The 57,671-nt window shown below is 53.8% G+C and carries 52 protein-coding genes and 1 other annotated feature (1 of these 53 running past the window's edge); of the genes, 16 read left to right on the plus strand and 36 right to left on the minus strand.

The annotated features are described in order from the left end of the window. The 3 genes from ABLU96_RS17230 to ABLU96_RS17240 form a co-directional block, all read left to right on the plus strand. Window positions 1-590, plus strand: a 590-nt coding sequence (locus ABLU96_RS17230; RefSeq protein ID WP_348862657.1) for a sodium ion-translocating decarboxylase subunit beta, incomplete at its 5' end; no start/stop codon positions are given. A 229-nt stretch (window positions 591-819) separates the two neighbouring features. Next, entirely contained in the window at window positions 820-2,448 is a 1,629-nt protein-coding gene (locus ABLU96_RS17235) for a sensor histidine kinase (protein ID WP_014227876.1), read from the plus strand. Beyond that, window positions 2,441-3,139 (plus strand): response regulator, encoded by a 699-nt coding sequence (locus ABLU96_RS17240; protein ID WP_049084038.1) that lies wholly within the window; start codon window positions 2,441-2,443, stop codon window positions 3,137-3,139. Before ABLU96_RS17235 ends, ABLU96_RS17240 begins: the two co-directional genes overlap by 8 nt. A 45-nt stretch (window positions 3,140-3,184) precedes the next feature. On the opposite strand, the gene ABLU96_RS17245 is transcribed toward ABLU96_RS17240, so the two are convergent. Continuing rightward, window positions 3,185-3,814 (minus strand): hypothetical protein, encoded by a 630-nt coding sequence (locus ABLU96_RS17245; protein WP_064406657.1) that lies wholly within the window; start codon window positions 3,812-3,814, stop codon window positions 3,185-3,187. Between the two features lie 92 nt (window positions 3,815-3,906). On the opposite strand from ABLU96_RS17245, the gene ABLU96_RS17250 reads away from it, so the two are divergent. Beyond that, entirely contained in the window at window positions 3,907-4,851 is a 945-nt protein-coding gene (locus ABLU96_RS17250; RefSeq protein ID WP_064406659.1) for a LysR family transcriptional regulator, read from the plus strand. Window positions 4,852-4,917: 66 nt separating this feature from the next. On the opposite strand, the gene ABLU96_RS17255 is transcribed toward ABLU96_RS17250, so the two are convergent. The 4 genes from ABLU96_RS17255 to ABLU96_RS17270 all read right to left on the minus strand — a co-directional run bounded on the left by ABLU96_RS17255 (window position 4,918) and on the right by ABLU96_RS17270 (window position 11,242). Beyond that, a complete protein-coding gene (locus ABLU96_RS17255) occupies window positions 4,918-7,206 on the minus strand; it encodes a hydratase (RefSeq protein ID WP_064406660.1) in 2,289 nt (762 codons plus the stop codon). Window positions 7,207-7,275: 69 nt separating this feature from the next. Beyond that, the gene (locus tag ABLU96_RS17260) at window positions 7,276-8,535 is read right to left on the minus strand and encodes an SLC13 family permease (protein WP_064406661.1); all 1,260 of its coding nucleotides are present in this window, start codon (window positions 8,533-8,535) and stop codon (window positions 7,276-7,278) included. A gap of 145 nt (window positions 8,536-8,680) precedes the next feature. After that, window positions 8,681-10,078 carry an anion permease gene (locus ABLU96_RS17265; protein ID WP_348862659.1) on the minus strand — a complete coding sequence of 466 codons (1,398 nt, stop codon included), beginning with the start codon at window positions 10,076-10,078 and terminating at the stop codon, window positions 8,681-8,683. A 108-nt stretch (window positions 10,079-10,186) separates the two neighbouring features. Next, on the minus strand, window positions 10,187-11,242 hold the full coding sequence (locus ABLU96_RS17270; protein WP_064378476.1) for a 4-oxalomesaconate tautomerase: 1,056 nt from the start codon (window positions 11,240-11,242) through the stop codon (window positions 10,187-10,189). 280 nt (window positions 11,243-11,522) lie between these two features. Here ABLU96_RS17270 and ABLU96_RS17275 point away from each other — a divergent pair, with 280 nt between their 5' ends. Then, window positions 11,523-12,461: a LysR family transcriptional regulator gene (locus ABLU96_RS17275; RefSeq protein WP_064406666.1), complete on the plus strand. Its 939-nt coding sequence runs from the start codon at window positions 11,523-11,525 to the stop codon at window positions 12,459-12,461. A gap of 28 nt (window positions 12,462-12,489) precedes the next feature. Here the strand turns inward: ABLU96_RS17275 and rihC are convergent, their stop codons facing one another. From rihC to ribF, 6 genes are all read right to left on the minus strand, one after another. Further along, the gene (gene rihC, locus ABLU96_RS17280; RefSeq protein WP_025108499.1) at window positions 12,490-13,404 is read right to left on the minus strand and encodes a ribonucleoside hydrolase RihC; all 915 of its coding nucleotides are present in this window, start codon (window positions 13,402-13,404) and stop codon (window positions 12,490-12,492) included. A 65-nt stretch (window positions 13,405-13,469) separates the two neighbouring features. Continuing rightward, window positions 13,470-14,420: a 4-hydroxy-3-methylbut-2-enyl diphosphate reductase gene (gene ispH, locus ABLU96_RS17285; RefSeq protein ID WP_014227866.1), complete on the minus strand. Its 951-nt coding sequence runs from the start codon at window positions 14,418-14,420 to the stop codon at window positions 13,470-13,472. 1 nt (window position 14,421) lies between these two features. Then, complete coding sequence (gene fkpB, locus ABLU96_RS17290) at window positions 14,422-14,871, minus strand: FKBP-type peptidyl-prolyl cis-trans isomerase (RefSeq protein WP_004098486.1); 450 nt, start codon at window positions 14,869-14,871, stop codon at window positions 14,422-14,424. A 51-nt stretch (window positions 14,872-14,922) separates the two neighbouring features. Then, window positions 14,923-15,423 carry a signal peptidase II gene (gene lspA, locus ABLU96_RS17295; protein WP_004098485.1) on the minus strand — a complete coding sequence of 167 codons (501 nt, stop codon included), beginning with the start codon at window positions 15,421-15,423 and terminating at the stop codon, window positions 14,923-14,925. Beyond that, entirely contained in the window at window positions 15,423-18,239 is a 2,817-nt protein-coding gene (ileS, locus tag ABLU96_RS17300) for an isoleucine--tRNA ligase (protein WP_014227864.1), read from the minus strand. Before ileS ends, lspA begins: the two co-directional genes overlap by 1 nt. 44 nt (window positions 18,240-18,283) lie before the next feature. Next, a complete protein-coding gene (gene ribF, locus ABLU96_RS17305) occupies window positions 18,284-19,222 on the minus strand; it encodes a bifunctional riboflavin kinase/FAD synthetase (RefSeq protein ID WP_004098483.1) in 939 nt (312 codons plus the stop codon). Window positions 19,223-19,552: 330 nt separating this feature from the next. On the opposite strand from ribF, the gene rpsT reads away from it, so the two are divergent. Next, window positions 19,553-19,816 (plus strand): 30S ribosomal protein S20, encoded by a 264-nt coding sequence (gene rpsT, locus ABLU96_RS17310; RefSeq protein ID WP_003018940.1) that lies wholly within the window; start codon window positions 19,553-19,555, stop codon window positions 19,814-19,816. A 167-nt stretch (window positions 19,817-19,983) separates the two neighbouring features. Here the strand turns inward: rpsT and nhaR are convergent, their stop codons facing one another. From nhaR to ABLU96_RS17335, 5 genes are all read right to left on the minus strand, one after another. Then, the gene (gene nhaR, locus ABLU96_RS17315) at window positions 19,984-20,883 is read right to left on the minus strand and encodes a transcriptional activator NhaR (protein WP_014227863.1); all 900 of its coding nucleotides are present in this window, start codon (window positions 20,881-20,883) and stop codon (window positions 19,984-19,986) included. A 52-nt stretch (window positions 20,884-20,935) separates the two neighbouring features. After that, a complete protein-coding gene (nhaA, locus tag ABLU96_RS17320; protein ID WP_025108497.1) occupies window positions 20,936-22,111 on the minus strand; it encodes a Na+/H+ antiporter NhaA in 1,176 nt (391 codons plus the stop codon). A 466-nt stretch (window positions 22,112-22,577) separates the two neighbouring features. Then, window positions 22,578-23,270 (minus strand): winged helix-turn-helix transcriptional regulator, encoded by a 693-nt coding sequence (locus tag ABLU96_RS17325; RefSeq protein ID WP_025108496.1) that lies wholly within the window; start codon window positions 23,268-23,270, stop codon window positions 22,578-22,580. Between the two features lie 306 nt (window positions 23,271-23,576). Next, entirely contained in the window at window positions 23,577-26,657 is a 3,081-nt protein-coding gene (locus ABLU96_RS17330) for a chitinase (RefSeq protein ID WP_348862662.1), read from the minus strand. Window positions 26,658-26,747: 90 nt separating this feature from the next. Beyond that, complete coding sequence (locus tag ABLU96_RS17335) at window positions 26,748-28,847, minus strand: glycosyl hydrolase family 18 protein (RefSeq protein WP_154916567.1); 2,100 nt, start codon at window positions 28,845-28,847, stop codon at window positions 26,748-26,750. A 385-nt stretch (window positions 28,848-29,232) separates the two neighbouring features. Here ABLU96_RS17335 and ABLU96_RS17340 point away from each other — a divergent pair, with 385 nt between their 5' ends. Both ABLU96_RS17340 and ABLU96_RS17345 read left to right on the plus strand, forming a co-directional pair. Further along, entirely contained in the window at window positions 29,233-29,676 is a 444-nt protein-coding gene (locus ABLU96_RS17340) for a transcriptional regulator (protein WP_014227858.1), read from the plus strand. Window positions 29,677-29,692: 16 nt separating this feature from the next. After that, the gene (locus ABLU96_RS17345) at window positions 29,693-30,226 is read left to right on the plus strand and encodes a glycoside hydrolase family 108 protein (protein WP_025106853.1); all 534 of its coding nucleotides are present in this window, start codon (window positions 29,693-29,695) and stop codon (window positions 30,224-30,226) included. A gap of 77 nt (window positions 30,227-30,303) precedes the next feature. Here ABLU96_RS17345 and ABLU96_RS17350 read toward each other — a convergent pair whose 3' ends face one another. From ABLU96_RS17350 to dnaK, 4 genes are all read right to left on the minus strand, one after another. After that, complete coding sequence (locus ABLU96_RS17350) at window positions 30,304-30,651, minus strand: phage holin family protein (RefSeq protein WP_014227856.1); 348 nt, start codon at window positions 30,649-30,651, stop codon at window positions 30,304-30,306. Window positions 30,652-30,775: 124 nt separating this feature from the next. After that, complete coding sequence (locus ABLU96_RS17355; RefSeq protein WP_025106854.1) at window positions 30,776-31,723, minus strand: LysR family transcriptional regulator; 948 nt, start codon at window positions 31,721-31,723, stop codon at window positions 30,776-30,778. Window positions 31,724-31,890: 167 nt separating this feature from the next. After that, complete coding sequence (gene dnaJ / locus ABLU96_RS17360) at window positions 31,891-33,024, minus strand: molecular chaperone DnaJ (RefSeq protein ID WP_064406215.1); 1,134 nt, start codon at window positions 33,022-33,024, stop codon at window positions 31,891-31,893. Window positions 33,025-33,111: 87 nt separating this feature from the next. Next, window positions 33,112-35,028: a molecular chaperone DnaK gene (gene dnaK / locus ABLU96_RS17365; RefSeq protein WP_004128758.1), complete on the minus strand. Its 1,917-nt coding sequence runs from the start codon at window positions 35,026-35,028 to the stop codon at window positions 33,112-33,114. 386 nt (window positions 35,029-35,414) lie between these two features. Between dnaK and ABLU96_RS17370 the strand changes: the two genes are divergently transcribed. The 3 genes from ABLU96_RS17370 to satP all read left to right on the plus strand — a co-directional run bounded on the left by ABLU96_RS17370 (window position 35,415) and on the right by satP (window position 37,251). Beyond that, complete coding sequence (locus ABLU96_RS17370) at window positions 35,415-35,819, plus strand: DUF2541 family protein (protein ID WP_233933197.1); 405 nt, start codon at window positions 35,415-35,417, stop codon at window positions 35,817-35,819. A gap of 27 nt (window positions 35,820-35,846) precedes the next feature. Next, entirely contained in the window at window positions 35,847-36,596 is a 750-nt protein-coding gene (gene msyB / locus ABLU96_RS17375; protein ID WP_049082063.1) for an acidic protein MsyB, read from the plus strand. An 88-nt stretch (window positions 36,597-36,684) separates the two neighbouring features. Next, complete coding sequence (gene satP / locus ABLU96_RS17380; protein ID WP_014227851.1) at window positions 36,685-37,251, plus strand: acetate uptake transporter; 567 nt, start codon at window positions 36,685-36,687, stop codon at window positions 37,249-37,251. A 46-nt stretch (window positions 37,252-37,297) separates the two neighbouring features. On the opposite strand, the gene ABLU96_RS17385 is transcribed toward satP, so the two are convergent. The 3 genes from ABLU96_RS17385 to tal form a co-directional block, all read right to left on the minus strand. Then, the gene (locus ABLU96_RS17385) at window positions 37,298-38,608 is read right to left on the minus strand and encodes an MFS transporter (RefSeq protein ID WP_064406219.1); all 1,311 of its coding nucleotides are present in this window, start codon (window positions 38,606-38,608) and stop codon (window positions 37,298-37,300) included. Between the two features lie 120 nt (window positions 38,609-38,728). Beyond that, entirely contained in the window at window positions 38,729-39,316 is a 588-nt protein-coding gene (mog, locus tag ABLU96_RS17390; protein ID WP_004098459.1) for a molybdopterin adenylyltransferase, read from the minus strand. 99 nt (window positions 39,317-39,415) lie between these two features. Further along, the gene (tal, locus tag ABLU96_RS17395; protein WP_004098458.1) at window positions 39,416-40,369 is read right to left on the minus strand and encodes a transaldolase; all 954 of its coding nucleotides are present in this window, start codon (window positions 40,367-40,369) and stop codon (window positions 39,416-39,418) included. A 203-nt stretch (window positions 40,370-40,572) separates the two neighbouring features. Here tal and ABLU96_RS17400 point away from each other — a divergent pair, with 203 nt between their 5' ends. Both ABLU96_RS17400 and yaaA read left to right on the plus strand, forming a co-directional pair. Continuing rightward, window positions 40,573-42,003 (plus strand): sodium:alanine symporter family protein, encoded by a 1,431-nt coding sequence (locus ABLU96_RS17400; protein ID WP_032747867.1) that lies wholly within the window; start codon window positions 40,573-40,575, stop codon window positions 42,001-42,003. 77 nt (window positions 42,004-42,080) lie between these two features. Continuing rightward, window positions 42,081-42,854, plus strand: a complete 774-nt coding sequence (yaaA, locus tag ABLU96_RS17405) for a peroxide stress protein YaaA (RefSeq protein WP_004098454.1) — start codon at window positions 42,081-42,083, stop codon at window positions 42,852-42,854. Between the two features lie 52 nt (window positions 42,855-42,906). Here the strand turns inward: yaaA and thrC are convergent, their stop codons facing one another. The 6 genes from thrC to yjjY all read right to left on the minus strand — a co-directional run bounded on the left by thrC (window position 42,907) and on the right by yjjY (window position 49,172). Beyond that, window positions 42,907-44,187 (minus strand): threonine synthase, encoded by a 1,281-nt coding sequence (gene thrC / locus ABLU96_RS17410; RefSeq protein WP_004098452.1) that lies wholly within the window; start codon window positions 44,185-44,187, stop codon window positions 42,907-42,909. A gap of 3 nt (window positions 44,188-44,190) precedes the next feature. Beyond that, complete coding sequence (gene thrB, locus ABLU96_RS17415) at window positions 44,191-45,120, minus strand: homoserine kinase (RefSeq protein ID WP_004128739.1); 930 nt, start codon at window positions 45,118-45,120, stop codon at window positions 44,191-44,193. A gap of 1 nt (window position 45,121) precedes the next feature. Further along, window positions 45,122-47,584 (minus strand): bifunctional aspartate kinase/homoserine dehydrogenase I, encoded by a 2,463-nt coding sequence (thrA, locus tag ABLU96_RS17420; RefSeq protein WP_014227847.1) that lies wholly within the window; start codon window positions 47,582-47,584, stop codon window positions 45,122-45,124. A gap of 25 nt (window positions 47,585-47,609) precedes the next feature. Next, window positions 47,610-47,727: a sequence feature (Thr leader region), on the minus strand. Beyond that, on the minus strand, window positions 47,666-47,734 hold the full coding sequence (gene thrL, locus ABLU96_RS17425) for a thr operon leader peptide (RefSeq protein ID WP_004222578.1): 69 nt from the start codon (window positions 47,732-47,734) through the stop codon (window positions 47,666-47,668). It overlaps the preceding feature by 62 nt. 212 nt (window positions 47,735-47,946) lie before the next feature. Further along, the gene (locus ABLU96_RS17430; RefSeq protein WP_032747866.1) at window positions 47,947-48,633 is read right to left on the minus strand and encodes a tRNA/rRNA methyltransferase; all 687 of its coding nucleotides are present in this window, start codon (window positions 48,631-48,633) and stop codon (window positions 47,947-47,949) included. 398 nt (window positions 48,634-49,031) lie between these two features. Then, window positions 49,032-49,172: a protein YjjY gene (gene yjjY / locus ABLU96_RS17435; RefSeq protein WP_001541509.1), complete on the minus strand. Its 141-nt coding sequence runs from the start codon at window positions 49,170-49,172 to the stop codon at window positions 49,032-49,034. A gap of 95 nt (window positions 49,173-49,267) precedes the next feature. Here yjjY and arcA point away from each other — a divergent pair, with 95 nt between their 5' ends. Beyond that, the gene (gene arcA / locus ABLU96_RS17440; RefSeq protein WP_002887843.1) at window positions 49,268-49,984 is read left to right on the plus strand and encodes a two-component system response regulator ArcA; all 717 of its coding nucleotides are present in this window, start codon (window positions 49,268-49,270) and stop codon (window positions 49,982-49,984) included. Between the two features lie 53 nt (window positions 49,985-50,037). Here the strand turns inward: arcA and creD are convergent, their stop codons facing one another. Genes creD through creA form a run of 4 tightly spaced genes read right to left on the minus strand, consistent with a single transcriptional unit; the run spans window position 50,038 to window position 54,053 of the window. Further along, window positions 50,038-51,396, minus strand: coding sequence for a cell envelope integrity protein CreD (creD, locus tag ABLU96_RS17445; RefSeq protein WP_049069365.1), 1,359 nt, complete (start codon window positions 51,394-51,396; stop codon window positions 50,038-50,040). A 57-nt stretch (window positions 51,397-51,453) separates the two neighbouring features. Then, a complete protein-coding gene (gene creC, locus ABLU96_RS17450; protein ID WP_025106862.1) occupies window positions 51,454-52,878 on the minus strand; it encodes a two-component system sensor histidine kinase CreC in 1,425 nt (474 codons plus the stop codon). After that, on the minus strand, window positions 52,878-53,567 hold the full coding sequence (gene creB / locus ABLU96_RS17455) for a two-component system response regulator CreB (RefSeq protein WP_004098427.1): 690 nt from the start codon (window positions 53,565-53,567) through the stop codon (window positions 52,878-52,880). Before creB ends, creC begins: the two co-directional genes overlap by 1 nt. A 12-nt stretch (window positions 53,568-53,579) precedes the next feature. Next, window positions 53,580-54,053, minus strand: a complete 474-nt coding sequence (creA, locus tag ABLU96_RS17460; RefSeq protein WP_004098425.1) for a protein CreA — start codon at window positions 54,051-54,053, stop codon at window positions 53,580-53,582. Between the two features lie 209 nt (window positions 54,054-54,262). Between creA and robA the strand changes: the two genes are divergently transcribed. Then, window positions 54,263-55,132: an MDR efflux pump AcrAB transcriptional activator RobA gene (gene robA / locus ABLU96_RS17465; RefSeq protein WP_014227841.1), complete on the plus strand. Its 870-nt coding sequence runs from the start codon at window positions 54,263-54,265 to the stop codon at window positions 55,130-55,132. On the opposite strand, the gene gpmB is transcribed toward robA, so the two are convergent. Continuing rightward, complete coding sequence (gpmB, locus tag ABLU96_RS17470) at window positions 55,129-55,776, minus strand: 2,3-diphosphoglycerate-dependent phosphoglycerate mutase GpmB (RefSeq protein ID WP_014227840.1); 648 nt, start codon at window positions 55,774-55,776, stop codon at window positions 55,129-55,131. The genes robA and gpmB overlap by 4 nt on opposite strands. Window positions 55,777-55,890: 114 nt before the next feature. Between gpmB and yjjX the strand changes: the two genes are divergently transcribed. Continuing rightward, entirely contained in the window at window positions 55,891-56,406 is a 516-nt protein-coding gene (gene yjjX, locus ABLU96_RS17475) for an inosine/xanthosine triphosphatase (protein WP_064406221.1), read from the plus strand. Here yjjX and trpR read toward each other — a convergent pair. Together trpR and sltY are read right to left on the minus strand one after the other, a co-directional pair. Then, window positions 56,393-56,725 (minus strand): trp operon repressor, encoded by a 333-nt coding sequence (gene trpR / locus ABLU96_RS17480; protein WP_004098417.1) that lies wholly within the window; start codon window positions 56,723-56,725, stop codon window positions 56,393-56,395. The genes yjjX and trpR overlap by 14 nt on opposite strands. A gap of 117 nt (window positions 56,726-56,842) precedes the next feature. Then, window positions 56,843-57,671: the final stretch of a murein transglycosylase gene (gene sltY / locus ABLU96_RS17485; protein WP_064406223.1), read on the minus strand. 1,109 nt of this gene lie beyond the right edge of the window; 829 of the gene's 1,938 nt are visible here — the last part of the coding sequence; its start codon lies beyond the right edge, outside the window; the stop codon is at window positions 56,843-56,845.

The following is a 57,671-nucleotide window of genomic DNA, read 5'->3' on the forward strand; positions in this document are numbered from 1 at the left end:
CGCCGATTATGAAGGCGCTGACCAGCGAGAAGGAGCGGAAAATCCGCATGGTGCAGCTGCGCACGGTGAGTAAGCGGGAAAAAATCCTCTTTCCGGCGGTGCTGCTGCTGCTGGTGGCGCTGCTGCTGCCGGACGCGGCGCCGCTGCTGGGGATGTTCTGCTTCGGCAACCTGATGCGCGAGAGCGGGGTGGTGGAGCGCCTGAGCGACACGGTGCAGAACGGGCTGATAAATATCGTGACCATTTTCCTCGGGCTGTCGGTGGGGGCCAAGCTGGTGGCGGACAAGTTCCTGCAGCCGCAGACGCTGGGGATACTGGTGCTGGGGGTGATTGCGTTCTGCGTGGGGACGGCGGCGGGGGTGCTGATGGCGAAGCTGCTGAACCTGTGCAGCCGGAACAAAATCAACCCGCTGATTGGCTCGGCCGGGGTGTCGGCGGTGCCGATGGCGGCCAGGGTGTCGAACAAAGTGGGTCTGGAGTCGGACGCGCAGAACTTTCTGCTGATGCACGCGATGGGTCCGAACGTGGCGGGGGTGATTGGCTCGGCGATTGCCGCCGGGGTGATGCTCAAGTACGTGCTGGCGATGTAAAAACGCGTTGTTCCCGGCTCGCGCTGCGCTTAGCCGGGCTACCCGCCCGGACGGGCGCCGCGCCCGCCTCCGGGAAATACCCCAGGCTACGGCGCAAAAGCCCGATCGGATGGTACGTAAAACATCGTATTCCTACTGGATGAGTTCTGAAATCAGTAAATCTGTGGGCCGATTCAGCGCCGTCGGCCCCTAAAAAAGAGAAAATGACCTTTTGATGTCAATTCGCCCAATGTTTGCCCGAAAAATCACGCACTGGTTTGCCCGACGTTCGTTTCAGAACCGCATCTTCCTGTTGATCCTGTTTACCTCGACAATCGTGATGCTGGCCATGTCATGGTATCTCACCAGCATTACGGAGGAACGCCTGCATTACCAGGTGGGACAGCGCGCGCTGATTCAGGCCATGCAGATCTCCGCCATGCCCGAACTGGTTGACGCGGTAGAAAAGCACGATTTACCGCGCATTAAAGAACTTATCGACCCGATGCGATCGTTTTCCGACGCCACCTATATCACCGTCGGTGACGCGAAAGGCCGGCGCCTGTATCACGTGAATCCAGAGGAAATCGGTAAATCGATGGAAGGCGGAGACAGCGACGAGGCGCTGTATAACGCCAAAAGCTACGTGTCGGTGCGTAAAGGATCGCTCGGTTCGTCATTACGCGGCAAGTCGCCGATCCAGGACAGCACCGGGAAGGTGATCGGTATTGTATCGGTGGGCTACACCATCGAACAGTTAGAAAACTGGCTGAGTCTGCAAATCGGATCGCTGATGATCCCGATGGCGATCATGCTGCTTCTGCTGCTCTACTGCGCCCGGCGCTTCTCGCTGCATATCAAAAAACAGATGCTGAATATGGAACCACAGCAGCTCTCACAGCTGCTTATCCAGCAGAGCGTCCTGTTTGAATCGGTCTTTGAGGGGCTGATAGCTATTGACTCCCACTACCGAATTACCGCCATCAATCAAACCGCAAGGAGGCTATTAAACCTGAGCCAGCCGGAAACCATTCTGATTGGCAAAAGCATCAGCAGCGTGATCTCTCAGGAGGCATTCTTCTATGACGCGCCGCAGACAAATAAAAAAGACGAAATCGTCACTTTTAATCAGATTAAAGTGATCGCCAGCCGTATGGCCGTCACGCTTAATAACGAGCCCCAGGGCTGGGTCATTAGCTTTCGCAGTAAAGACGATATCAACACTCTGAGCCTGCAGCTCAGCCAGGTCCAGCAGTACGCGGATAACCTGCGCGCCGTACAGCACGAGCATCGCAATCTGATCTCCACCATTGCCGGGCTGCTGTTTTTAAAACGCTACGATAACGCGCTGGATCTTATTCAGCAGCAGTCTGAGAGCCACCAGAAAGTGCTCGATTTTATTGCCCGCAATTTTAAAGTGAACCACCTTGCCGGGCTGCTGATCGGCAAATATTACCGCGCCAAAGAGCTCGGATTAGAGCTGGTCTTCGATCCCGCCTGTCACGTTGAAACCCTCCCCTCTTCGCTGTCGCATAATGAATGGATCTCGATCGTCGGCAATTTGCTGGATAACGCCTACAACGCCGCCCTACGTCAGCCGGCAGGTTCAAAGCAGATCGAATGCCTGATCAACAGCGAGGGCGGCGAAGCGATCGTCGAGATCGCCGACCAGGGCTGCGGGATTGAGGAATCGCTGCGCGATCGTATTTTTGAGCGCGGCGTGACCAGCAGCGACAGCGGCGATCACGGCATCGGACTCTGGCTGGTTCGCAGCTACGTTGAGCAGGCGGGCGGCAATATCGTCGTCGATGACAACATCCCTTTTGGCACTATTTTTACCCTTTATATCCCCCTGACCCGAGATGAACACCATGGATAGCATCACCACTCTCATCGTTGAAGACGAACCTATGCTGGCGGAAATTCTGGTGGATACCATCAAGCAATTTCCCCAGTTCGAAGTCATTGGCATTGCGGATAAACTGGAAAGCGCAAAAAAGATGCTTCGCCTCTATCAGCCCCAGCTCACCCTGCTGGATAACTTCTTACCCGATGGCAAAGGACTCGATTTGATCCGCCACGCCGTCAATACTCATTATAAAGGGCGCATCATTTTCATCACCGCCGACAACCATATGGATACCATCAGCGAAGCCCTGCGGATGGGCGTTTTTGATTACCTGATTAAACCCGTTCACTATCAGCGCCTGCAGCATACGCTTGAGCGTTTTGCCCGCTATCGCAGCTCTCTTCGCTCAAGCGAGCAGGCAAGCCAGACCCATGTTGACGCCCTGTTCAATATCCAGGCAAAAGAGCACGCGGAAGCCGCAGGCTCTCCGCTGCGGGGTATTGATGAGAGCACCTTTAATCGGGTATTACAGCTCTTTACCGACCCGGAAACGGTCCATACCGCAGACACCCTGGCCCGTATTCTCGGCAGTAGTAAAACCACCGCCCGCCGCTACCTTGAGCAGGGCGTTAAAAACGATTTCCTTGAGGCTGAAATCAGCTATGGCAAAGTCGGCAGACCGGAGCGGATTTATCACGGTAAACATCCTGCGCATATTTAAGCACCGGGAGATGCCCTGTTGAGTGTGCATCTCCTTTTCACTCGCTTATTCCACCGTGTAGCTGACAATAATTTGCCCTTTTTTCATCTTCACCTGGGAAATGACGATCTTACCCAGTTCGGACAAGCTGGCCACGTGCGTCCCGCCGCAGGGATAGCTCTGCATGTCGCCGAACCCGACCTTGCGCAGGCCATCGGCAAAAGTAAGCTGACGCGGTAAATTGTCTGCCTGCCAGGCCTCAACTTTTTCCAGCAGCGCGCTGGCCTCGGGCAGCCCGCCATGCGCGCCTGGGGCAAAAATAATACGGCTTTCTCCCGGCCAGTGATGTCCTTTGATCGGCTGCCAGCCCGACAGCTCCCCGGCCTGGGCAAGCGCGTGCCCGGCGGAGTGCAGACGCGCATGCAGCCGCCGGCTCTCTGGATCGATGCGGATCGTGACCTCGCCGGCCGGCAGCGGCTGTGAAACGATATGCGCCACGCTATCGCCGCGGCTAACCACGCCCTCGACGGCGAGGCCGGCAATCCAGCCGCGATCCGCCGGCTGCCCGCCGCCCTGCGGGTGAAACAGCGTGCGATCCAGCTCAATGGCATAGCGGCCATCGGCTTCGCTCAGGCAGTTGACGACTTGCGCAAGGCATTCCTCGGCGTCGCTGGTGTAATAAAGGCGTTCAGTCATGGTTGTCCTCCTCTCTGTCAGGACAGTATATTGATATTGCTGGCGGCGATAATCCCGCCTGACATCAACGCAATTTTGCTCCGGAAGCACAAATGAATCTGAGCCTACTGCCCGACCTCGCCCTGTTCGTACAGATTGTGGAACAGGGCAGCTTCTCCGCCGTCGCACGCCAGGCCGGCGCAACGCCTTCGGCGATCAGCCGCAGCGTCTCGCGCCTGGAGCAGGAGATGGGCTGCAAGCTGCTGCACCGCACCACGCGCAAGCTGCGCCTCAGCGATGCCGGGAAAATGGTGTATGAACATGCGCTGGAGATGCTGGAATCGGCGCGTATGGCCATGGACTCCGCCAGCAGTACCCAGGCGGTGGCGCAGGGCAAGCTCACGCTCAGCGTGCCGAAAGCCGTGGGACGGTTTGCCATTCACCCGCTGATGCTGGAATTTTTTAACCGCTACCCGAAGATCGACGTCTGTCTGCGGCTTGAGGATCGGGTTCTCGATTTTATTGATGACGGCATCGATCTGGCGCTGCGTATCACCCCTACCCCCTCGCCGGGGCTGCACGGTAAGCCTTTGATGACCATCAGCCACGTCATCTGCGCGACGCCCGGCTATCTGGAGCACTATGGAACGCCGCAAACGCCGCAGGATCTGCGCGAACATAGCTGTATCAGCCTTGGCGAGACGCCCGCCGATTCGCGCTGGAAGTTCCGCCGCGGGGAGAAAACGGAAACGATCCAGACCCACGGCCGCTACGCCGCCAACCATACGGCCGTGCGCCTTGATGCCGTGAAGCAGAATCTGGGCATCGGCAGCCTGCCGCTGTTTACCGCCCGTGAGGCGCTGGCGCGCGGCGAGATTGTGCAGGTTTTACCGGAGTGGGAGTTTATCAGCCTCTATTCCGGCCAGCTCTGGCTACTGTGGTCGGGCAATAAGCATATGCCCGCCAGAATGCGGGCGATGATTGATTATCTTAGCGAGAAGATGAAGCCGGCTTCAGGTAGCCCAGCTCTAACGCCGCGATCGAAAACCACGGAATAAGCGGCTATGAATAAAAACGGGGATGCGATATCACCCCCGTTGATTCATCTTGATGATCAATATCGTTTACTGATGGTGGGTTGTTAAGCGTAATTTATTATAATTAATCAGGCTTCCCGCCTTAATTATCTCCCGCTCTGCTGAGGTGAGCCCCTCCATGTAAAGAGAGATCTCTTTAATGGGGCGATCGTGGCCGATCACGAACGCGGTAATCTGACGAAGATCGGTTTCCAGGGCTGACCTGATCCCCGGGATATAGATGAAGTCGCCGACCTCAAACTCCGGCAGCGCCTTCATCTGCAATGGCAGCATTCCCCAGTTAATCACGTTCGAACGATAGCGCTTCGTGGCATACTGCTGGGCAATATTTGCCAGGCCACCAAGGACTCTCTGGCAGCTGGCGGCTTGCTCTCGTGCGGAACCATCGCCGGGTTTGACCGCATAAACCATGCTGCCAATCTCCGTCTGCTCAAGCGTGACATTTTCCTGCCCCGGCAGTTGGCGGATCCGGGAAAAAACCGCCTCAAGCTGCGGATCCAGGCGACAAGGATCGTCCCCCTCGATCCGTAATTTTTCCAGCGCCGCAATCTTCTTACTACGGCCGACATAGCCCGGATCGCGTCGCGAAAGGGTAAACTCAGCCAGCCCTAACGGATTGGAGCGAAATGATGAGGTTTCGCCTGATGGAATCAGTTCATCGGTGGTGGTCACCGGATCCATGATTTTTGAGGTCACGTTTAACAAAATATTGTCCGTCAGCTCACTCATCTCCGGCCAGTCTTTTATATTGGGGCCGTAGATCAGCGATTGCCGGGTCGCTCCTTTAATAAACCCTTGATAAACACGACTCCGATAAGGTGAAGCATCAAATTCATACTGCGGAATGTCTTCCCAGCAATCAAGCGCGGAAGCCGATGTCAGCACGCCCCCATTGGCAGCCGTCGCCGCTATGGAGCGGGCATCCATCAGCGCAACGGCCGACATTTGCCCATTCCCGGGTTTGGACCCTTCCCGGTTGGGAAAATTACGCGTCGTGTGGCGAATGCTCAGTCCATTATGCATGGGCGTGTCGCCTGCGCCGAAGCAGGGGCCGCAAAATGCGGTACGCATAATTGCGCCGGCGCTCAATAACGCGGTGGTCATGCCCTTTTTAGTCAGGTCCATCAACACCGGCTGGGAAGAGGGGTATATCGCGAGAGAGAAAGCGCTATCGCCGCAGGCGTGATTTTTCAAGGCATGAGCCGCTTCGACCACGTTAACATAATTTCCGCCAGCGCAGCCGGCGATGATCCCCTGCTGAATCCGCAGCTTCCCATGTTCGACTTTATCCAGCAGAGAGAGCCTGGCGCGTCCCTGGGAAATGTTATCCGCCGCAATCTCAACCTCGTGCAAAATATCCTGCAAATTCTCATTAAGCGTATCAATTTCATATACGTTGGCAGGGTGAAAAGGCAAGGCGATCATCGGCTTGATGGTGCTTAAATTCACTTCTATGCAGCCATCATAGTAGGCCATCTCTTTTGCTGAGAGCGGACAATAGTCCTGTTCCCTGCCGTGAATACGCAGGTAGTTTTTTGTCTCTTCATCCGTTTGCCAGATGGACGATAAACAGGTGGTCTCCGTGGTCATCACATCTACGCTATTCCTGAAGTCGGTAGACATTGTCGCCACCCCAGGCCCCACAAACTCCATAACTTTATTTTTCACATAACCGCGCTCGAACACCGCGCCAATTATCGCCAGGGCAATATCCTGAGGGCCAACGCCGGGCGAGGGTTTTCCTGTCAAATACACGGCGACAATCTCAGGATAATCAATATCCCAGGTCTCTCCGAGCAGTTGCTTAACCAACTCGCCGCCCCCCTCGCCAACCGCCATGGTCCCTAAAGCGCCATAGCGCGTATGGCTGTCTGAGCCCAGGATCATTTTCCCACCGCCGGCCATCATCTCGCGCATATATTGATGAATAACTGAGATATGGGGCGGGACATAAATGCCGCCATATTTTTGCGCTGAGGACAAACCAAATATATGATCGTCGCTGTTGATAGTGCCGCCGACAGCGCAAAGCGAATTATGGCAATTCGTCAGAACATAGGGTAATGGAAAACGTTCCATTCCCGAGGCCTTAGCAGTCTGGATGATGCCCACAAAAGTAATATCGTGGGAGGCCATTGAATCAAATTTAATTTTTAACTGCTGTTCATTCCCTGAAGTATTATGGGCGGAGAGGATCGACCACGAGATCGTTCCCTTGCGCGCCTCATGCTTCTCTAACGCGACTGACCCCTTATCAGCAGCAATAATACCGTGCTGGTGTGATATATAGACTCCGTGGTCATACAATTTAATCATCACATATATCCTTAGATGTTGAAAAAACACGCCTGACATTAGCCATTCGGTAAAAATGGCTGACCGCGATTAATAAAATGGGAAGAAAACAGGCAGCAAAATAAAGCTGACAATGACCGATATCAAAATAAGCGGCAATCCAACCTTAACGTAATCGACAAATTTGTAGCCACCCGCGGAAAAAATCATCATATTGGCCGGGGTGCCCACCGGCGTTGCGTAAGCACATGAACAGCCGATAACAATCGCCATTAACACCGCCCGGGGATCGGCGCCCATAGAGTGAGCAATAGACAGGCCAATCGGCATTAATAAAGCGGCAGTTGCCGTATTCGACATGAAATTGGTTAACGCGCAGGAGATTATCAATACGGCGCTCAGAAGTAAGAAAGGCGACGCCTGCTGGCCTAATAACGCGATAATTGAGCGCGCCATAATGGCGCCAGCGCCGGTGGTTTCCAGCGCTTTTGCTAATGCCAGAGTGCCGCCGAATAGGAAAATCGTCTGCGAGTCGATAGCCTGGTAAGCCTGTTTTTCCGTAATGACCCGGGTCACAATCAACGACAATGCGCCAATTGAACCGACGATCGCAATCGGCAAACCCAGCTGTTTTTCGAAAATCATGCCCAGTACGGTCAGGATTAATACCGATAGCGCAATCACCTGCTTATATTTCGGGCATGCCTGCGCTTTAATATTATTAACACGTTGAGGCTGGGCCGCATTCGTTTTTGGCAATATGCGATAGCCGATCGTCACAAAATAGAGTATGCCGCAGGCCAGCATTGGAATGCCTAGCTTAGCATATTCAAAAAACCCGAAGCGTTGACCAACCTGCTCCAGCGCCGACTGTGCGATCAGATTGCCGGGTGAGCCGATCAGCGATAAATTTCCCCCCAGCGCCGAGGCAAAAGCCAGCGGCATAAGCAAGCGCGACCGGGCATATCCTGATTTCATCGCTGCGCCAATCACCACAGGAATGAGGACCGCCGCCGTGCCGGTATTGGATAGCAGCCCGGAAAGCGTTCCGCAGACCAGCATAATGACGACTATCAGCTGCTTTTCTGTCCTGGCGTAGCGTGTAACCATACTACCAATTTTATCCGTCACCCCGGTTTCGAATAAGGCGCCGCCAACCACAAACATAGCCACAAACAAAATCACATTTTGATTAATAAAACCGGCAAAAGCCGTTTTGACATCAAAAACCCCGGTCACCACCAGAGTAATACAAACAATCATGGCCGTTACCGCTAAAGGTATTTTTTCCCAAACAAACATGACAATAGAAAAAACCAATAGCGACAACGTAATCGTAACTGGAGACATAAATATATCGCACCTCACCTTGCTAAAAGGCTATGTTTTCTTAATAAGAGGACTTCCCCCCCGGGCATCAGAGGATGCCCGGGCAAACCTTCATCTCCTTAAAGATTATTTAAATTACTCCCCAGGCGATTAACATCTCCCACCACTATACTCCGAGGGTGATTTGCAGAATAAAAGTCAGCAATGCTAATATCCCACCAATAATCCACCATGATTTGATATCATTATAGCCAACGCCAAAAATAACTGGCCCTGCCGCACCGCCGTAGTGGGTTACCATGCCACCATAAGAGTTGCTGAATAATAGCGCGAGCGCGGTGAGCATTATCGGTGCGCCAGAAACATTCGCCAGCATGGCAAAGACCGGTACCATCGCGACAATATAAGCACTCCCTGACGCGAAGAAATAACGAACCAATATGCTCAGTGCGACAATCACAATAAAAGCGATATTGCCGTGGCCATCAAAGGAAATATTATTTTTAAGCGCCTCTGCAAGCCATACGAAAAATCCAACCTTAGAGAGCAATGAGCTTAAACCAATAATGCCCCCGTACCAGATGAGCGTATTCCATCCTCCTTTATTCTTAATCACGTCATCCCAGGTGACGATTTTCAATACCAGCATCAGCGCCATTACGCAGATTGCAACGGTAGACTCATTGACCCCCAGGGCGCTGCTGAATACCCAACCGCCGAGCGCAAGAACAAAGAGGCAAGACAGCATCTTCTCCCGCACCGTCATCGGCCCCAAAGCGTCTATGCCTGTCTGAGCGATCTTTTTATTATCAACCCGCTTTAATTCTGGCGGATACAGCTTGTAGGTAATCAGCGGCGTCAGCAGCAACATAATGATGCCAGGTAGTCCTGCGGCCAGCGCCCATCCTCCCCAGCTCAATTTTATGTGGCAAATATCTTCGATCATTTTCAGCGCAAGGATATTCCCGGCCATGGCGGTGAAGAACATGTAGCTGGTCGTTTTAGTGACCATATAGATGTTCAGCATGAGGTAGTGGCCCACGCGCTTCGCGCTCCGCTCCGGCTCTGACCCTAAGGCGACGGCGACGCTATTGATTATGGGTAAGACGATGCCGCCAGCGCGGGCCGTATTCGACGGCGTGGCGGGCGCCAGAATCAGGTCAAGAAAAGCGGTAACATAGCCAAGGCCCAACGTCGTGCTGCCAATCTTGCCGATAAGAATATAAGCAATTCTTTTACCCAATCCGGTAATCACAAATGCCGCGCTCAGGGTAAATGCAGAAAAGACTAACCAGGTGGTACCTGATGAGTATCCGCTTAATACGCTGGCGGCTTTTATCGAACCGTCACCCAAATTGCCCACAATCACCATTGATGCCGCAACGGCGATCAGCAATACCACGGGTTCAGAAAACGGTTTAATTACTAAACCTACAATCGCTGCCAGATAGATACCGGATAATACCCAGGCAAGTGTTGATAATCCTTCCGGCGCCGGGCATAAACTGATGAGTAACGGTATTGCTATAATAACAAGCAGCTTCCATAATTTATTATTTTGCATTTCCATTCCTTACCTGCACTCAATATTTGAGGATGCTTATTGAACGTATTCACATGCCTCCCCTCTCCTCTTCTACGGTGGATTGATAGATAATCGGAGGGTGGATATTTATTCGGTGATGTAAACCGTTCCTGAAAGGATTTTCCGCGCGGTACGTATAACCGATGCCCGAATATCCTCCGGGCGCTCAGCAGTATGACTTAAATCGACGTCGATCCCTCCGCTGGGATGTTCGACTGTAATAACGCCATCGCCCGATAGCTTCGTCAGTTCATTCGCAATAGTGCCTGGAATAACACATGCGCTTGCCAGACCGATAGCGCCGGTAATCGCCAGCGATTTATGACAGTTATGCGGCATAAAATAACGTACATTTATCGTTCCGCCGCTTAGCGCCGGAGAAATCAGAACCGGTTTAGGGATAACCATATTGCTCACATCCCCAAACCCCATCGCCTTCCCGGCCTGACGGCGAATAGATTCCAGCGATTTGAGTAAGGCTGTATCCCGATCTAATTCGCTGGCAGATTCATATCCGGTTTTTCCCAGACTCTGGGCCGGGATCACCACCATAGGCATCGCCATATCAATACAGGTCACTCGCACATTATCAAAAACTTCCATACGATTGCCCGTTGGGAAAAGCTGGCCGGATTTTGCGCCCGCGGCATTCAGAAAAGTCAGCGCAACCGGCGCGGCATGGCCTGGAACGCCATCGATTTGCGTATTGCCTTCATAAATAACCTTTCCATCTGGTGTTTGAACGTCAGCGTCAACAAAGGTATTGGTGTTCACATTTCTTATACGCACTCGCGTAACCGGCGACAGCGCCTTAACCAACCCATGTTCAATGGCAAAGCCGCCAACCGCGCACAGCATATTGCCGCAGTTTGGCGTCGTATCCACCCGCCGTTCATTGACGATGACCTGAACAAACAGATAATCGATATCCGCTTTGTCGCTAAGGGATTGGCTAATAATGGCCACTTTACTGGTTTGCGGGCTCCCTCCGCCAATACCGTCAATCTCCAGCTCGTGACCGGATCCCATTATGGTTAACAAGCACTCATCACGTTTCTGAATATCCTTGGGTAAATCATCTGCTAATAGAAAGGCACCTTTTGATGTCCCTCCACGCATTAATACACAGGGAATGCTCTTCATAGCATGTTCCTTATCCGCCAGAAATAAATAGAAGAATTGAATAAAATGCCGCGTGAATTTAATTGGTTTTATGTTCTTTAAGGTTTTTATTTACTTAATTAACGGCCAGATAAATCACGCCAGGTATTTTACCAATGCATTCTACTTGCAAGAATTTCGCTGGTTGATAAAATTTTGCCATAAGAGTTATTCCTGCTAAGTATTAATAAAAAAGCATGTCTGCTTAATAATGACTTGTCGTCTACTTAGAACAACGCTTATTAAACCCTACGGAGCAATAATGAAAAATGAACTATCCGGTATGAAAGCTTTCGTCACGGTGGCAGAGCTTGGCTCATTTAGCAAAGCCGCCGAGCAGCTCAGCCTCTCACAGCCGGCACTCACCAAAAAGATAAAAAAAATAGAGAGTCATCTGAATATTACGCTGTTCGAACGAACCACGCGAAAACTTGCGCTTACCCAGGCCGGAAAAATACTTCTCCCCAAGGCCAAAGCGTTGATTTCCAGTCTTGATGCGGCAATATTTAACCTCAACGATTCAACGTCTCAATTACATGATACCGTTACGCTATCTTGCATTCCGACCGCCGTATTTTACTTTTTACCGCGCGCTATCGTGCAATTTAATAAAAACTACCCCAACATCAAAGTACGAATTTATGAACAAGGTATAGAAACGTGCATGAACTCGGTACGAAAAGGCGAAGTTGATTTTGGAATAAACATGAACTTCATCACATATCCAGACATCGATTTTATCCCCCTGGTGAATGAACCTTTTGTTCTGGCCTGTCGGCAAGACCACCCTCTGGCGTGTCGAAAATTAGTCGAATGGCGGGAACTGGTGAGCCAGACCTTAATCGGCGTCAGGAAATCAAGCGGCAACCGACAGTTAATAGAGAAATGCCTGGCGGATAAGCCCTGGCGACTGGATTGGTTTTATGAAGTCAGGCATTTGTCGACCTCGCTCGGCCTTGTCGAAGCCGGACTGGGCGTCTCGGCGCTTCCCTGTCTGGCAATGCCCCATAGCGGCAATAGCACCGTCGTGAGCGTTCCGCTCGTGGAGCCGGTTATCCGGCGGACGCTTGGTATGATCCGCGTAAAGAACAGACCTCTCTCCGCGGCGGCAGAACGATTAGCTTCGCTCTTACTGCTTATGTGGACGGATGAAGCGGGCGCGCTATGGCGCAACGTCGTTGATGCCACTCACAATACCTGAGCGCCTCGCCGGCCGCTTCGTCCCCCGGTTAAGGCGCCAGGGCAATCACCTCGGCCGCCCAGCGCTGAAATCCTTCGACGTCCAGCCCCAGCGCCACCCGAGCATTTGCCGGCTGGCCCAGCCTGCCCTCGATATCAACCACCGTGGTGCCTGAGGTCCATGTGCCCTGGGTTTCTACCGCCACAAAGCACGGTTCAAGGGTAAAGAGCTGCGGGCGAACCAACCACGCAATCGCGCACAGGTCGTGCATACGCAGCCCGCTGCTCATGCTGCCGCTACGGTAGTGGCTAAACAGCGCGTGCAGCATTTTCCCGGTCTGATTCAACGTTGGCAGAGTGGCGAGGTAATCCGGCGCCAGCATCGCCTGATTGGTGACGTCCAGCCCGCACATGACGATATCCAGCCCGCTGTTGAACACTTTAGCCGCCGCTTCCGGGTCGATGGCGATGTTAAATTCCGCATTCGGCGTAAAGTTGCCGCGCCCGGCGGAGCCGCCCATGATCACCAGGCGACGGATGTTAAAGCGACATTCCGGGTACTGGGTCAGCAGAAGCGCAATGTTGGTTAAAGGGCCGATCGCCACCAGCGTCATCGGCTCCGGGGCGTGCATCAGCGCGTCGCGGATCGCCTGAAACGCCGGTTTCGCCAGCGGCTGGCGGTGATGTTCAACGAAATCGTAGCCTTCCATTCCGGACTCGCCGTGCACCGAGGCGGCGTCGCGCAGAGGGCGAACCAGCGGCATCGACGCGCCCTGGGCCAGGGGAACATCGGCGTTCCAGAAATGCAGAAGCTGAAGGGCGTTGCGTGTCGTTTTCTCCACCGACACGTTGCCCGCCACCGTAGTCATCAGCTGCAGATCAAGCTCGGGGGCAAACAGCGCGGCGGCAATCGCCGCGGCGTCATCAATGCCGGGATCGGTATCCAGAATGATAGGTAAGCGCATCGTTTCTCCATAAAAAATGCCAGACGTTAAGTCTGGCATCTTCTCATACTGCGGCGGAAAAGAACTTACTCTACTTCACGGACATCTACGCGCAGCTCTTTCGGCACCTCGAAAACGATGTTCTCTTCGCGGCCTTCCAGCGGCACCGCTTCTCCGCCGCCCAGCTCCTGCAAACGCGAAATCACGTTCTGTACCAGGATATCCGGCGCCGATGCGCCCGCGGTCACGCCGACGCAATCCGCTTCTTTGACCCAGGCTTCCTGGATATCGGTCGCGTCGTCAATCAGATAGGCCGCTTTCCCCATCCGCTGCGCCAGCTCGGCCAGGCGGTTAGAGTTCGAGGAGTTCTTCGACCCCACCACCAGCACCACGTCGGCCTGCCCGGCCAGCGCGCGGACGGCTTCCTGGCGGTTAGTCGTGGCGTAGCAGATATCATCTTTACGCGGCCCGACGATTTTCGGGAAACGCTCGCGCAGAGCGTCAATCACGTCGGAGGTATCGTCGACGGAGAGCGTCGTCTGGGTCATAAACGACAGCTTAGCGTCGTTTTTCACGTCCAGCGTCCAGACATCGTCCGGCGATTCCACCAGGTACATCCCCCCCTGCGGGTTGCTGTACTGCCCCATGGTACCTTCAACTTCCGGGTGACCGGCGTGGCCAATCAGAATGGACTCTTCGCCGCGGCGGCTGGCGCGGGCGACTTCCATATGCACTTTAGTCACCAGCGGGCAGGTGGCGTCAAAAACCGTCAAATCGCGGCTTTTCGCCTCGTTGCGAACGGCCTGAGAGACGCCGTGGGCGGAGAAAATCAGGATGGCGCCGTCCGGCACTTCGCTAATCTGCTCGATAAAAATAGCGCCGCGTTGACGCAGGCTGTCGACAACATAGCGGTTGTGCACGACTTCATGACGCACGTAGATCGGCGCGCCGTATAGCGTCAGCGCGTTTTCAACAATGCTGATAGCGCGGTCAACGCCTGCGCAGAAGCCGCGCGGGTTAGCCAACAGAATCTGCATTTTACCCCTCCAGCGCCGGATCGATCTCCAGCACTTCAACATCAAAATGAACGGTACGCCCGGCCAGCGGATGATTGAAATCAACGGTGATCGAATCGCCGTTCACTTCGCGGATCACGCCGGGCATTTCGCTGCCATCCATTGCGGTAAAAAGCATAATCGCGCCGACTTCCGGCTCGCCCGCGTCGATAAACTCCCGGCGCGAGAAATATTGAATCAGATCCGGGCTCGGTACGCCAAACGCGGCGTCCGGCTCCAGCGAAAAGGTGGTTTTATCCCCTTCTTTCAGCCCCAGCAGATGCTGTTCAAGACCTTCAGAAAGCGAGGTATCGCCCAAGCGAAAGAGCGCGGGTTTACCGTTATTGCGGGTTGACTCTGCGGTGGAGCCATCGTCGAGCTTTAAGGTGAAGTGCACCAGCACCGCACTGTTGCTCTGTACTGATTTAGACATGCAGGTTGCTCACTTGTTTTGCCCGGCGGCGCCGCCGCCGGGCGAGTTTTGTTACGCCTGTTTCTTCGCAGCCGCGTTCGGTAAGAAGCCTTCCAGCACAATCAGCGCCGCGCCGATGCAGATAGCGGTATCGGCGAGGTTGAAGGTGGCGAAGTGCCAGTTCCCAACGTAGAAATCGATCATATCGACGACAAAACCATGCCACAGCCTGTCGAATAAATTCCCCAGCGCGCCGCCAATAATCAGGGCGTAGGCAATATTATTCAGCTTTTGCGTCGCCTTAGAACGATACATCAGCACCGCAAGGATCACGCAGATACCGATAGCGATACCGGCGAAGAACCAGCGCTGCCAGCCGCCGCTGTCGGCGAGGAAGCTAAAAGCCGCGCCATAGTTGCGCGCATAGTGCAGATTAAGCGATGGGAACAGCGATACCGTATCCCCCAGAGCGAAGTTCTGGAGGATCAGGAATTTACTGCCTAAATCGATAATCAGCACGGCTACGACGACCCACAGCCAGCGTAGCCCCGTTGAACAAATCGGTTTACTCATCAGGCAAACTTACGTTTTTCGCCGTCACCGGCGATGTTGCTGACACAGCGTCCGCAGATATCCGCGTGTTCCGCCACCTTGCCGATATCCGTGGTGTAATGCCAGCAGCGCGGGCACTTGTCACCTTCGGCTTTACTCAGCACGACTTTCAGACCTTTGAGCAGTTCACTCTGCCAGGCGTCGGCCGGAGCCTGCGCATAATCGGCAACGTTCGCCCCTGAGGTCAACAGGACAAATCGCAATTCATCGCCCAGCGCGTTCAGCTTCGCCGCGAGATCGGCATCGGCGTACAGCGTTACCGCCGCTTCCAGAGAGCCGCCCACCTGCTTGTCCGTACGAGCCTGTTCGATAACCTTGTTGACTTCTCCACGCACCTTCAGCAGCGCGTCCCAGAAGCCGTCGTTCATCGCTTCGTCAGCGTCCAGGCCAAACAGGCCGGTATACCATTCGCCGGTAAAGACGTATTTCTCGCGGTCGCCCGGCAGGTAACCCCAGATTTCGTCAGCGGTGAAGGACATGATCGGCGCCATCCAGCGCACCAGCGCCTCGGCAATATGGTACAGCGCGGTCTGGCAGCTACGACGCGCGATGCTGTCAGCCTTGGTGGTGTACTGGCGATCTTTAATGATATCGAGCCAGAACGAGCCCATTTCGATGGAGCAGAAGCGCATCAGGCGCTGCACCACTTCGTGGAAGTCATAGGATTCGTAGGCTTTGACGATATCGTCCTGCGCCGCTTGCGCGCAGCCTACTGCCCAGCGGTCCAGCACGACCATCTCTTCCGGTTTCACCATATCTTTTGCCGGATCGAAACCGTTGAGGTTCGCCAGCAGGAAGCGCGCGGTGTTACGGATACGACGATAGCTGTCAGCGGCGCGTTTGAGGATCTCGTCAGAGACCGCCATTTCGCCGGTGTAATCGGTGGAAGCCACCCACAGGCGCAGAATATCCGCGCCCAGCTTGTTCATCACGTCCTGCGGAGAAACGGTGTTGCCGATAGACTTGGACATCTTGCGGCCCTGGCCATCAACGGTAAAGCCGTGGGTCAGTACCTGGCGGTAAGGCGCTTTGCCCTTCATCGCGGTAGAGATCATCAGGGATGACATAAACCAGCCGCGGTGCTGGTCGGAGCCTTCCAGATACATATCGGCGGCGTGACCGGCGAATTCAGGACGCACGTCAACGACGGAAGAGTGGGTCGAGCCGGAGTCAAACCAGACGTCCAGCGTATCCGGCACCTTCTCGTAGCTATCCGCGTCGGCGCCGAGGATGTCGCGGGAATCGAGATCCCACCACGCCTGGATGCCGTCGACTTCTACGCGTTTCGCCACTTCTTCCATCAGTTCCAGCGTGCGCGGATGCAGCTCTTGCGTCTCTTTATGCACGAACAGCGACATCGGTACGCCCCAGGTGCGCTGACGGGAGATACACCAGTCAGGACGGTTGGCGACCATCGATTCGATACGCGCCTGGCCCCAGTCTGGGATCCACTGCACGCCTTTGATTTCGGAAAGCGACTGTTTGCGCAGACCTTTTTGATCCATGCTCACGAACCACTGCGGCGTGGCGCGGAAGATGATCGGCGTTTTGTGACGCCAGCAGCACGGGTAGCTGTGCTGCATTTTTTCAACGTGCAGCAGCGCGCCTTTTTCTGACAGCAGCGCAACGACAACATCGTTGGCTTTAAAGACGTTTACGCCGTCCAGCGTTGGATAGGTTCCCGGCAGATAGGCGCCGTCCGGGCCAACCGGGTTCGCCACTTCCAGGCCATATTTTTGACCGATGACATAGTCATCCGGACCATGGCCTGGCGCGGTATGCACCGCACCGGTACCCGCGTCCAGCGTGACGTGATCGCCCAGGATCGCCGGGACGTCAAAATCGAGGAACGGGTGCTTAAAGCGCATCAGCTCCAGCTCGGCGCCGTTCACCACCGCCAGGATGGTGTAATCAGCAATGCCGGCGCGCTTCATCACGCTGTCGACCAGGTCTTTTGCCAGGATCAGCGCCTGACCGTCAACCTGCACCAGCGCATAGTCAAACTCCGGGGAGAGCGAGATGGCGCGGTTCGCCGGCAGGGTCCACGGGGTGGTGGTCCAGATAACCAGAGAAACCGGGCCGTTGACATCGGCCACGCCAAATTTCGCCAGCACCGCCGCTTTATCGGCCGCGTGGAACGCCACGTCGATGGACGGAGAGGTTTTGTCGTAATACTCGACTTCCGCTTCAGCCAGCGCGGAGCGGCAGTCTACGCACCAGTGCACCGGCTTAGCGCCTTTGTGCAGGTGGCCGTTGCCGATGATTTTACCCAGCGCGCGGATGATGTTGGCTTCGGTTTTGAAGTCCATGGTCAGGTACGGATGCGACCAGTCGCCCAGCACGCCCAGACGGATAAAGTCTTTACGCTGTCCGTCAACCTGGGTTGCGGCGTATTCACGGCACTTAGCGCGGAACTCGGCGGCGGTGAATTTCTCACCCGGCTTGCCGTACTCCTGCTCCACTTTCAGCTCGATCGGCAGACCGTGGCAGTCCCAGCCCGGTACGTACGGAGAGTCATAGCCCGCCAGCCCTTTGGACTTAACGATAATGTCTTTCAGAATCTTGTTAACCGAGTGACCAATATGAATGCTGCCATTCGCATAAGGAGGGCCATCATGCAGAATGAAGGTTTTTTTGCCTTTTTTGGCTGCACGAATGATGCCGTACAGGTCATCATCGGTCCAACGCGCCAGCATTCCCGGTTCACGCTTGGCGAGGTCGCCGCGCATCGGGAACCCTGTTTCCGGCAAATTCAGGGTCGATTTATAGTCACTCATCAGATTCTCGGTTCCGTATTTCGGTTTGATAAACACCGTCAGGGTTATGCCTGGCCGGTTAGCCCAAAGAAGTCGCGGGCCGTTAACTCATCACGTGCGATTTGCGTTTTCAGCTCATCAAGCGACGCAAATCGCTGCTCGTTACGTATTTTTTTACGCAGTATTACATCTATATGGCGACCGTAGAGGTCCATTACAACATCCAGGAGATGAACTTCCAGCTGCTGACGCACGCCGGAGACCGTTGGACGAGTACCAATGTTGGCGACGCCCATAAAAGGTTTGTCGCCAAGCCCTGTCACTTCTACCGCATAGACCCCTTTTACCGGGGAAACCTGACGGCGCAGCGGTAAATTCGCCGTCGGGAAGCCTATTGTGCGCCCGAGCTCATCGCCGTGCACGACGCGACCGGAGATAGTAAACGGATGCCCCAGCAGCGTCTCCGCGAGGGGCAGATCGTCGTCCGCCAGCGCCTGACGTACCGCCGTGCTGCTGATGCGCACGCCGCCTTCACAGAAGGTTTGAGTGCTGGTGACGTCAAAGCCGAACTCCACGCCGGCTTTTTGCAGTAACAAGAAATCCCCCTGGCGACCGGCGCCAAAGCGGAAATCATCGCCAACGGCGAGGAACTGGACGCCCAGCTGGCGCACCAGCAGTTCGCTGATAAAGTCCTGGGCGGTCAATGCCGCAAAGCGCCGATCGAAGCGCACGCACAGTACGTAATCGACGCCGCTTTCGGCCAGATAATTCAGCTTCTCACGCAGGCGCGTTAAACGCGCGGGCGCTTTATCGGCGGCAAAAAGCTCAAGCGGCTGTGGTTCAAAAATCATCACCACCACCGGTAAGCCACGCTGGCGACCTTCTGCGCGCAAACGCTGCAATAATGCCTGGTGCCCGCGATGCACGCCGTCAAAATTTCCAATGGTCAGCACACACCCGTGCGGGGCCTGACTGAGATTATGTATGCCGCGTATCAGCTTCATGTCTGGCTCAAAACAGTGAAAATCGTCCGAGTATACCTTGTACAACTGGCGACGTTAACCAGCGATTGCACCTCTTCACCGAAAGATCCCGGGAATTCATTCACTCAGCGCGAGATTGCGGGAAAATCTCTCCGGGGTCGTCGATTTTTATGGTCGAAAGGCTGTATTCGCCTGCAACAAGCTGGTAGAATCTTGCGCCATCACTACGTAATAAAGCGTTGTTAGTTTAAACGACGCTTATTTGCACAAATCCATTGACAAAAGAAGGCTAAACGGGCATTCTCCTCGGCCTTTGAATTGTCCATATAGAACACATTTGGGAGTTGGACCTTGGCTAATATCAAATCAGCTAAGAAGCGCGCCGTTCAGTCTGAAAAGGCCCGCAAGCACAACGCTAGCCGTCGCTCTATGATGCGTACTTTCATCAAGAAAGTATACGCAGCTATTGAAGCTGGCGACAAAGCTACTGCACTGAAAGCATTTAACGAAATGCAACCAATCGTGGACCGTCAGGCTGCTAAAGGTCTGATCCACAAAAACAAAGCTGCGCGTCATAAAGCAAACCTGACCGCTCAGATCAACAAACTGGCTTAATCGCCTGCTTGTTGTCGCTTTGTAAAAAAACCCGCGAAAGCGGGTTTTTTTATGCCTGTCGTTTATCACGTAATACGTCACGACTCGCGTTCTGGTTATCGCAGCCAGCTCATGCTTCCGCATGAACTGGTGCGGCGTTTTCCCGCGCGGCAAGAAACCGTTCTGGCCTATGCCTGAGGCGGCGTAAAGAGCGCCGAATAGTCGCGATGACAAATACGCTGCACCGCCGGATGCTGGATCATTCGTTCGGCAAAGATGGCGTGATACTCCTCCATGACGTTGTCCATGCGTCCGATCTCGACTATCGACTCATCGCTATAGAAATCATGCGCATAGAGCGTCGGTGCGACAAATATCGCATTGTGCGCCGCGCCGAAGGCCTTCATCAACGCCGCATCATCAAACTCGCCCAGAATTTCCACCTGCAAACCCTGCGAGTTAAACCAGTTCAGCAGCTTGCGCCCTAACATGGAACGGCGGCCGGGAATCAGCAGTCGACGTTCTTCCAGACAGCCGGGGAACGGTTTTTCCGGCGGCGGATTCATGCACCAGAAGCTCACGCTGCACTCGCCGATTTTCACCGAAAACAGCCCTTCCTGCTGGGTGGAATCGATGGGGCAGTCGGAGATAATCATATCGAGTTTATGCTGGCTTAGCTGCTCCAGCAGCATTTCGTGGGTCGACTCGAAGCAGCGTAAATGGATCTGTTCATTCTCGACGACCGCGGCATCCAGTACGCCGCTCACCAACCTTTTCGACAGCGCGTCCGCAACGCCAACATCAAACAGCAGATTCGACTCTTTACGGTAGTTAACGATGTCGAGCATTTCCTGGCTCAGCGTAAACATGCGATCCGCATAGCGGAACACCAGTTCACCTAATTCGCTAGGCTCCAGCCCCCTTCCTTTGCGCTTGAACAATTTCCCCTGCAGGCGTTCTTCCAGCGCCTTAATTTGCCCGGTAATGGTCTGCGGCGTCAGGAACAGCGCTTCCGCCGCGCCAACAACGGAGCCCTCTTTATAGACATGCCAGAAGTAGTACAGGTGGTTGTAGTTGATATGCGACATGCTTCTCTCCCTGATAATGTCCAGGAGAGCCGTAGCGGCTCTCCGTGAGATGTTAAGCCGCGTAGCCCGAATCCGTTACGCGCTTACGCAATATTATGTATCCCGTGACGGCCGATAATATCGATCCAATCAGGATGCCAAGCTTGGCCCAGTTGATCAATCCGGGGTCGACGCTACCGAAGGCCAGGGTGGCAATAAAAATCGACATTGTGAAGCCAATCCCACACAGGATGCCGACCGCCATAATTTGCTTACAGGTAGTTCCTTCGGGTAACGAAGCCCATTTCAGCTTCAGCGCCAGCCAGCAGAAGACGCTAATACCCAACGGCTTGCCGATAAACAGCCCGGCAATAATACCCAACGGCAGCAGTGAGGTCAGCCCTTCGACCGTGACGCCCTGCAAAGAAACGCCCGCGTTAGCGAAGGCGAACAGGGGCAGGATCAGGAATGCCACCCACGGATGCAGCACGTGCTCAAGCTGCTTCGCCGGCGATTTGCCGTTCTGCTCTTTTAGCGGGATCATAAAGCCGACAATGACCCCAGCCAGCGTTGCGTGAACCCCCGACTTAAGAACCGCGGTCCAGAGTATGGCGCCCACCAGAATATAGATCCCGGTACGCCGTACGCCGCACAGATTTAACCCCGCCAGCACAGCAATGGCTCCGGCAGCGACAACCAATGAGACGACGGAAAGATCGTGCGTATAGAACAGCGCAATAATAATAATGGCGCCCAGATCGTCGATAATGGCCAGCGCCATCAGGAAAATCTTCAGCGCGGCGGGCACCCGATTCCCCAGCAGCGCCAGTACGCCCAGCGCGAAGGCAATATCGGTGGCGGCCGGAATTGCCCACCCTTCTCTGGCAATCGAATCCTGGCCGTTAAACGCCAGGTAGACCAGCGCCGGCACCACCATGCCGCCCAACGCCGCGACCACCGGAAACACCGCCTGGCGACGGCTGGCCAATGCCCCCTGATTCATTTCACGCTTCACTTCCAGACCGATAAGCAGGAAAAATACCGCCATCAGCGCGTCGTTAATCCACAACAGCATGTTCTTGTTGATCTCTAACGCACCTACGCGCAGCTGGACGGGCGTTTCCAGAAAAGAGCGATACAGGCCGCTGGTCATGCCGGTATTGGCTAATAACATGGCCATGATGGCGGCCAGGATTAAGATAATGCCCCCGGAAGCATCGCTCTGAAAAAAACGCTGCAGATGTTTCACTTTTACCTCACCTTATCCGCAAACAACTCGATAAAAGTATAATACATATGCGGAAACCTCGAAAAAATCAGTTTTAAATTGCCATTAGACTCGATTTTTACGAATTAACCCTCGTTAAGAGATTGGCCGTCCGATCGTCAGTGGGGGCGCTGCGTTGTCCGGACAGGAAGTCAGAGGTACGCCAGCTCCATCCTCAACGGACCATAAGGAAAGGATCCGTATCGCCATCTTCAAGGTTATGCGTATTAGCTTAGCGTGAATGGGATGAAGCATGAGCGATTGCCGCGATCGTCGACGCTTTTTATGCCCCATAAGATATTTAAAAACTATACCAATGGGAAATCTCTCTTTACGTCATTAGCATGATTGACAGGATAATCAATATATGAATATCTCGACGATTGCTGTACCAAGAAAGTTTAAAAGGTGACTACTAATCTAATAAACACCTTTGCCCTGAAAAGTATTAAAAAGCCGTGGGTAATTTTTTCATATCTATTAAACGGCCGCCATCAATAGTTATATAGCCGCCTTTTTTCAGTTCAGAGAGAAGCTTCATGGTACGGCTACGGGATATTCCTGTTCGGCGTTGAATGAAGTTAAGCACATTAATACTTTGTCGATATTCGCTGGCATAAGCCCAAAGCTCGATTAATAACGATCTCACCTTCAGATAAGAGTCCACGCCAACCAGTTCACGATCGCGTACGCTCATGACCATCAGACGATAGGCAAGTATTCGTGCGACATCGTGCCACAGATCGCACTCATCAACAGTCTTGATAAAGTCGGGCAGAGACACTGCGCGCCCGCTGCACTTCGTTTCCGCTATCAGAAAGTGTTCTGGCCGGGTCGGAACATTGTAAGTCACCCCATAACTATCGACTAATCCGATAATGGCGGGAGCAAAAGAGGAATTAACATGAAGTCCGCTGCCACAGCGGCAAAACGAAAATATACCGGACTCCAGCAGCACAATTTTATTTTCCCCGTCTGAATTCAGTAAAAACTCATCTCCGGGAGCCAAATTAAAAGGTTTACCGAAGGGCCATAGCGAGGCGAAGAGTGCATCAAGCGCTGCATGCGGTTTAGCCTGTTGGGAAAAAAGATAGGAATGCAGGGTATTCCCATTATCATTTTCAGCAACGTCTAATTTCATTTTTCATTATTACCATAATCATAGATTACCCCAAGATATACTTAACGGAGGTCATCTTCAATTCATTATAAACATCCTCCCGGAAGTATATTTTTAGCCGCAAGCACGAAAACGCAATACTTAGCACAAAGCGCAAATTCTTAATATAAACTTCAACAACCACAAATAAATCGCAAAACAAAAAATTAACATAACAATAAAATAACTGCTGAAACTATCTCTCCCGAAATAAAAATACACTAAAAAATAGTGATTCAGAAATTAAATATTCTGAATCACTATGAACAGCGATGCATTTTTCAGGCGCTATGGCGGGGTAAATGCGACATTACTGAAATAGGCCGGTGCGGTATAATACTCAACCATTTTATCTGCAAGCCAACCGCCATCTTCACCATTAGAGTGAATGGTGGTTATGCTTACCGTCGAGCCGCCGCCCCACAGTACTGAGAAAACATGGTAGTCGGGTAGATTCAATGCCTGCATTTGCCCCCAGTCGTAACCCTTATCCTGGCGTAAAAAGTCATCGACGGTCGCCGCGCCGTAAGTTGCGCTATTCACCGTCGTATTGAGCAGATCTGACGCGATGGTATCGAGATCGCAGCCAATACGCGCATCGCCCATGAAGAAGCTTCCGCCCGATGCGTAATGCGCGGCGGCAATTTTACTGTTGCCTTCATCCACGGTTGGCATATGGCCGCCCGGAATTTGCCACAGCATTGCCGGTTTACGCAGAGCTTTAGCCGCGTGTTTTACCATCCCCAGATAATTAAACCAGCAGGTCGCGTTCCAGGCATAGTGCGCTAATGCATCAGGGCTAAAGCAATCGCGCTCAAATTTATCAAAGGCGATAAAGTCTGGCGCATACTCACCGCTATAGACACCCAGCTCATTGATAAAGTTGGCGATAGCGGTCCCCTGCGCGGCCGGATCGGCGTTCGGCCTGAGTACCCAATCTGCCGTTCCTGTCGCCCATACGTTTGTCTGCCAGCCGAATGCCACATCCGGCGCGAACTGCCGCACAAGGTAGTTGATCGCCTGGACATAACCGTAGAGATCGTTAGAGAAAGTCGGCAACACCGGCGCGCTGAATCCCGGAAGCGCAGGCAAAGCGTTAATCGCGGCCGCCAGTTGGACATTAACCTGCATGCTATTCGCTTGACGCACCGCAGCGTAGCCATACGGCTCCTGCTGCATCGCGCCAAGAAAATCGGGGTTCAGCACAAAGGTGGCGGGAACCGGATGCTCGTCATCCTTCCAGGATTGCGCCGCGAGACACTGGGTGATGAAGTTGCCAAAATGGTTACGCAACCGCTGAGCGTCCTGGAGATCGGCGAGCGCGCTGCCGCCGCTGGCATTGGCGGTATACACCACCATGACCGGCATTACGCAACGGCCCGCCTCTTTTTCAATCTCACGTACCAGAGGAACTGTTTTGTGAATCGGGAGCGAATCATAATCAAGAAAGCCGTCGCCGTTTTTATCCACTTCCGCAGCCGGGACGGGGTCACCGCCGCCATCAAAACCATCGTATTTAAACAGGGCGCTGAAGGGGACGTCGCGGTATAGCGATACGGTGTCCGCCGCATTCACCGTCACGCCACCGTGGGTGAGATAGTTTGGCCAGCCTTTAACCTGCAAGGGAACGCCCTGAACAAACTCCAGGGTGATATGGTTGACGCTTTGCAACAGCCGCAGCGGCGCGTCCGGTTCACAGCGCCACGGCGTCCCGGAGAGATAAACCTCTGGCGCCTCAACGCTGTACTGGCCAGGAGCCATAGGCATCGCCAGCGTTTGCAGATGGGGAGTGCTCTCCAGCATCAGAGTATATTGATATTGCCCATAGCAGAACCGATAGCGCTGGGGCGAAACGCCCTCAGGCAAGCCCAGTATAGTGGCCTGAACCTCAACAAAATCATGGCTATCAACCTCCGTCTGCCGGAAACCGACGAGGACCTCTTTCGCCACCCCTTGTTCAGGGGTAAAAATAGTCGGCTGGGCGGGAGTCGTCACCATCTGGTTATTGATAACCGCAGGTTGCAAACCCATCTGATAGCGGTGCCCCGCGGTAAGCCGGGTCACCAGCTGCATTTGATTGACGGGCATTGTCAGGGTTCTTTCGCAGACGCCAGATTCCGTCCACAGCTCAACCACCATTTCCGCGCCGATGAACTCAGGGGCATCGACAGTCAGGCGTACCGAAGCCAACGGTACTGGCGATTGATACGCAACCCGGCAGGTCTGGGCGTCATGGCCGGAAACAAGCTTAAGCGGATACGTCGATTCAACAGGCGCGATCCGCATATCATCATTGCACAGCTCCAGCACGGTGATAGCGTAATCGCCGGCGCTAAGATCGCCGATGACTAAAGCCTGTCCCCACTCGCCGGCAAAGCGTTGTGATGTTGCGTCTGGATAGCGCAGATCGATGGTCGGCTTGAGGGTTGTGCTTTCCGCCAACGGTGGAAACTGAATTTCAATCGTCCCCTGACGGCCAGGATCGTGCGCCAGGGTTGCGGTTAAGCCGCTCATCGTGACCGGAGTTTGGGTAGCGGAAAGAAAGAACTGCAGCTCGGCGCTGGCCCCGGCCGTCAGCCAGAACTCGCCATCATGATGAAGGGTAATCGTATTTTTCTCGATGGGCCAACCGCCGTCGCTGCCCAGCGTCACGGGCTTATTGCCGAGCAAAGAACCGCTGAATGGGCTGTAAGGATCGGGATGCCCGCTGGCGGTAAACTCCAGCTTAAGTTGATTAAGATCGATAGAGTGGGAATAGAGATTGGTCAGCGTCAGGGTGACGCGCTGATACCAGCTGGTCGTACTCAGCTGGCTTGCCGCAATAACTATCCCTTCCTCTTCCTCAACCGCATCATCACCCTGCTCTTGAGGTTCCGGAGCAACCTCATCCGTTTCCTCATCAGCAGGGATATTGTCTTCAGGTTCGGGCTTCAGGCTATCAGTATCATCATCGGCGGGAACTTCAGGTTCTGGCTCAACCTCATCTGCAGCGTCATCCGTTGTCTCGTCTTGTGCCGAAGAGGCCAGAGTTAATGTGAAGGTCGAGAGTTTTACCGGAACCTGAGTGGCGGCAAAACTGAAGAATAACGTACCGCTTTCGCCCGGCTGCAGTAACAGCTGCCGGCTGTTATTAATAATGATTTCATTGATGTCAACGGTCCCCTGTGATTTACCGCTTAACGTAAGAGGCATGTCCCCTTTGAGGGTACCGCCAAAATTTCCCCACGGATCCTGATGGCCGGACCCGGTAAAGCTAATGACCGCATGATTCATATCCACGGCACGGTTATTTTCATTGGTGATGGTTAACGTGATTTTCTGATACCAGCTATTCACATCGATCTGGCTGTTTTTAATCGAGACCGTCATTGACAACACTCCTCGTTCCCTGGTGGAAAAAGCCCCGGTTTTCCGGGGCTTGTATTGTTGAACTCAATCCTTTTCCTTTAATGAAAAGGATTAGTAAGCACCAAGGTCAGTCCATGCCTGGCCCGCAGCGCAGTTCAGGTCCGGCTGATCGCCCTGAGACCACCATTTCACCTGGTAGTTATGGCCTTTCCAGCTTACCGTTTCGAATGACCCCCAGTTCCCACCGTACACGGTTGCGGCATCCCACAGCGGATAAGGTGTAGTCGCGTCATCCCCCGAAGTCTCATCTTCTGCCGGCGTGGTATCTTCTTCCGGCTCTACGGGCACAACGCTATCTTCCTCTTCCGGCTCAGGTTGAATCTGAGACGCAGCCGGAACGGCGACCAGCACGAAACGCTGCTGGGTAGAAGGCTCGCCCCAGACATCCCGGACAAACAGGGTGAACTGGAAGTTGGTTTTAACGGAAACGTCCGGAACGACGAACTCGATCACGGGAACGGTTTTGTCAGCCACGGTGATTTCAGACGGAACCCCCCAGCTGAAGGTGATATCGTCTTTATCTTCGTCAGAGGATCCTTCACCGGAAAGCTGTACGGTAGAGCCGCCGACGACGCGCAGTTCAACGGCGGCTTTCGGCGCGTGGTTCACGTCGGTAGTCGCATCTTCTTCATCTGGTTCATCCGCCGGGTCGACGTTGATGCCTTCGAAATAGAACGGCTCCATATCGATAACTTCAGACGCTATTTCATAGCCCAGACCTTCACGGGCGGCGTTAACCAGCACGCCGTTGTCCTGGTCGATTGTCCAGGTGAACAGCGCGCCCAGGCCGAGGCTGGCGGCGTATTCGCCCTTGGCTTTCACCGTGCGCGGCGTATCCAGGGACATGAACAGTTTGCTGTCAGGGTTGTAGAGGTAGTCCGCGTCGGCAACCTTGTCGGTGTAGACGTTGAAGCCGTTACGGCCTTTCTGGTTTTCCAGATCCAGGTAGTTATAAATGATGTCGTACCATTCGGTGGTACCCGATTCGAAGGAGCCTACGGTGGTGCCGGTGCCCGGGTTATAGGTGCCTTTCAGCGGGGACAGGGATTCCAGCTCCGCGTTGCGCCCGTTACGGGTGTAGGCAGCGTAACCAATGTTGATGCGCTCTGCCGGGAAGCCTTCGGACAGCAGATGGCCGACAACGGTATCCACCCCCCAGCCGCCTTCTTCCAGCGCCTTCAGGTTGGTGTGGTGGGTCACGCTCTCCGCCCACGGGGTACCGAAGAAGTCATAGGTCATGACGTTGATACCGTACAGGCCCGCTTCCAGCAGCGCATTGACGTTAGAGTAGCCGAGCGTCTTGACCACCGCCGAGCTGGCAATGGAGATTTTGACGTTGCTCAGGCCTGCGGCGTCCAGCTGCTTACGCAGTTCGCCAATCAGCAGGGCGTAGTTCTCGCCGTCTTCCGGGCCGTACGGGTTGCCAGCGCCTTCGGCGTTCGGATATTCCCAGTCGATATCCACTTCGCTGAACATCGGGAACTGTTTGAACAGTTTTACCACGCCTTTGGCAAAGACCTTACGCGCGGCGTCAGACGCGGCGGTTTCATGGAAACCGTTACTCATGCTCCAGCCGCCGATGCTCATGGACAGCACCAGGTCGTGGCCCTGCTGCTTCGCTTTGGCCTGCAGATCGCGCAGGCCGCCGAGCAGGCCTTTAGTATTACTCTGGGTCACGGTCTTCGGATCGACATCCCAGCCGCTGACGGTATGGCCAACGTTAACGTAAGACTGGAAGTCGCCCCACGGGTCGAGAAAGGTGGGCTCGTACTTCACTTTTCCGCACTGATCGGCACCTTCGGCAACCACGTCGCGCCACAGGTTGTCTACTTTGTGGAAGCCGGTCACGCCGACGAAACCGACGATGATTTTGTCGTAGGCGGTAGGAGAAACGTTGGCCAGGTCGTAGCCGCGACCGCGGTTATCTTTTGAATCATCGCCCTGCAGACGACCATCATACTGTGACCAGTCGGTGTAGTAGCCGAAGACTTTGGGTTTGGTGGTGGAAGCTTTGTATTTGTTATAGACCGGTTTAGCGACGCGAGCGGAGGTATAGCTGTATGCGCTCACTTCTGTTGCCGGGTTAAAGCCGTCTGCGGCGTTGCTGGTTTCGGTCAGCGTATCGCCTTGAATCAATTTGCTGGTAGCCATTTTTAATTTCCTTTTAAGTTTGAAAAATTGTCGCAGTTCGTTCTGCCGGGCCAATAATCCAATCCTTACGAGGCGATGGCTAATCACAAAACATCACGTTTTCGAGACAGGCTTCACGCTAATTTATGAGGCCAAAATGATAGTAATAATCTCCGGCTCATCAGCAGGTAAACGCATCTCATCAAAACGGGATTAAAACATCAGCAGCATAGTAAATATCATTAATCATCTAGTTAAATATCATTTAACTTACATGAGATTATGTGATTAAGCTCTCACCATCAAATGACATTACAATAATACGGATGACAAGTAATAGATTAAGACAATTCTCGTACAATATATTTAACGCAAGCAAACAGGATCATATCTAAAGGACGACAATATGAAAACTTATCTCATCAACGACAATTGCGTTTATAATGAAGGAAAGTATGAACTGAGAACCGCTTCCAACTCAAAGGTCATTAAAATGACGGCAATGAGGGCGAAGTGTCTTAGCTTCATCATCGAAAATGCTGATATGGATATTATTGAGCGCCAAAAAATAACCACAGAGTTATGGGGAAGTCGTAGCCATTTTGTCAATGATGCAAATTTAACGCAAATACTCTACCTGATCAGACGAGATCTGAAGTCGCTTGGAATAAACGATCTCTTTATCACCATCCCAAGACAAGGCATTCAAGTTAATAAAGAGATCCCTATTAAAGCAATGGAAAGCAAGAAGAAAGAAAACAAACGACAGGTTTTCAGAAAGACGCTGGCAGCATTAACCACGGTCTTTTCTGTCACCCTCGGTACAGTGATGTATTTGCATATTCATTAATTCAAGGAGAGAAAAAATGAACCCAATCATTGATGGCATTTTGGCGATGGAAGGTGGTTACAGCCTGAACCCGAAAGATAAAGGTGGTGCAACCAACTGGGGAATCACTGAGGCGACAGCCCGGGCCCATGGTTATACCGGTGAGATGATCAACCTGACGCGAACTGAAGCATTTTCTATTCTCGAAGAAGATTATTGGATTAAACCTGGCTTCGAGCAGATATCAACACTCTCCTACCCCATTTCCTTTGAACTCTGCGATGCCGCAGTCAATATTGGCCCCCACTATCCCTGCGTGTGGCTACAGCGCTGGCTAAATGCACTAAATCGGGAAGAAAGAAGCTACCAGGATATCAAAACCGATGGCAAGATTGGCCCCCGAACGCTCGCGGCCCTCAAGTATTTTCTGACCTTACGGGGTAAGCAGGGGGAGGAGGTATTAGTCAAAGCGCTCAACTGTAGCCAGGGCGCCTACTACCTGGATATCACTGAAAAAAATAGACAAAATGAAGAGTTCATTTTTGGCTGGATGAAAGCCAGAGTCAAATAACACGATTATTTAATTATAGCTAATAAAAGACTCAGGGATGAGCCTTTTATCATGATCGATATACATTAAAGATGTAGTTAATGTATTTTTGCGTCGTCCAGCGCTTTTTTAATTTTCTCGCCAAGAATTTTTAAAATCGGCCCTGCAAATACTCCGCCAAGACCGGCGGCGAGTAGCACCATATTAAAACTAAGCTCTTTTTCAATCGCTACAGCGCTGAGCAAAAAACTGGTAAAACAGGAAACCACCACTTGGGTCAAACAGTGCATGATTCCCTTATGGGAATGATCGTCACCCTCTTGCCTATCACGGCGGATAAGATAGCTAACAAATCCCCCCCAGGCGCCGGTAGCAATAATTGTGAACAATATTTCGACTTCCAGCAAAACGACTTCCGTGGTTTCGAGATGGTTGGGAATAGACATAGTACACTCCTTGATTAACTCATATAAAAAGGCACCACCAGAGTGTAGGTAGGTTGACTATTTTAAAATAATCAAAGAGTATCAAACCAAACCATATTTGATATAGTGTTTGAAAAGATACTCCTCAGCGACGAAATGATGACAGCGTGTGTAACCGGGAGACAACTTCGTTAATGATGGATATATTTTTACTATTTTTGTCCCATGATGCATAAATCTGTATAGATTTGAACGTGAGTTCAGGTGGCGGCTGAACAAACTTAATATCATATTTGCGCTGATTTTTATAAAAAAGTGCCAGCTTTAACGGCATTAATGCGATTAATGAGGTGCGTTCAATCATACTTAACATCCCATTAAGTGAATCGGTGCGATAGCCGATAATGCGCGATCCTTTATAATAAAGATTATCTTTAAAAAGGCCTTTATCATTTATAATCATCGGAGAATACCTACCCAGTTGATACATCGCGTGACGAGAAGAATAGAAATGATGTAATGAGATATGAGGTAAGGTACTCAGGATATGGTTGCTGGCGAAAATGCAAACAAAGCTCCTGAAGCTGTCGATAAGCTGATTATCAATTCCCGGGATATTCAACGGCTCGCTGCTAATCAGAAGATCGCATTCCGCAGTGAGTAGTAAATCAGCCAGCACCTCGCGGGAAAGATTTCGTGATGAATAATGATTTAGTAACACGTGCTCAAAGATATCGTCTGCATAAAGCTGAGAGAGGTAGTAAGTCTCAACGATATCTCCGCCTAAAATAGTCATCCTGGCGTCAGCGTTATCTTTTTTGTCGGAAATAAATGTGCTCTCTACCAATTCCATCACCTGACGGAAATTTTGATAGATTTCAATCGCCTTCGCGGTAGGTAACAAACCATCTTTACCACGAACAAACAACTCTTCCTGATAATACCCTTGTAAACGGCGGAGCGCCAATGACACGGCAGAAGGGGTAATTCCAAGTTTTTTGGCTGCTTTAGCAGCATTTCCAGCCGAAATAACAGCGTCAAGAGTCTTGATTAAATTATAATCAAAATCCTTATTGGCACCTTTCGATCCCATCCGCTGCAGGCCTCTAAAAATGAAAAAAGCAATATAGATAATACTCAAAATAAATCAATTGTTAGCCCTGATAAATAATAGGTTAATTTAAATAGTGTGGAAGCCGGATAGAAAAAAGCCCGGGCACGAAGGCCCGGGCTTGGAGAAAGTCAGGAAATGAATAGCAATTAGCGCGTCAAATCATCGAAAAACTTCTTCACACCATCGAAGAAACTTTTAGAGCGCGGACTGTTCTTCTCACCCGTTGGTCCACCAAAGCTCTCCTGAAGATCTTTCAGCAGCTGCTTTTGTTTATCGTTAAGACCAACCGGAGTTTCAACCACCACGCGGCACAGCAGATCGCCCTGCGCACCGCCGCGCACGGACTTCACGCCTTTACCGCGCATCCTGAACAGCTTACCTGTCTGCGTCTCGCCCGGCACTTTAAGATTTACACGACCGTCCAGCGTCGGAACCTCAATCTCTCCGCCAAGAGCGGCCATGGTGAAGTTAATCGGGACTTCGCAGTACAGATTATTTCCTTCACGCTCGAAAATGGCGTGCTGCTTAACCTGGACCTGTACATACAGATCGCCAGCCGGTGCGCCATGCTCGCCCGCTTCACCTTCACCTGCCAGACGAATACGGTCGCCGGTATCGACGCCCGCCGGGATTTTAACCGACAGCGTTTTGGTTTTCTCAACGCGACCATGACCGTGGCATTTATTGCACGGATCTTTAATCAGCGTACCGCGCCCCTGGCAATGCGGACAGGTCTGCTGAACGGCGAAGAAACCCTGGCGCATCTGGACCTGGCCCGCACCGTGACAGGTTGGGCAAGTCTGCGGCTGGCTACCCGCTTTGGCTCCGCTGCCGTGGCAAACGTCGCACTCTTCCAGAGTCGGGATACGGATCTCTTTGGTTACGCCGCGAACGGCTTCTTCGAGCGTCAGATCCATGTTATAGCGCAGGTCCGAGCCGCGCGCTGCGCGCTGGCGACCGCGTCCGCCGCCAAAGATATCACCGAAAACATCGCCAAAGATATCGCTGAAATCCGCGCCGCCACCAAAACCACCGCCGCCGCCCATGCCGCCCTGCTCAAATGCGGCGTGACCGTACTGATCGTAGGCTGCACGCTTCTGGGCATCGGTCAGGATTTCATACGCTTCTTTGATTTCTTTGAATTTAGCTTCAGCCTCTTTATCACCCTGGTTACGGTCCGGGTGATACTTCATGGCCAGGCGCTTATACGCCTTTTTGATTTCACGCTCTTCCGCTGTTCTGGAAACGCCTAAAATCTCGTAATAGTCTTGCTTTGCCATTGGTGTTTTTCAGCCCCTTAACATGCGTGCACGGGCGGAGAGGAAACCTCTTCGCCCGTGCCAGTGTTTTACCCGTTCAAAGGGCGATTATTTTTTGTCTTTCACTTCTTCGAACTCAGCGTCAACAACATCGTCGTCCTTCGCGTTGCTCTCGGAAGCGTCAGCGCCGCCAGCCTGCTGCTGAGCGTGCTGCTGCTGAGCGATTTCCATCAGCTTCTGGGAAGCCTGGGCCAGCGCCTGCATTTTCGCTTCAATATCGGCTTTATCTTCACCTTTCAGCGAAGTTTCCAGCGCGGTCAGCGCAGACTCGATAGCGGTTTTATCGTCAGCCGGCAGTTTATCGCCTGCTTCTTCAACCTGCTTACGCGTGCTGTGCAGCAGGTGGTCACCCTGGTTACGGGTCTGTACCAGTTCTTCAAACTTACGGTCAGCTTCTGCGTTAGCTTCAGCATCGCGTACCATTTTCTGAATTTCTTCTTCGTTCAGACCAGAAGAGGCTTTGATAGTGATCTTCTGCTCTTTACCGCTGTTTTTGTCTTTCGCGGACACATGCAGGATACCGTCAGCATCGATGTCGAAAGTCACTTCGATCTGAGGCATACCGCGCGGTGCCGGGTTGATACCATCCAGGTTGAATTGACCCAGAGATTTGTTATCCGATGCGCGTTTACGCTCACCCTGAATAACATGGATGGTTACCGCAGACTGGTTGTCTTCAGCAGTTGAGAACACCTGGCTGTGCTTGGTCGGGATGGTGGTGTTCTTATTGATCAGCGCAGTCATCACGCCGCCCATGGTTTCGATACCCAGAGACAGCGGGGTAACGTCCAGCAGCAGAACGTCTTTCACTTCACCCGTCAGGACGCCGCCCTGAACAGCAGCGCCAATGGCAACGGCTTCGTCCGGGTTAACGTCTTTACGCGGCTCTTTACCGAAGAACTCAGCAACTTTCTTCTGAACCATTGGCATACGGGTCTGACCACCAACCAGGATAACGTCCTGGATATCGGATACGGACAGGCCAGCATCCTGCAGAGCAACTTTCAGCGGCTCGATGGAACGGTTAACCAGATCTTCTACCAGGCTTTCCAGTTTCGCACGGGTCACTTTGATGTTCATATGTTTCGGACCGGTGGCATCTGCGGTGATGTACGGCAGATTCACGTCGGTCTGCTGAGCGGAAGAGAGTTCAATCTTCGCTTTCTCAGCGGCTTCTTTCAGGCGCTGCATCGCCAGCGGGTCGTTACGCAGGTCAATGCCCTGATCTTTCTTAAACTCGTCAACGAGGTAGTTGATCAGACGGGTATCGAAGTCTTCACCGCCCAGGTGGGTATCACCGTTGGTCGCCAGAACTTCGAAGGTTTTTTCGCCATCAACTTCGTCGATTTCGATAATGGAGATATCGAAGGTACCACCACCGAGGTCGTACACCGCGATAGTGCGGTTGCCGACTTCTTTATCCAGACCGTAAGCCAGCGCAGCGGCAGTCGGTTCGTTGATGATACGTTTGACTTCCAGACCTGCAATACGGCCGGCGTCTTTGGTTGCCTGACGCTGAGCATCGTTAAAGTAAGCAGGTACGGTAATAACCGCTTCAGTTACCGGTTCACCCAGGTAATCTTCAGCCGTTTTCTTCATTTTCTTCAGCACTTCGGCAGAGATCTGCGGCGGTGCGGTTTTAGTGCCTTTCACATCAAGCCATGCGTCGCCATTGTCTGCGGCAACGATTTTGTACGGCATGATAGAAACGTCACGCTGGACTTCTTCGTCCTGGAAGCGGCGGCCAATCAGGCGTTTAATCGCAAACAGGGTATTTTGCGGGTTTGTCACTGCCTGACGTTTAGCCGGCTGACCAACCAGAGTTTCACCATCCTGGGTATAGGCAATGATAGAAGGCGTGGTGCGATCGCCTTCGGCATTCTCCAGCACGCGTGCAGTAGTGCCATCCATAATCGCTACACAAGAGTTGGTAGTACCCAGGTCGATACCAATAATTTTACCCATCTAAACGTCTCCACTAAAAATTCAGTCAACATGTGGTTGTGAACCTGTAATAAGGGCGAAACGTGCGGTTTCAACTACCCAGACATCATTTTTTTTCAGGTTCATTCACTGCGGTTGACTACAAGATGGGGTCGCCCACCGCGGCATCAAGGGGGGATACAAAAAAATTTTTGCCCTGCCCGCGCCGACGGGTGGCAAGCAGGCCTCATAAGCGGTCCGGAAAGCGGGCCTAAAAACGCACAAAATATAATTAATGATAATAATTAAAGTTAAATATATTCATAAAACAATTGACATAATCCGCAATGATTACGTGCTAAAGACAATAAAGTTCCGGTGATAAAATACGCCCCCGCTATGACTCATCCAATATTCAGGAAATCCTCATGAAATCACTGATTCATATATCAGCAGGGTTATTTTTAAGCACCGCCTTAATAACGTCAGCATCCACTAACGATCATAAAATTTTAGGGGTTGTCGCCATGCCGCGAAATGAGACTAACGATCTCACGCTGAAGCTACCGGTATGCCGGGTGATTAAGCGTATCCAGCTCACTGCCGATCGCGGCGACATCCAGCTCTCCGGCGCGACGGTGTACTTTAAAGCCAGCAATAGCGCCAGCCAGAGCCTCAACGTTCCATCAACCATCAAACAGGGGGCAACCACCGACTGGATTAACATTAATAGCGACAACGATAACAAGCGCTGCGTAAAAAAAATCGCTTTTTCTGGCCACACGATTAACTCTTCTGACATGGCCTCGCTAAAAATCATTGGCGACGATTAATATTACTGTTCACCTTATCTGGTATTTATGAAAATTAATTATCTGGATGATGAAGACCTCTCTTTTCTTCATCGCTGTAGCGAAGAGCATCTGGAAACATTCACCCGAATTCTGACCCACAATGAGAATGGAAAGCCGCGCCTTTCAAGTACGCTATTACGTAATCAAACTTTCCAGGCGATGGCAGGGCATCCCGAACGCTATCGTCGCAACTGGCAGCTCATTGCCGGCGAGCTCCAGCACTTCGGCGGCGACAGCATCGCCAACACGCTGCGTCGTCACGGAAAGTTCTACCGGGAAATTTTGCTGGATGTTTGCAAGCGGCTAAAAATCAAAGCCGATAAGCACACCTCTACGCCGGAAATAGAACAGCATCTTCTGGAGCACTTCCTTGAACACAGCTGGAAGAAGATGGACGATCGGCAGAAAGCTGACTTCTTCACTGCCGTTGAGTGTCGGGTCAACGACCATAAAGCATTACTTCCCCATCTGCTGCAGACAAATAAGCTGGCGCAGGGCGTCAACCACCTTCTGGAAATCCGGCTGGCGAAGATCCTGCGCACGCACGCCGCGGTTAGCGTCATCGGCCACGGTCTGGTTCGCGGCGCGGGGCTTGGCGGCCCCCTCGGCGCCGCGTTTAATGGCGTCAAAGCCGTGAGCGGCAGCGCTTATCGCGTGACCATCCCGGCCGTACTGCATATTGCCTGTTTACGGCAAATGACCAGTCTTTATCAGGTGAAAAATGAAATTGGTGAAAAATACCCCGCCAGATCATAGACAGTTTCGCAGCGCCTAATTATTATGCCGCGCCCCGTCGCTGAGAGACGGGGAATGCTTCCCTTTCTAATCATTATTTTGAGGAATTATGGGCAACACTAAGTTGGCTAATCCGGCACCGCTGGGCCTTATGGGCTTCGGCATGACCACTATTCTGCTTAACCTGGCAAATAGCGGCCTGTTCGCGTTTGATGTAGCTATCCTGGCGATGGGCATTTTTTACGGCGGCATTGCGCAGATTTTTGCCGGCCTGCTGGAGTTTAAAAAAGGCAACACCTTTGGTTTAACCGCATTCACGTCTTACGGCGCTTTTTGGCTGACGCTGGTTGCTATTCTTCTGATGCCGAAAATGGGCCTTGCAGAAGCACCCAACGCGCACTTCCTCGGTATGTACCTGGGACTATGGGGCGTTTTTACCCTGTTTATGTTCTTTGGCACCCTGAAAGCCGCGCGTATGCTGCAGTTTGTTTTCCTCAGTCTGACCGTGCTGTTCGCGCTGCTGGCGATTGGTCACCTGGCTGATAACGAAGGCATCGTTAAGATTGCGGGCTGGGTCGGTCTGGTCTGTGGCGCTAGCGCTATCTATCTGGCGATGGGTGAAGTGCTGAACGAGCAGTTTGGCCGCACCGTTCTGCCAATCGGCGAAAAGCATTAATTAACGTCGCCGTCCGTTCGCGAGCGGCGACGTGAGCCCTATCGATTTACGGCAGGCGCTGCAGTTCAGCTTTCGGCGCAGCGACCTGTTGTTCCAGCCCCTGGCGCAGCCAGATCCCCAGCCCCAACCCCATCAACGACAGTGCCAGCACGTACCACGCGGGCGCCATCGGCGAAACGCCCATCAGCATGGTCACCGCAATCGGAGTCAGACCGCCAAAGATGGCGTAAGAGACGTTATAAGAGAATGAGATACCGGTAAAACGCACTTCAGCCGGGAACGCGCGCACCATCACATACGGAACCGCCCCGACCACGCCGACGCACAGCCCCACCGCACCGTAAAGCAGGAACAGGCGCTGCGGGCTATCGCCGGAAAGATGATAGAACGCCCAGCTTGCCGCCGCGAGGAATACGCTGCCGACGATAAACGTGCGGCTGGCGCCAAAACGGTCAGCGGCCAGCCCTGCCAGCAGGCAGCCGATACACAGCATGATGGTGGCAATACTGTTCGCCTTCAGGGTGATTGCGGGGGCAAAACCGTAGTGCTTTTGCAGCCAGACCGGCGACATCAGGATCACCACCACCACGCCGGCGGATAAAAGCCAGGTCAGCAGCATTGAGACCACCACCGCTTTCTGATGCTTCAGCGCGACGGCTTTAACCGGCAGCTCCTGCGCTAATGCTTTACGCTGCTGCATTTCGAGGAAAATCGGCGTCTCCTGGAGCCAACGGCGCAGATACATGGCGACAAGACCAAACGCGCCGCCTAACAGGAACGGAATACGCCAGCCGCCATCGTGGATACCCTGAGGAGTCAGATGAGTATTAATCAGCGTCGCGACGACCGACCCCAGTAATATCCCCACCGTCAGGCCAGCGGTCAGCGTACCGCAGGCGATACCTATTCTTTTTTCCGGTACATGCTCCGCCACAAAGACCCAGGCGCCGGGGACTTCACCGCCAATCGCCGCCCCCTGAAGAATGCGCATAAGCAGCAGCAAAAGCGGCGCCACGATGCCTACCGACGCGTAGGTGGGCAGCAGGCCAATCGCCAGCGTAGGCAGCGCCATCAGTAAAATACTCAGGGTAAACATCTTCTTACGCCCGACCAGATCGCCAAAATGGGCCATAATGATGCCGCCAAGAGGACGAGCTAAATAGCCCGCCGCAAAAATGCCGAAGGTCTGTACCTGGCGCAGCCATTCCGGGATATCGGCCGGGAAAAATAGCTCGCCGACAACGGCGGCGAAGAAGACAAAGATAATGAAATCGTAAAACTCCAGCGCGCCGCCGAGGGCGGCCAGCGTCAGCGTTTTATAATCCTGTCGATTCAGAGGTCGGGTGTAGTGTGACATAACGGGCGATCATCCAGAGGTATGAAGATATTCCACGTACGGTGTAAAGTAAAAAACACTATATCGTAAATAAAACAACACACCACTGGTGATGCAGGTTATATCAGGAATACGGTAAATTCAGGATAATGTTTCACGCCTGGCGCTTTTAGGACGGAAAGCTGCTACTACCTCGCCGTTTGTTTCCACATAAGGCCCCTCAAGCAGCTGTACACAATACGGTACACTCGCGAAAACGCCGTGCACCAGCACGTTACCTTCCGCATCTTTCACGCCTTCCAGCGTTTCCTCAATCGCCTTTGGCTGCCCGGGCAGGTTAAGGATCAGCGCCTGCTTGCGGATAACGCCAACCTGACGAGAAAGAATGGCCGTCGGCACAAAGTGCAGGCTCACCTGGCGCATTTGCTCACCAAAGCCGGGCATCACCCGATCGGCAATCGCCAGCGTCGCATCCGGGGTAACATCACGGCGGGCCGGGCCCGTGCCGCCGGTCGTCAGGACCAGGTGGCAGCCCATTTCATCGACCAGTTCACAGAGGGTTTGCTCGATAATAACCTGTTCATCCGGGATCAAGCGGGTTTGCAATTCGAAAGGCGTGGAGAGCGCACGGGCCAGCCATGCTTCAAGCGCGGGAATGCCTTTATCCTGATAGACGCCGCTGGAGGCGCGATCGGAAATGGAAACTAAGCCGATTCGTAAGGTGTTCATGATTATTCCGTTCAAACAGTATTAATAGACAGAATAATACACCGAGGGGAGCAAGGCAGACAGTTTAATGTGGCCGACGGACGCCGGCCACATGGGGTATTACAGCAGATCGCCGATCATTTTTTCCAGTTTTTCCTGGTCGATCGCAAACTTGCGGATACCTTCCGCCAGTTTATCTACCGCCATCGGATCCTGGTTGTGCTGCCACAGGAATTCAGATTCGGTGATACGCGCCGGACGCGCTTTAACTTCGCCGCTGAAGGCCAGTTTGCGTTCGATGGCGCCTTCGCTTTCCGCCAGCTCTTTCAGCAGCGCAGGAGCGATAGTCAGACGGTCACAGCCGGCCAGTTCGAGGATCTCGCCGAGGTTACGGAAGCTTGCGCCCATAACCACCGTTTCGTAACCGTGCTGTTTGTAGTATTCGTAGATTTCGCTTACGGACACCACGCCCGGATCTTCTGCCGGCGCGTACTCTTTCTTATCGGTGTTGGCTTTGTACCAGTCGAGGATACGACCAACGAACGGAGAAATCAGGAATACGCCCGCTTCCGCACAGGCACGCGCCTGAGCGAAGGAGAACAGCAGCGTCAGGTTACAGTTGATGCCTTCTTTTTCCAGCTGCTCAGCGGCGCGAATGCCCTGCCAGGTAGAAGCCAGTTTAATCAGAATGCGATCGTTGCCGATGCCAGCATCGTTGTACAGTTTGATGAGGCGCTTAGCTTTGGCGATAGAAGCCTCGGTGTCATAGGACAGGCGAGCATCAACTTCGGTGGAAATACGGCCAGGGATCAGCTTAAGAATTTCGAGACCAATGTTCACCGCCAGCTTATCGGAAGCATCGATAATCTGCTGCGCGCGGTCGCTGCTCTGGCCGCGAGCCCAGGCAACGGCGTCATCAATCAGCTTACGGTACTCAGGGATCTGAGCCGCGCCGAGAATCAAAGAAGGGTTAGTCGTGGCGTCCTGAGGCTGATACAGCTTCATTGCCGCGATATCTCCGGTATCAGCTACGACAGTGGTGTACTGACGCAGAGAAGTCAATTTATCCGTCATGATAGTGTTTCTCTTAAACAGCAGTTAAGGGGATGTAACCGGTCTGCCAAGATGATAACACGCTGCCGGGGCAGCGCAACCGCCTACAATGCATGAGCGCAGAGTGTGATAAACTGGGCCAATTAATTCCCTGAACACTAAAGGATTGTCACTGGATTGGTAGCGCTTACACTCGCGCACCGATATGGGCAAGAGGATGCTTGATGCCTGATTTTCTGTCGTTTATCAATGAAATACTCTGGGGCTCGGTAATGATTTATCTGTTACTGGGCGCTGGAGTTTGGTTTACCTGGCGAACAAAATATATTCAGTTCCGTTATATCCGCCAGTTTAGCAGAAGTCTGAAAAAGAGCCTTCAGCCGCAGCCCGGCGGGTTAACCTCTTTTCAGGCGCTCTGTATGAGTCTGGCGGCGCGCGTGGGCAGCGGCAATATGGCAGGCGTGGCGCTGGCCATTGCCGCAGGTGGCCCCGGCGCCGTTTTCTGGATGTGGGTCTCGGCGCTGCTCGGCATGGCCAGCAGTTTCGCCGAATGTTCTCTCGCGCAGCTTTATAAAGAGCGCGACTCCCGCGGGCACTTTCGCGGTGGCCCGGCCTGGTATATGGCCCGGGGACTCGGCATGCGCTGGATGGGCGTGCTGTTTTCTATTCTTCTCCTGCTGGCCTACGGCGTCATCTTTAATACCGTACAAGCCAACTCCGTTGCCCATGCCATGGAGTATGCGTTTCGTTTACCCGATGTTATCACCGGCGGCGTCCTGGCGGCGCTGACCCTGCTGGTCATCGTTCGCGGGATTCGCGGCGTAGCGCGGCTGATGCAGTGGCTCGTGCCGCTTATGGCTTTACTGTGGGTGCTGACCAGCCTGATTATCGGCCTGTGGCATATCACCGCCCTGCCGACGATTTTTGAAATCATTTTCCGCTGCGCTTTCGGCTGGCAAGAGGCCGCTGCGGGCGCGGTGGGCTACACCATCAGCCAGGCGCTCACCAGCGGCTTTCAGCGCGGGATGTTTTCCAATGAAGCGGGTATGGGTTCGACGCCAAATTCCGCCGCCGCTGCCGCCTCCTGGCCCCCTCATCCCGCGGCGCAGGGGATCGTACAGATGATTGGCGTCTTTATTGATACCATCGTGATCTGTACCGCCAGCGCCGTGATCATCATGCTGGCGCCGCGAGACGGCAATGACGAAGCGGCAAGCGGCATTCAGGACATCCAGCACGCGATGAACAACCTCGTCGGCGACTGGGGTTCCGGCTTTGTCGCTTTTATCGTGCTGCTGTTCGCCTTCAGTTCGATCGTCGCAAACTATATCTATGCCGAAAATAATCTCATTTTTCTCCGCATGGATAGCCTGCGTAACATCTGGCTGCTGCGTCTGCTTACGCTGTGTATGGTCGTCACCGGCGCGATGGTCAGCCTACCGGTGGTCTGGCAGATGGCGGATATCATCATGGCGCTGATGGCAATAACTAACCTGACGGCTATCCTGCTGCTGTCGCCGACGGTGCGGATCATTGCCAGCGATTATCTGCGACAGCGGAAGCTGGGCCAGCGGCCGGAATTTGACGTCACCCGCTACCCTGAAATTCATCAGCAGCTGGTACCGGGAACATGGGACAACCTGCCGCGCGAATAGCGCGGCAATCGCAGCTATCGATCCTCTCATGACGTTTTTTTGCTAAAGTCGTCAAAAATTTCCTGTAAGGACTGGATATGCTCATTCTGATTTCACCTGCAAAAACGCTCGATTATCAAAGCCCGCTGGCAACGACGCGTTATACCCAGCCAGAGCTACTGGAACACTCTCAGGAGCTTATCGGCATTGCCCGTCAGCTGTCGGCACCGCAGATTGGTAAACTGATGGGCATCAGCGACAAGCTGGCTGACCTGAATGCGACCCGCTTTCACGACTGGCAGCCAGACTTCACCCCGGACAACGCCCGTCAGGCGATCCTGGCGTTTAAGGGCGATGTCTATACCGGCCTGCGGGCAGAGACCTTTAGCGAAGCCGATTTCGATTTTGCCCAGCAGCATCTGCGGATGCTTTCCGGCCTGTACGGCGTTCTGCGCCCGCTGGATCTGATGCAACCCTATCGTCTGGAGATGGGGATTAAGCTTGAGAACGCAAAAGGCAAAGATCTGTATCAGTATTGGGGAGACGTTATTACCGATAAGCTGAATCAGGCGTTGAAAGCCCAGGGCGACGATATTGTGGTAAATCTGGCCTCTGATGAGTACTTCAGGTCGGTGAAACCCAAACGGCTTGAGGGCCAGCTGATAAAGCCGGTATTCCTTGATGAGAAAAACGGCAAGTTTAAAGTGATCAGCTTCTACGCTAAAAAAGCGCGCGGCTTGATGAGTCGTTACATCATTGAGAATCGCTTAACGAAGCCGGAGCAGCTGACCCGCTTTGATAGTGAAGGCTATTTCTTTGACGCCGACGCTTCGGGTAACGGAGAGCTGGTCTTTAAACGCCACGAGCAGTAAAAAAACCGCTTCCCTGCCGCAAATCACGCAGCAGGGAAGCGCTGATTCAGACTTAGCCCATCATCAGCTTACGCAGCGCGGCAAAATCGGCCGGCAGATTATGCGACAGCAGCGGCAGATCGGCGCGATCGGCCAGCTCTTTCGGCAGCGGCAGCGTCTCTTGCAGAATCTCTTCCACGCTCTCTTTAAACTTCGCCGGATGCGCCGTGCCGAGGAACAGGCCGTACTCACCCGCCTGCAGCTGGTCGCGCAGCGCGCGATAAGCAATCGCCGCATGCGGTTCTGAGGTATAGCCGATAGCCTTCAGCTCACGCATGGTCTCTTTGGTGGTTTCATCATCCACCGCCGCGTAGCCCAGCTCATTCAGGCGCCAGATTTTACGACGGAACAGCTCTTCCACGCGCGGCCAGTTGTTCGGCTGGCTGACGTCCATGGCGTTAGACAGCGTGGCCTGGGTTGCTTTCGGCGACCAGTTACCGTCCTGCAGGAAGCGCGGCACGGTGTCGTTGGCGTTAGTCGCCGCAATAAAGCGTTTGATTGGCAGACCCAGAGATTTGGCCAGCAGGCCGGCGGTCAGATCGCCAAAGTTACCGCTGGGTACCGAGATAACCAGCTGGTTACGGGCTTCCTGAGGCAGCTGAGCCACGGCTTCAAAGTAATAGCAAATCTGCGCCAGCAGGCGGCTGATATTGATTGAGTTAGCCGAGTTAAGACCCAGCGCAGCTTTCAGCTCTTCATCATCAAAGGCCTGTTTAACCAGCGCCTGGCAGGCGTCAAAGTCGCCGTCGATAGCCACAGTTTCAATGTTACCGCCGAGGGTGCAGAACAGCTTTTCCTGCAGCGGGCTGATTTTGCCGCGCGGATAGAGAATGACCACTTTGACGTTTGGCAGGCCATAAAACGCGTGCGCAACCGCCGCGCCGGTGTCGCCGGAGGTGGCCGTCAGAATAGTGACCGGTTTGTCGCCTGCGATATGGGTGAGCATCTGCGCCATAAAGCGGCCGCCGAAGTCTTTAAACGCCAGAGTCGGGCCGTGGAACAGTTCGAGGCAGCCGACGTCGTCCTGCACTTTGCTGACCGGCGCCGGGAAGGTAAAGGCATTGCCGATGCGCTCTTGCAGAACGCCCTGCGGGATCTCATCGCCGATAAATGCCGACAGGATTTTTGCGCTACGCGACACAAAGTCCTGCTGCAGCATCTCGTCGATTTCAGTCAGGCTGAATTCCGGCAGATCGTGCGGGAAGAACAGCCCCTGATGCTTGCCAAGCCCCTGCGTGACGGCCTGCGCAAAGCTGACCTGTTCGTTATGATCTTTTAAGTTATAGAGTTTCATTGGTTATCCCACTACTCGAGCGCCCGCCGTGTCCAGCCGGCAAATATGAACGAAGCCTTCCTGATTTTGCAGATAGTGCGTAGCCAGCCAGTCGGCGACGCGCTGCGCGGTTTCCGGTTTATCGCATAATGCAAACAACGTTGGACCGGAACCGGAAATGCCGCACGCCTGCGCGCCAATTTCCATTGCTGCCTGACGCGCTTCGCTGAAGCCCGGCAGTAGTTTGGTACGATACGGTTCGGCAATCACATCTTTCATCAATTTCGCCGCCAGCTGAGGCTGGCGGGAATAGCAGGCGTGAATAAAGCCCGCTAGATGACGACCGTGGGCAATACAGTCCTGACGGCGATACTGCGCCGGCAAAATTGCCCGCGCTTCCGCGGTGGAGACCTTAATACCCGGATAGGCCAGCACCCACAACCACTCGTCGAAGGCCGGAATCTGCTGGCTGATGATGCCGTTTTCCTCAAGCATCAATTGTATCCCGCCCAGATAGCACGGCGCGACGTTATCGTAATGGATACTGCCGGAAATCCGCCCTTCCATCTCGCCCATCAGCGCCAGCATTCGGCTCTCATTGAGCGGCTTGCCGCAGAACTCGTTCATCGCGACCAGCGCGGCGACGACGGAACAGGCGCTGGAGCCCAGGCCGGAACCAATCGGCATGTTTTTTTCCAGGGTCATCGCCACCGGTACCTTCTTGCCAATCTCCTGGCAAAAACGCTCCCAGCATTGATAGACAATATTTTCCTGCGGCGCCGTCGGCAGTTTACTGGCGAAGCGACCCACGTTTTGCAGGCTAAAGCTCGTCGCCGCCTCAACCGAGACATTGTCCCCCAGCAGCGTGCCGTCAACCGGCGTTACCGCCGCGCCCAGCACGTCAAACCCGACGCTCATATTAGCACTGGAAGCCGGGGCATATACTTTGACCATCTTAAACTCCTAACTTCCATGACAGGGTACGCAGCAGGTCGGCGAAAACGCCAGCCGCCGTCACATCGTTACCCGCACCATAACCGCGCAGCACCAGCGGCAGCGGCTGGTAATAGTGGCTGTAGAACGCCAGCGCATTCTCGCCGTTTTTCACTTTAAACAGCGGATCGTTGCCATCAACCGCGGCGATTTTCACGCGGCAGGTGCCATCCTCTTCGATATTACCGACATAGCGCAAGACCTTACCTTCATCGCGCGCTTTTGAGACCCGCGAGGCAAACTCGTCATCCAGAGAAGGCAGGCGTGCCATAAAGCTGTCGACATCGCCGCTGGCGTCAAAACCCGCCGGTAGCGCCGGCTCTACGATAATGTCAGACAGCTCCAGTTCGCGCCCGGTTTCACGCGCGAGGATTAGCAGCTTACGCGCAACATCCACGCCGGAAAGATCGTCGCGCGGATCCGGTTCGGTATAGCCCATTTCACGCGCCAGCTTCGTCGCCGCAGAGAAGCTTACGCCTTCGTCCAGCTTACCGAAGATAAATGACAGCGAGCCGGACAGAATACCGGAGAAGCGCAGCAGCTCATCGCCGGCGTTCAGCAGATTTTGCAGGTTTTCGATTACCGGCAGCCCCGCGCCGACGTTGGTATCGTATAAAAACTTACGTCGTGAGCTGCTCGCGGCATGACGCAGCTGATGATAGTAATCCAGCGATGAGGTATTGGCCTTTTTGTTCGGCGTTACCACGTGGAAACCTTCGCGCAGGAAATCGGCGTACTGATCGGCCACCGCCTGGCTGGAGGTACAGTCGACAATCACCGGGTTCAGCAGATGGTACTCTTTCACCAGACGAATAAGTCGCCCCAGGTTGAACGCCTCTTTGGCTTCCGCCAGCTCATCGCGCCAGTGTTCAAGGTTCAGGCCGTGTACGTTGGTCAGCAAGGCGCGCGAGTTAGCCACCCCGCAAACGCGGAGGTCGATATGTTTACTCTTCAACCAGCTCTGCTGGCGCTTGATCTGTTCGATCAGCGCGCCGCCGACGCCGCCGATGCCAATGACAAACACTTCAATCACCTGATCGGTATTGAACAGCATCTGGTGGGTCACGCGAACGCCGGTGGTCGCATCATCGTTGCTCACGACAACGGAAATAGAGCGCTCGGAAGAACCCTGGGCAATCGCCACAATGTTGATATTGGCGCGCGCCAGCGCAGCGAAGAATTTAGCGGAAATCCCACGCAGGGTGCGCATACCATCGCCGACAACCGAAATAATCGCCAGGCGTTCCATGATCGACAGCGGCTCAAGCAGCCCCTCTTTCAGCTCCAGATAAAATTCATCTTCCATTACCCGCTTCGCCCGAGCGCAATCGCTCTGCGGCACGCAGAAGCTGATGCTGTATTCGGAAGAGGACTGGGTGATAAGAACAACGGAGATTCCCGCGCGGGACATAGTGGCGAACACGCGCGCCGCCATGCCAACCATCCCCTTCATTCCCGGCCCGGAGACGTTGAACATCGCCATATTGTTGAGATTAGAGATACCTTTCACCGGCAGATCGTCTTCATCGCTGCTGCCGCCGATAAGCGTACCCGGCGCCTGCGGATTGCCGGTATTTTTGATTAAACAGGGGATCTGGAACTGGGCGATGGGGGCGATAGTACGCGGGTGCAAAACTTTGGCGCCGAAGTAGGAGAGCTCCATCGCTTCCTGATAGGACATCGACTTCAGCAAACGCGCATCCGGCACCTGACGCGGGTCGCAGGTATAAACGCCGTCAACGTCGGTCCAGATTTCACAGCAGTCGGCGCGCAGGCAGGCGGCCAGCACGGCTGCGGAGTAGTCAGAGCCGTTACGGCCCAGCACCACCAGTTCGCCCTTTTCGTTACCGGCGGTAAAGCCCGCCATCAGCACCATATGGTCAGCCGGGATCTGGCTGGCGGCAATGCGGCGGGTCGACTCGGCGATATCCACGGTGGATTCGAGGTAATGGCCAACGGCAAGCAGTTTTTCAACCGGATTAATCACCGTGACGTTATGACCGCGCGCTTCCAGTAAGCCGGCCATAATAGCGATGGAGAGTTTTTCTCCCCGGCAGATCAGAGACGCATTGACGCTATCCGGGCACTGTCCGAGCAGGCTAATACCGTGCAGGACGTGTTTGATTTGCGCAAACTCCTGCTCGACAAACATTTTCAACTGAGCGTGCGGAAAGCCCGGCTGGGCATCGGCGAGGCCTTGCAGAAGTTCGGCGAAAATACGTTCGGCATCAGCGATATTGGTCAGCGCATCCTGCCCGCCAATGGTTTTTTCGATCATCGCAACCAGATGGTTAGTGATCTTCGCCGGGGCAGACAGTACGGTCGCTACCTGCCCCTGCCTGGCATTACTCTCCAGAATATCGGCAACACGCAGAAAACGTTCTGCATTTGCCACTGATGTACCGCCGAACTTCAACACACGCATGGTTATGACCCCTTGATTTTTTATCGAAAAAAAAGCCCGCACTGTTCAGGTGCGGGCTTTTTTCTGTGTTTCCTGTACGCGTCAGCCCGCACCGTTACCTGTGGTAATAGTGGTGGTGATAATCGTGGTGATCATGCCGATGCGATTCATGGATGTTGTGTACTCTGTAATTTTTATCTGTCTGTGTCCTGTGCCTATATTGGTTAAAGTATCTGTCGACTTAAGTCAACGAATTTCTACTTTTAGCCCTTTTTTTCACACCTGGCCAATACGCCATAGCAACCTGACAATTCATCCGCATTTACGCATCCAGACGCCAATAATTAGCACATAAAACCATATGAAAATAATATGACAGCATTTTACCCTGGGAGGTTTTTTTCAATATCGTGCAGTAAACGATGCAGCATGGCGGTGTCTCGCTGCTGCAAAAGTCCTATCCGCTGCTCCAGCCAGTCGGACAGTTTTACATCGTCACCCGCGCCGAGGCGATTAAGCAGATCGCGCGTTCGCAGGCGTAACGCCTGCAGTTGATTATCATCTGCGTCGGCGGAGGTTGACGGGGCCTGCTGCAGCAATGAGGTCAGCTGGTAGCAATAGACCATCACCGACTGCCCCAGGTTTAGCGAAGGATAGTCAGCCGCCATAGGCACACCGGTCAACACATCGGCAAGGGCCAGCTCTTCATTCGTCAGACCAGAATCTTCCCGGCCAAACACCAGCGCGGCATGATGCATCCACTGCGCTTTTTCTTCCAGCAGCGGCAGGAGCTGCTGCGGCGTCGCATAGTAGTGGAAACGCGCCCGGCTGCGGGCGGTCGTGGCCACGGTAAAATCAACATCGTGCAGCGCCTGCTCCAGCGTGGCATAAGTGTTGATATTATCGAGGATATCGCCAGAACCGTGCGCGACCCAGCGCGCGGCGGGCTGCAAATGCGCCTCGCTATCGACGATACGCATGTCGCTAAACCCCATGGTTTTCATCGCTCTGGCTGCCGCCCCGACGTTTTCCGCCCGAGCCGGGGACACTAATACAATTGATAAACGCATTCGGTTTCTCTTTTACCTTTTAGGCGGTGGGAATAACGATTTTTTCCCTCATTTTACGCGCCGTGAATTTACAAATTTGCAACAAAAATCACTAAATTTGAGCTTTATCACCCATAAAAAAAACTAAACTATTCCCAAGGCACCATGACACAGAGTATGTTAACAGAACGGCTTTATCCGTATGTTTGGCAATGAAATTTACGTCCGAGTACGTTTTGAGGCTTTGGATTCACCGCGTTTATTATTTTCTCATTGCAACTAATTGAGCGAAGTATGAATTGTGAAGATGAATCCCGTTTAGATGCAATGATTTCACAAGACTGTTAACGTGCTACAATTGAACTTGATATATGTCAACGAAGCGTAGTTTTATTGGGTGTCATGCCTCACTTAGCCTGTTATGTTGCTGTTAAAATGGTTAGGATGACAGCCGTTTTTGACACCGTCGGGTCCAGAGGGAAAGTACCCACGACCAAGCTAATGATGTTGTTGACGTTGATGGAAAGTGCATCAAGAACGCAATTACGTACTTTAGTCATGTTACGCCGGGCATGTTAATTTGCGACATGCACCAGGCAGGTCAGGGACTTTGGTACTTCCTGTTTCGATTTAGTTGGCAATTTAGGTAGCAAACATGCAGACCCCGCACATTCTTATCGTTGAAGACGAGTTGGTAACACGCAACACGTTAAAAAGTATTTTCGAAGCAGAAGGTTATGATGTATTCGAAGCGACCGATGGCGCGGAAATGCATCAGATCCTGTCTGAAAATGATATCAACCTGGTGATCATGGATATCAACCTGCCGGGTAAAAATGGTCTCCTGTTAGCACGCGAACTGCGTGAGCAGGCGGACGTCGCGCTGATGTTCCTCACCGGCCGCGATAACGAAGTGGATAAAATCCTTGGCCTCGAAATTGGCGCCGATGATTATATCACTAAACCGTTCAACCCACGTGAACTGACGATCCGCGCGCGCAACCTGCTCTCCCGTACCATGAACCTGGGTACCGTGAGCGAAGAGCGCCGTAGCGTGGAAAGCTATAAGTTCAACGGCTGGGAGCTGGATATCAATAGCCGCTCGCTGGTAAGCCCCAATGGTGAGCAGTACAAGCTGCCGCGCAGTGAATTCCGCGCCATGCTGCACTTCTGCGAAAATCCGGGCAAAATCCAGTCGCGTGCGGAACTGCTGAAGAAAATGACCGGCCGTGAGCTGAAGCCGCACGACCGTACCGTGGACGTGACCATCCGTCGCATTCGTAAGCATTTTGAATCCACTCCGGACACCCCGGAAATTATCGCCACCATCCATGGCGAGGGGTACCGCTTCTGTGGCGACCTGCAGGAATAACACCGTTTTTCTTGCTGTCATAACGTAAAAACGGCGCAATTCGCGCCGTTTTTTTATTTCCAGATCCTGAGCTTATCGTCATCCTGACCAGCGTCCGGCAGCTCACCTTTTGCCTTCGGCAGAGATAACGCGTACCAGTCAACGTGGCGGGTCAGGAACATCAGCGCACTTAACGCCAGCAGCAATACGCCGGTCCCCAGCAGCAATGCGCTATCTTCCGATCGCAACAGCATCCACATAACGCCGTCCAGCAGCAGTAGCGCGCAGACGAACAGTAAACTGTTACGCCAACCATTCAATACTGCCTGAAGATACACCCCGTTGATAAGCGCGCCTAGCAGGCTGGCGGCAATCCACGATGCCGTAAAACCGATATGTTCGGACAGCGCCAGCAGCACCAGATAGAACATGACCAGCGACAGCCCCACCAGCAGATACTGCATGGGGTGCATGCGATACCGCGTTAAGCTTTCAAAAACAAAAAATGCCATAAACGTCAGCGTTATCAACAGAACGGCATATTTTGTCGCCCGATCGGTCAGCTGATATTGATCGGCGGGCGTGGTGACATTCACGTTGAAAGCAGGCAACTGACGCCACTCAATCTGCCGACCCTCAACAAAAAACTTCGCCATATTGTTGGCAAACCAGGTGCTTTGCCACTGGGCGCTATAGCCTGTTGGGCTGACTTCCCGCTTTGCAGGTAAAAAGTCGCCAAGGAACCCCGGGTGCGGCCAATTGCCGGCAAGCTGTAAGGTACTGTTGCGCCCAAGCGGAACCACCGAGAAACTGCCGCTGCCATTCAGATTGAGCGTGAATTCAATATCCAGCGCTTTTTGTTCAGGGAGTAACAGCGGCATCGGCATATGAATGCCCTCCCCGCTGTCGTCGAGACCCGGCCCAGGCTCAACGGGTAGCCTCTCGCCATTGAGCTCTGGTGACTTAATCTCGCCAATACCGCGCGCATCGCTGACGCTGACGACCAGAAACGGTCTGCCCAGCGTAATCGTCTGCTTCCTGAGCGCCTTGATGCGCGAAGGTTCAAAATGCGCTTTGACGCTGAGATTATTGTGCCAGATCTGCCCCTCATAGATACCGATTCTCCGGGATTCAACATCCTGATTACCGGTGACCGCCAGCGTCTCCGGCAGCCAGTAGTGTACCCATTGGGTTTGATATTCTACCGTTTTAGTTCCCTCAACCCGCGTTAGCGTCTCGGTCACCGGAATGGCAATCAGCGGCCCAGCCAGTTTCTGCGATCCGCTGGTGCTGCTCTCCAGCGCGTCAACCACGTCGCTACGATAGTCCGCGCGTTCAACGATCAGCTGCCGGACCAGCATCAGCGGGATCGACAACAGTAAAATGCACCCCAGCAGGGTGCTCATTTTCCAGAATAGTGGTGATTTCAACATAGCCCTCTCCTTAGTGATGCGCTCACCTTAAAGGGGCCGTGTGGGGAGAGTTTGAAGCTATGTGAAGTGAGCGTGAAGTGTCAGCAAAGCGCACGCACCGCCTTCAGGGCGATTAACCAGCTGGATATCCCCCTGATGCAGGCGCGCGACTTCACGAACAAACGCCAGCCCCAGGCCACTGCTTTTTTGCCCATTTTCACGAGGCAGGGAATAGAAACGTTCAAAAATACGCCCCAGGGCGTAGTCGGGAATGCCGCATCCCGTATCGCATACGGTTAACAGCACGCCGCCATCACGCTCTTCAGCACCAAGCAGGATTTCCCCTGCGGAAGGCGTGAAATCGATAGCATTATCAACGAGATTACCCAACGCCTGCGCCAGAAGCTCCCGATCGCCTTCAACCATCAGAGGCGTATCCTGCCAGCGCAGCGTCACTTTTTTCGCCGCCAGCGCGATCTCGCGCTCCTCGGCCAGGCGATGAAATAGCTCAGCGACGGGGACGGGACGTCGGGCGATCTCCAGCCGGTTCTCCAGCCGGGCCTGCTGGAGCAAATTTTCCACCAGCGACTGCATTCGCGCGTTCTGCGCCAGAATATTACGCGTAAAACGGGCGGCGACCTCAGGCGGAGGAGCCTCACGGAGAATTTCTGCCGCGCCGCGAATCGCCGCCAGCGGGCTCTTCAGCTCATGGGTCAGCGCATAAATATAGTTTTCAATGGCGTTTTTACCTTCAAGCTTAAGGCGCATACTCTCCAGCGCCTGCGCCAGCTTACGCAGTTCGCTGCCGCCCAGATTCGGCAGCGGAACCGGACGATCGGCGGTCACGGAGTCCGCGTAGCGAACCAGCTTGCCGATGGAAAAGTTAATCCACCATACCATCGCAGCGCCTATCAGGAGCGCGATCCCCAGCAGCGCCCCGCCGGCCCACAGAATACGCCGCTCGCTGCGTTTAATGACCGGCGCCATGGCCAGATTGGGTTTCCCGACGCTTAGCACGCCAATGATTCGGCCGCTGTCAGTCACCGGCGCGGCAATATACATCACCGAGCTGTTATCATCGTTCGGATCGCTGCGCGTGCTGCGCGCGCCGTATTGCCCGCGTAAAGTGAGCCAGACATCGTTCCAGCGCGAGTAGTCTTGCCCCAGCGCACTGCCCGCAGAATCAAACACCACCTTGCCCTGCGCATCGGTCATATAGACGTGATATTCATTGCGAACTTTATTAATGCCGGCAATGTTGGCGTTGATCGGCTGGCGATGCAGCGTTTGAAAAGCCTGGGCCAGGCGCCCGTGCTGGGGATCGGCGGAGAGTAAATCCTCGCGGGCCAGCTCGGCAAGCAGGGTAGCCGTATCAATCAGCGTCCCTTCGGTTGCCCGCCGGACCCCGGGTTTAATCTCCTGAACGAAGATGGAAAGCACAAACCAGGCCGCGATCGCCACAATCAAAAAGTAGCCCATCAGCAGCCGCATACCGATGCGCATCAGAAGCCTCCAAGGCTGTATCCCATGCCGCGGTGCGTATTGATGGGGGAGATGTCAGGGTTCACTTCTCGCAGCTTAGCGCGCAGCGTTTTGATATGAGTATCCACGGTACGATCGAAGCTCTCGTTCGCATCGCCCCATACCTGCTCCATCAGCAGCTGGCGGGAAAAAATGCGCCCCGGAGAGTGCAGTAGCGTTTTTAATAATAAAAACTCATAGCGGGTCAGATTCAGGCTCTGACCGCACCAGGTGACCCGAGCCGCGGCGTCGTTCAATGTGAACTCCCCCACGCGCAAGAGCGGTGGAGGGGCGGCGAACTTCTGCAGCCGCCGCAGAACGGTGCGAACTCTGGCGCAAACTTCACGAGGGGAAAATGGCTTGGCAATATAGTCATCAGCGCCGATTTCCAGGCCAAGCAGCTTATCCACCTCTTCGCTGCGGGCCGTCAGGAACAGCACCGGCAGCGCCGGGTAGCGAGCAAGCAGCCGCCGACAGAGCTCAAACCCGCTGATATCCGGCAGCCCGACGTCGAGAATCGCCAGGTCGGGTTGGTGGTGATGTGCCGCATCGAGCGCCGGCAGCCCGCGCTCGAACGCCGTAACGATAAATCCTTCCTGCTGCAGCTGGTAGACGAGCGTATCGGCGATGCTCATCTCATCTTCCACCAACCAGATCCGCGGTTGTTGCATCGGCGTTCCCTGTTATTTATTCCATGGCATAATCGGCACCGCGCTAATCGCGTTCTTCGGCGAGCCATCGACGATTTTATCCGAATAGGTCAGATAGACCAGCGCATTGCGTTTGGCATCGTAAAAGCGCACCACCTGCAGCTTTTTAAATACCAGCGAGGTGCGTTTCTGGAACACGACATCGCCCTGCGTTTTACCGTTTTTGATTTTATCCGTCAGCTCAATCGGCCCCACCTGCTGACAGGAGATCGCAGCATCAGAGGTATCTTCCGCCAGCCCTAACCCGCCTTTAATTCCCCCGGTTTTCGCCCGGCTGATGTAGCACGTCACGTTTTGTACATCCGGGTCGTCAAAGGCCTCTACGACAATTTTATGATCCGGCCCAAGGAACTTAAACACGGTATCCACAGAGCCAATTTGCTCCGCCTGCGCCATCTGAGACCCCGCCAGTAAAAGCATACCTGCCACTAACTTCTTGTATTTCATATTGTTACCATTCTTAAAAATTTAGCTGAGTGATTATCACACATTAAGAAGAAAAGTTTTATAGATCACAGCTTTACAAAATTACCACCGATACTTCTGGAAGAATCGCATTTAAAAGCAAAAAAAACACTGAATGCTAAAACATCAAAAAATGCTATTATCCGCTACCTTTAGTATCAGGCACCTGAGTTTAAGGATGGGGATATTTTATGGATCAAGCAGGGATTATTCGCGATCTCCTTAGCTGGCTGGAAGGTCACCTGGATCAGCCACTCTCACTGGACAATGTGGCAGCGAAGGCGGGTTATTCCAAGTGGCATCTGCAAAGAATGTTCAAGGACGTGACCGGCCATGCCATTGGTGCCTATATTCGCGCCCGTCGCTTATCTAAGTCAGCGGTTGCCCTACGCCTGACCGCGCGTCCGATTCTCGATATTGCGCTGCAGTATCGCTTTGACTCGCAGCAGACTTTTACTCGCGCATTTAAAAAACAGTTCTCGTTGACGCCAGCCCTTTACCGACGCTCCCCCGACTGGAGCTCTTACGGTATGCGTCCTCCGCTGCGTCTGGGCGAGTTCACCATGCCGCAGTACGAATTCGTCACGCTGAACACCACTCAGCTGGTCGGCGTGACCCAGAGCTATACCTGCAAGCTGGAAGAGATCTCCGATTTCCGTAATCAGATGCGCGTGCAGTTCTGGCGTGAATTCCTCGCCAATACGCCATCGATTCCTCCGACGCTGTACGGCCTGCATGAGCCGCGTCCGAGCCTCGATAAAGACGATGAGCAGGAGGTGTTTTACACCACCGCGCTGACGCCGGAGCTGGCTAACGGCCATCTGCACAACGCCCACCCGGTGACGCTGGAAGGCGGCGAATACGTGATGTTTACCTACGAAGGATTGGGCACCGGGCTACAGGAATTTATTCTGACGGTTTACGGCACCTGCATGCCGATGCTCAATCTCACTCGTCGTAAGGGCCTGGATATCGAACGCTTCTTCCCGGAAGATGAAAACCGGAATCAGGAACCGCCTATTCAGCTGCGCTGCGAATACCTGATTCCGATTCGTCGTTAACGCTGTAGCTCATCCATCGCGGGGGCATCAAGATGCGAGACATCCCCCGCGGTTTCCACGACCCATCCCGATGCCAGCCAGGGGCTTTGCTGATAGTCAACGCGAGAGATAGAGCAGTTGCGCAGACGCAGGCGACGCTCCGCATAGGCGGGCAAGCCAAGAATCGTACTCACCAGACACCCCAGCGCCATGCCGTGGCTCACCAGCAGCGGCCGGCTACCTGCGGGCAGCTCCAGACAAGAGGTCAGCGCCGCGTGCATACGGTCGCTCAGCTCCTGCATTGACTCTCCCTGCGGGATGCGCCCGTCGGGCGTACCGTTAACCAGCTGTCGACGCCAGCCCTCTTCTTCTTCGCTCAGCGAGTCGATATGGCGCTTTTCCAGCACGCCCATATCCAGCTCACGCAAGCGTGAATCGGTCATGACGCTGCATCCGCAGGCTTCAGCGATGATTTCTGCGGTACGCCGCGTCCGGCCTAAATCGCTGGCGATAATATGCGTAATCCCCAGCGTTCTGGCGCGCTCGCCTACCTGCCAGGCCTGACGCTCACCGTGGGCGGTAAGCGGACTGTCGGACTGGCCCTGAATACGTCGCTCGGCGTTCCACTGCGTTTCACCGTGGCGAACAAGGTATACCTGTAACATGCTTTATTATCCGTTATGAGCTCTTAACCATTAAGCTACAAGCATAGCCGCCTGCAACAAGAATGATTTGGAGTATACTGCGATGATGTTTAGTATTTCTGAGTTGTTTTGATTATGCACCATGTTGTCTCAGCTACCACTAATCCCGCCAAAATTCAGGCAATTCTGCAGGCTTTTAACGAGATCTTCGGCGAAGGATCCTGCCACATTGAGTCCGTCTCCGTCGAGAGCGGCGTGCCGGAACAGCCTTTCGGCAGCGACGAAACGCGCGCTGGCGCACGAAACCGCGTGGCTAACGCGCGTCGCGCGCAGCCCAATGCTGACTTCTGGGTCGCTATTGAAGCCGGCATCGATGAGGGCAGCACCTTTAGCTGGGTGACGATCGAGGACGGCAGCCTGCTCGGCGAAGCGCGCTCGGCGACCCTGCCGCTGCCGCAGGTCATTCTTGAAAAAGTCCAGGCAGGAGAAGCGCTGGGGCCGGTGATGTCTCAGTATACCGGCATCGATGAAATTGGCCGTAAAGAGGGCGCTATCGGCGTATTTACGGCCGGAAAACTGACGCGCAGCAGCGTTTATCATCAGGCCGTCGTGCTGGCGCTAAGCCCGTTTCATAACGCTATTTATCGTTAACGTTAATCAACGCCTGCTCCAGCCACAGACGCAGCTCCGGCGGGGCTGACTTCAGGCTGTTCGAACCGCGGGTAATGGTGGCGATCCCGGCGCCGAGCTCGTTTTTCAGCTCGCGCTGGCTCATCTCGCCGCGCAGCAGCTCTTCAATAATACGCACCCGCGTGCCCAGCGCCTCGCGCTCGTCGGGCGTCAGCATGAGCTGTAAAAGCGGCAGATGGAGATCGTCGGCGTACGCCTGCTGCAGGAGGGCAACAAATCGCAGCCACTCCTGATGACGCTGTTCGGCCACCGCCGCTGAATAGGGGGATTGTTGGGTCATGTTACGCCACCTGTCGAATGTACTCACTAACGAGTACAAAGCATAACATACTTCTGTCCGGACTCTACGGATTTCGGGCAACATCGCGAAATACGATGTTGCCCGACGACGGCGATATTAATAGCGCAGCTTCCACTCCGTATCGCTCAGCAGCGTCTCTTTCTGGCCCATAAAATAGCGATAGTAGGCGTCATAGGACAAAACGTTTTTCACGTAGCCGCGCGTTTCAGAGAAAGGAATGCTCTCAATAAACGCCACCGCGTCAATGCGGCCGCCGCTGTTGCCCCGCCACGTGCGCACCCGCCCGGGACCGGCGTTATAGGCCGCGGAGGCGAAGATACGGTTATTGCCAAACTGCTGGTAAACATATTGCAGATAGCTGGTACCAATGTTGATGTTCATTTCCGGATCGAGCAGCTGCGATGGACCGCTATAGCCGGGAATACTGAACATGCTCACCGTATGCGTTGCCGTCCCCGGCATAATCTGCATCAGACCGCGGGCGCCAACCGGTGAACCGGCTTTCGGGTTCCAGGCGCTCTCCTGACGCGCAATGGCCATCGCGTAGCTTTGCGGAATATCTTTACCGCTGATATAGCGGGTAAAGAGGTCGTTATAGGCCAGCGGGAAACGCTCTTCCAGCTGATCCCACAATTTACCGGCGATGGTGGCCTGGACGCTGAGATCCCACCAGTTCTGATTAAACGCGTAACGAGCCAGCTGCGCCTGCTGGTCTTTGGTCTTGCTGGTGACCAGATTGGCCCACTCGCTGCGGGCGGTGTTATCCATATTCCAGTACATCAGTTCGCGCACCCGCGCCATTTCCGGCCCCGAGGTCAGCGCCGGATCGAGGTTCGCTGGCGCTTTATCGATGCGGAACCTGTACTCCTCGCCAAGGCGCTGCGCGGCGACCATCGGATAGAAGCCGCGCTGCTGCATCAGCGAG

The sequence above is a fragment of the Klebsiella sp. CN_Kp106 genome, from assembly GCF_040064575.1.
Lineage (GTDB): Bacteria > Pseudomonadota > Gammaproteobacteria > Enterobacterales > Enterobacteriaceae > Klebsiella > Klebsiella michiganensis.

Coding starts and splice junctions, on each gene's coding strand:
- ABLU96_RS17235 (WP_014227876.1), top strand. CDS start 820: ATGTTTGCCCGAAAAATCACGCACTGGTTTGCCCGACGTTCGTTTCAG.
- ABLU96_RS17240 (WP_049084038.1), top strand. CDS start 2,441: ATGGATAGCATCACCACTCTCATCGTTGAAGACGAACCTATGCTGGCG.
- ABLU96_RS17245 (WP_064406657.1), bottom strand. CDS start 3,814: ATGACTGAACGCCTTTATTACACCAGCGACGCCGAGGAATGCCTTGCG.
- ABLU96_RS17250 (WP_064406659.1), top strand. CDS start 3,907: ATGAATCTGAGCCTACTGCCCGACCTCGCCCTGTTCGTACAGATTGTG.
- ABLU96_RS17255 (WP_064406660.1), bottom strand. CDS start 7,206: ATGATTAAATTGTATGACCACGGAGTCTATATATCACACCAGCACGGT.
- ABLU96_RS17260 (WP_064406661.1), bottom strand. CDS start 8,535: ATGTCTCCAGTTACGATTACGTTGTCGCTATTGGTTTTTTCTATTGTC.
- ABLU96_RS17265 (WP_348862659.1), bottom strand. CDS start 10,078: ATGCAAAATAATAAATTATGGAAGCTGCTTGTTATTATAGCAATACCG.
- ABLU96_RS17270 (WP_064378476.1), bottom strand. CDS start 11,242: ATGAAGAGCATTCCCTGTGTATTAATGCGTGGAGGGACATCAAAAGGT.
- ABLU96_RS17275 (WP_064406666.1), top strand. CDS start 11,523: ATGAAAAATGAACTATCCGGTATGAAAGCTTTCGTCACGGTGGCAGAG.
- rihC (WP_025108499.1), bottom strand. CDS start 13,404: ATGCGCTTACCTATCATTCTGGATACCGATCCCGGCATTGATGACGCC.
- ispH (WP_014227866.1), bottom strand. CDS start 14,420: ATGCAGATTCTGTTGGCTAACCCGCGCGGCTTCTGCGCAGGCGTTGAC.
- fkpB (WP_004098486.1), bottom strand. CDS start 14,871: ATGTCTAAATCAGTACAGAGCAACAGTGCGGTGCTGGTGCACTTCACC.
- lspA (WP_004098485.1), bottom strand. CDS start 15,423: ATGAGTAAACCGATTTGTTCAACGGGGCTACGCTGGCTGTGGGTCGTC.
- ileS (WP_014227864.1), bottom strand. CDS start 18,239: ATGAGTGACTATAAATCGACCCTGAATTTGCCGGAAACAGGGTTCCCG.
- ribF (WP_004098483.1), bottom strand. CDS start 19,222: ATGAAGCTGATACGCGGCATACATAATCTCAGTCAGGCCCCGCACGGG.
- nhaR (WP_014227863.1), bottom strand. CDS start 20,883: ATGTCGCATATCAACTACAACCACCTGTACTACTTCTGGCATGTCTAT.
- ABLU96_RS17325 (WP_025108496.1), bottom strand. CDS start 23,270: ATGAAATTAGACGTTGCTGAAAATGATAATGGGAATACCCTGCATTCC.
- ABLU96_RS17330 (WP_348862662.1), bottom strand. CDS start 26,657: ATGACGGTCTCGATTAAAAACAGCCAGATCGATGTGAATAGCTGGTAT.
- ABLU96_RS17335 (WP_154916567.1), bottom strand. CDS start 28,847: ATGGCTACCAGCAAATTGATTCAAGGCGATACGCTGACCGAAACCAGC.
- ABLU96_RS17340 (WP_014227858.1), top strand. CDS start 29,233: ATGAAAACTTATCTCATCAACGACAATTGCGTTTATAATGAAGGAAAG.
- ABLU96_RS17345 (WP_025106853.1), top strand. CDS start 29,693: ATGAACCCAATCATTGATGGCATTTTGGCGATGGAAGGTGGTTACAGC.
- ABLU96_RS17350 (WP_014227856.1), bottom strand. CDS start 30,651: ATGTCTATTCCCAACCATCTCGAAACCACGGAAGTCGTTTTGCTGGAA.
- ABLU96_RS17355 (WP_025106854.1), bottom strand. CDS start 31,723: ATGGGATCGAAAGGTGCCAATAAGGATTTTGATTATAATTTAATCAAG.
- dnaJ (WP_064406215.1), bottom strand. CDS start 33,024: ATGGCAAAGCAAGACTATTACGAGATTTTAGGCGTTTCCAGAACAGCG.
- dnaK (WP_004128758.1), bottom strand. CDS start 35,028: ATGGGTAAAATTATTGGTATCGACCTGGGTACTACCAACTCTTGTGTA.
- ABLU96_RS17370 (WP_233933197.1), top strand. CDS start 35,415: ATGAAATCACTGATTCATATATCAGCAGGGTTATTTTTAAGCACCGCC.
- msyB (WP_049082063.1), top strand. CDS start 35,847: ATGAAAATTAATTATCTGGATGATGAAGACCTCTCTTTTCTTCATCGC.
- satP (WP_014227851.1), top strand. CDS start 36,685: ATGGGCAACACTAAGTTGGCTAATCCGGCACCGCTGGGCCTTATGGGC.
- ABLU96_RS17385 (WP_064406219.1), bottom strand. CDS start 38,608: ATGTCACACTACACCCGACCTCTGAATCGACAGGATTATAAAACGCTG.
- mog (WP_004098459.1), bottom strand. CDS start 39,316: ATGAACACCTTACGAATCGGCTTAGTTTCCATTTCCGATCGCGCCTCC.
- tal (WP_004098458.1), bottom strand. CDS start 40,369: ATGACGGATAAATTGACTTCTCTGCGTCAGTACACCACTGTCGTAGCT.
- ABLU96_RS17400 (WP_032747867.1), top strand. CDS start 40,573: ATGCCTGATTTTCTGTCGTTTATCAATGAAATACTCTGGGGCTCGGTA.
- yaaA (WP_004098454.1), top strand. CDS start 42,081: ATGCTCATTCTGATTTCACCTGCAAAAACGCTCGATTATCAAAGCCCG.
- thrC (WP_004098452.1), bottom strand. CDS start 44,187: ATGAAACTCTATAACTTAAAAGATCATAACGAACAGGTCAGCTTTGCG.
- thrB (WP_004128739.1), bottom strand. CDS start 45,120: ATGGTCAAAGTATATGCCCCGGCTTCCAGTGCTAATATGAGCGTCGGG.
- thrA (WP_014227847.1), bottom strand. CDS start 47,584: ATGCGTGTGTTGAAGTTCGGCGGTACATCAGTGGCAAATGCAGAACGT.
- ABLU96_RS17430 (WP_032747866.1), bottom strand. CDS start 48,633: ATGCGTTTATCAATTGTATTAGTGTCCCCGGCTCGGGCGGAAAACGTC.
- yjjY (WP_001541509.1), bottom strand. CDS start 49,172: ATGACTAAAGTACGTAATTGCGTTCTTGATGCACTTTCCATCAACGTC.
- arcA (WP_002887843.1), top strand. CDS start 49,268: ATGCAGACCCCGCACATTCTTATCGTTGAAGACGAGTTGGTAACACGC.
- creD (WP_049069365.1), bottom strand. CDS start 51,396: ATGTTGAAATCACCACTATTCTGGAAAATGAGCACCCTGCTGGGGTGC.
- creC (WP_025106862.1), bottom strand. CDS start 52,878: ATGCGCATCGGTATGCGGCTGCTGATGGGCTACTTTTTGATTGTGGCG.
- creB (WP_004098427.1), bottom strand. CDS start 53,567: ATGCAACAACCGCGGATCTGGTTGGTGGAAGATGAGATGAGCATCGCC.
- creA (WP_004098425.1), bottom strand. CDS start 54,053: ATGAAATACAAGAAGTTAGTGGCAGGTATGCTTTTACTGGCGGGGTCT.
- robA (WP_014227841.1), top strand. CDS start 54,263: ATGGATCAAGCAGGGATTATTCGCGATCTCCTTAGCTGGCTGGAAGGT.
- gpmB (WP_014227840.1), bottom strand. CDS start 55,776: ATGTTACAGGTATACCTTGTTCGCCACGGTGAAACGCAGTGGAACGCC.
- yjjX (WP_064406221.1), top strand. CDS start 55,891: ATGCACCATGTTGTCTCAGCTACCACTAATCCCGCCAAAATTCAGGCA.
- trpR (WP_004098417.1), bottom strand. CDS start 56,725: ATGACCCAACAATCCCCCTATTCAGCGGCGGTGGCCGAACAGCGTCAT.